We start from the raw sequence: 56,563 nt of genomic DNA, 5'->3' as shown, positions 1-56,563 counted from the left end.
GGAGGCAGGCGAGGGTGCCGCCGAGGGGGTGGCGGCCGACAGAGCCGTCGAGCGGGTCGAGTCGCTCATCGAGAGCATGGGCTGGCGGATCTCCGACGCGTCACCGCACCGCCCGGCACTCGCCGAGAGTCTCGCGGCGCTGAGCCGGCTCGGCACCGACTACACGGCCGCCGACCTCGTCCCCTACGCACAACTCGCCACCTCCACCGCGGACTTGGACTTCGCCCAACTCGAGGGAATCGAGGACCAGATCGCGCTGGCCGAACGGGCGGTGGTCCTCAGCGTGCTGTTCGAGCCGGTCGTCAGGCTGCTGCGGCGGCTGGCCCAGGAGGACGCGAACCATCGGCGCCACGATCGCCAGGCGTGCGGGCAGGGAGAGCGGCCGGTCGAGTAAGCCCGGCTTGCATCATGGAAACCGATCTGTTTTCCTCAGTGGAAACAGATCGGTTTCCGACCCATGGTCGGGGCCATGACCAGCGACCAAGGGGAAATGTGAGTACCACCTTCGACCGCGGGGCCCCCGCCCCCGGCACAACAGACTCGGGCCGCCGCGGCTCACACGCCGTGCGCTGGTGGGTGCTCGTCGTGCTGGGCGTGGCGCAGCTCATGGTCACGCTCGACGCGACCGTCGTGAACATCGCGCTGCCCGAGGCGCAGCACGACCTCGGCTTCAGTGACGGCAGCCGCCAGTGGGTCATCACGGGGTACGCCCTGGCGTTCGGCAGCCTGCTGCTGCTCGGGGGCCGGCTCGGTGACCTGTTCGGACGCCGTACGACCTTCGTGACCGGCCTGGTCGGTTTCGCGGCCGCGTCCGTGGTCGGCGGCGCGGCCGACAGCTTCGAGATCCTCGTCGCGGCGCGTGTGGCCCAGGGCCTGTTCGCCGCGCTGCTCGCGCCCGCCGCGCTCTCCCTGCTGAGTGTGAGCTTCACCGACCCGGCCGAGCGGCCGAAGGCCTTCGGCATCTTCAGCGCGCTCTCCGGTGCGGGCGCCGCGGTCGGGCTCCTGCTCGGCGGCATGCTCACCGAATGGGCGTCCTGGCGCTGGGTGATGTACGTGAACGTCGTCTTCGCGGGCGTCGCGCTGGTCGGTGCGCTGCTGTTGCTGGCCAAGCCCGCACACACCGAGCGGCCGAAGATCGACGTTCCCGGCACGGTCGTGGTGAGCGCCGCGCTGTTCGGGATCGTCTACGGGTTCGCGCACGTCGAGTCGACCAGCTGGACCGACCCGGTCGCCCTCGGCTCCATGATCAGCGGCGTGGTGCTGCTCGCGGTGTTCGCGTGGCTGGAACTCCGGGTCGCGCATCCACTGCTGCCGCTGCGGGTCGTACTGGACCGGACCCGGGGCGGTTCCTTCCTGGCCGTGTTCGTCCTGGGCATGGGGATGTTCTCGATCTTCCTGTTCCTGACCTACTACCTGGAGGCGAGCATCGGCTACTCGCCGATCGAGGCCGGGCTGTCCTTCCTGCCGATGGTCGGCGGCATCGTCGCCGCGTCGACCACGGTGCCGTCGCTGCTGCTGCCCCGGGTCGGCCCGAAGATCGTGGTGGTCGCCGGCTTCCTGGTCTCCGCGTCCGGCATGGCCCTGCTGACCCGGCTCACGCTGGACAGCACCTACGTCGCCCACATCATGCCGGGCATGATCCTGCTGGGCCTCGGCATCGGCGCGGTGATGACCACCGCGTTCCAGGGCGCGACCGCGGGTGTGCACCACGAGGACGCGGGGGTCGCCTCGGCGCTGATCAACACCAGCCAGCAGGTGGGCGGTTCGATCAGTACGGCGCTGCTGACCACCGTCGCCTCCTCGGCCGCGACCGACTACCTGTCCTCGCACAAGCCGAGCGCGCTGACGGCGGCGCAGGCCGGGGTGGAGAGCTACACGGCCACCCTGGCGTGGGGCGCCGGGATCTTCGTGGTCGGCGCGGTGCTCATGGCGTTCCTGATGCCGAACACGGCTCTGGCGCCGTCGGAGGGCGAGCCCGTGATCGCCCACTGAGGCCGGGCCCACCGGCAGACGCACGTAAACCGATCGGTTTTTAATGAGCCGGAATCGAGTTAACCTCGCCTTATGACCACCGAAGCAATGCCCAGCTCCCGAGAGCGCCTGCTGGAGGCAGCGGCCACCCTCACCTACCGCGACGGCGTCAACATCGGCGTCGACGCGCTGTGCAAGGCGGCGGGGGTGTCCAAGCGCTCCATGTACCAGCTGTTCGAGAGCAAGGGCGCCCTGCTGGCGGCGAGTCTGGAGGAACGCGCCTCCGCCTATGTGACGGCACTCCTCCCCGCGGCGGACGACGATCGCCCGCCCCGCGAGCGGATCCTGCACGTCTTCGAACAGGCGGAGGCGCAGGCGGGCGCGCCCGACTTCCAGGGCTGCCGGTACCTCGTCGTGCAGATCGAGCTCAAGGACCCGGGCCACCCCGCGAGCCAGGTGGCCCACCGGGTCAAGGCGGACCTGGCGGCCTTCTTCCGCGCCGAGGCCGAGCGGGGCGGGGCGAGCGACCCGGACCTGCTGGCCCGGCAGCTGATTCTGGTCTTCGACGGCGCGAGCGCTCGCGCGGGGATCAAGGCGGACACGCGGGGCGGGCTCGTCGTCCCCACGGTGACCACGCTGCTCGACGCGGCGGGCATGCGCTGACGCCTCGAAGGGGCCGGAGGAGGGGCTTGCGCGGGAAAACCGATCGGTTTACGGTGGTGAAACTGATCGGTTTCTCGCCTGTGACGGCGAGCCTCGTACCCGTTTCCCCAGGAGCCCGGATGACTGCCGCGCGCGACACCGACGGGCGACCCGCCCACCCCCCGCTTCCCGCGAAGCTGGCGGCCCACCCGTCGGTACGGGCCGTCCTCGCCCGGCGCGGGACGGATGCCGCGGCGAGCCCGCCGGCGGTGATCGACGCGCAGTGGCTGCGCGAACTGTGCCTCGCGGCCGGAGCGGACGACGTCGCCGCGGTCAGCCTGGACCACCCCGACCTGGCCGGTGAGCGCGCGTACGCGCGGTCCGCGCTGCCCGGCACCCGCTCCCTGATCGCGATGGCGGTCCGGATGAACCGCGACAACTGCCGCTCCCCCGCCCGTAGCGTGGCCAACCAAGAGTTCCACCAGGCCGACGAGCAGGCCAACCACGCCGCCCGCAGCGTCACCCGGGCGCTTCAGGACGCCGGATACCGCGCGCTCAACCCCTCGGTCGGCTTCCCTCAGGAGATGGACCACTTCCCCAGCGAGCGGATCTGGGTGGTGGCGCACAAGACGGTCGCGGTGGCCGCCGGGCTCGGCGTGATGGGCCTGCACCGCAACGTCATCCACCCGAAGTTCGGCAGCTTCGTCCTGCTGGTGACCGTCCTGGTGGACGCGGAGGTGAGCGCGTACGGACAGGCGCTGGACTACAACCCGTGCATCGACTGCAAGTTGTGCGTCGCCGCCTGTCCGGTCGGCGCCATCGCCAAGGACGGCGCCTTCGACGCGCTGGCCTGCACCACGCACAACTACCGCGAGTTCATGAGCGGGTTCACCGACTGGGCGCAGACCGTGGCCGACAGCGAGGACGCCGCCGACTACCGCTCGCGGGTCAGCGATTCCGAGAGCGCGTCCATGTGGCAGAGCCTGAGTTCGCCGCCCGGCTACAAGTCCGGCTACTGCCTGGCCGTCTGCCCCGCCGGCGAGGACGTCCTCGGGCCGTACCTGGACGACCGCAAGACGTTCATGGACACCGTGCTACGACCGCTGCAGGACAAGAAGGAGACGCTGTACGTCCTTCCGGGCTCCCCCGCGCAGGAGTACGCCCGGCGCCGCTTCCCCCACAAGCCGGTCAGGGAAGTCACCGGCGGCTGGCAGCCCCCGGCGCGGCGTTCCGCGTCCGGCGACCGGGAGACACGTACGTCATGACCGGGTCGACCACGGAAGGGAAACGGAGCCCCAGGGAGCGCCTGCTGGAGGCGGCCGCCACGCTCACCTACCGGGACGGCGTCACCATCGGTGTCGAGGCGCTGTGCAGGGCGGCGGGGGTCTCGAAGCGGTCCATGTACCAGCTGTTCGAGAGCAAGGACGAACTCCTGGCGGCGAGCCTGAAGGAGCGCGCGGCCGCCTACGTGGCGACTCTGCTGCCCGCGGCGGACGACGGGCGGTCGCCGCGCGAGCGGATCCTGCACGTCTTCGAGCGGGTGGAATCGCAGGCGGGGGCGCCCGAGTTCCGGGGCTGCCGGTATCTGGCCGTGCAGGTCGAGCTCAAGGACCCGGGCCACCCCGCGAGCCAGGTGGCCCGCGGGGTCAAGGCGAATCTGACGGCCTTCTTCCGCGCCGAGGCGGAACAGGGCGGGGCGGGCGACCCGGACCTGCTGGCCCGGCGGCTCAGCCTGGTCTTCGACGGCGCGAGCGCCCGCGCGGGGATCCAGGCCGACCACCTGACCGGACTCGTGGCGCCCATCGTGGCGACGCTGCTCGACGCGGCAGGCGTGCACTGAGGCTTCGCCGTTCGGGTCCGGGGTCCCGCAAGGCGATCCGAGGTCCCGGAAGGCGAAAGGGCCCACCGACTCGGTCGGCGGGCCCTCGTGAAGTTCGGGGCTAGGTCATGTCCGCAAAGTCCCGTCGTCCGCCCGGAGGGCGGGCCCGGCGGCGTCGTGGGGGTCCCCCGCTCGAGCGCAGCCGAGAGTGGGGGAGCGTGCTCTCGGCGTGCCGGGCGGAGACCCTCGTACTGGTTGTACGTGGGGCTTCGCCCGGCACGGCGAGAGGGCGTGCCAACCGTCGCCGGGCTGGGGGTACCCCCTCTGGGGGAGGGACTTTGCGGACACGGCCTAGGGCTTGAGCACCGCGAGCACGTCGTCGAGGGAGACGGCGGTGGGGTCGCTCATGTCGGAGCCGTCGAACGTCTGCCAGATGTAGGACGCTGTGCCGTCCTCCCGCAGCGGGTGCAGGTCGGCCAGTTCCGGGTCGTCCCGGAAGCTGTTGAACGCCTCCTCGGAGTCCCATTCGACGAGGAACAGGACCTGCCGCGGCGCGAGGTCACCGGTCACGTTGTCCCGGAAGCGGCCGAACGCCACCATGCGGCCGCCGTACTTCGGGGCCGCCTCGGGCAGGCGGCTGAAGTACGCGAGGTATTTCTCCAGGTCGACCACGTCGAACATGTTCAGGGCGTAGAACTTCTTCTTCTCCGCGTTCGCACTCATGGCACGCTTTCCTATTCGGCGAGCTGGGGGTACAGCGCGGCCAGGTCGCCCGCGAGGCCCGCCTTGACCTGGCGGGAGATGTCGTCGGCGAGCACCTCGTGGGCGCCGGTCTCGATGCCGTCGAGGGCGAGCGCGGCGATGTCCCGGGGGTGGGACTTGGGCGCGTCGACGCCCGCGGTCAGGTCCGTGTCGACGTAGCCGACATGCAGGCCGGTCACGGCGATGCCGCGCGGCTTGAGTTCGAGGCGCAGGGAGTTGGTCTGCGACCACAGGGCGGCCTTGGATGCGCTGTAGGAGCCGCCGAGCGCGATCCAGGAGAGCACGGAGTGCACGTTGAGGAGGTGGCCGCCGCCGTTGCGCTCGATGACCGGCGCGAAGGCGCGGGCCACGAGGAGGGGGCCGTAGAAGTTGGTCTCGAACTCCCGGCGTACGTCGTCGATCGGCGAGTCGAGGAAGGACGCGCCGACCGAGGCACCGGCGTTGTTGATCAGCACGGTGACGTCCTGGGCCTGTGCGGCGGCGGCCGCCACGGAGGCCGGGTCGGTGACCTCCAGGGCCACCGGGACGGCGTCCGGGTGCGTCACGCTGCGCGGGTCGCGGGCCGTGGCGTAGACCTTGCCGGCACCTCGCGCGTACAGCTCTTCCACCAGCGCCTTGCCTATGCCGCGGCTGCCGCCGGTGACGAAGACGCTCGCGCCCTTCACAACAGTCATGACTCTCCCTCGACAATGAAAAACCGATCGGTTTCCAGAAGCGTAAACCGATCGGTTTCCATACGCAAGCGCGGCTACCCGCGGGGGCGGTTCCAGGCCTTGTGGACGAACTCCAGGCGGTTGCCGTCGGCGTCCCCGACGTTGGCCGCGTAGTAGCCGGGCGCGAAGTGGGGGCGGTCGGCCGGCTGCCCCTCGTCGATTCCGCCGGCCTTGAGGGCTGCCGCGTATGCCGCGTCGACGGCGGCGTCGCTGTCGCAGGCGATGCCGAGGTAGAGACCCGTCTCACCGGGCGCGCGCCGGCGCAGCCAGATGCTGGAGCCGACGCCGGTCCCGGCGATGTAGACGGGGTCGCCGATGCCGAAGAGGTCGGGCACGTCGGCCGGCCCCGAGGAGGAGCTGTAGCTCCCGAACTCCCGCCAGCCCAGGGGCCGGAGGGCTTCGAGGTAGAACGCCGCCGCCGTGTCGACGTCGGTGACCGAGAGGTACACGTGGTCGATCATTCCGCGCTCCCGCTCCATGCGGCGGCGTTCGTGCGCGCGAACTCCCGGAAGGTCCGCGCCGGCCGGCCGGTGATCTTCTCCACGGTGCCGTCGGGACGCGACCCGTCGCCCGACGCGACCGTCTCGGTCAACCGGCGCAGTACATCGCCGTATTCGACGGGGACGCCCGTCGCCAGCACGCCCGCCACCCATGTCTCGCGGTCCGTGTCCTGGTGGATCAGCTCTCGGCCGGTGACCTCGCCGATCACGGCGGCGGCCTCGGCGAACGTGAGGGCATGCGGTCCTGTCAGGCCGTACTCCGCGCCGGCGTGGGCGGCGGGGTCGGCCAGGGTGGTCGCGGCGACGGCGGCGATGTCCTCGACGTCGATGAACGCCTCGGCACCTGCGCCGGTGGGGACGACGACGGCGCCGTTCACCGGCCTGAGGAAGCTCTCGCTGAAGTTCTGCATGAACCACGCCGGGCGCAGGACGGTGTGGGTCAGCCGGTCCCGCCCGATCAGGTCGAGCTCGACCGAGCGGCTCGCGACCTCCCGCGGCGCGTGCTCCATGCCGTACGCGCTGAGGAAGGTGACGTGCTCGACGCCGGCCGCCTCGGCCGTGTCGAGGAACGACGAGACGTCGGGGGCGAAGTCGGTGCGCAGGACGGGCGGCATCAGATAGACCCGGGTGACCGCGTCGAGCGCCGGGGCGTAGGTGTCACGGTCCCTCCAGTCGAACGCCACGTCGGTGCCGGACCGCGCGGCGGTGCGGACGGCGAGGCCGCGGTCTCGCAGATCGGAGACGACGCGGGAGCCGGTCTTGCCGGTCGCCCCGAGGACGAGGATCGTGGGCTGTTCTTCACTCATGCCTCTACGGTCCTTTGCCGGGATGCTCCTATCAATGCGCATTCCGCTCAGATCGCAACGCGTTACGCTCATTCCATGGACGTGTTGCAGGACCATCTCGTGCGGGCCCGGGCGTCGGGTGCCGTCTTCGCCCGCTCCGTCGCCCTCCCGCCCTGGGGGCTGACCCTGCCGGGCTCCATCCAGCTCTCGCTCCACACCGTGCTGCGCGGTCACGCCTGGCTCTGGCAGGACGACGCCGCCGACGCCGTACGGCTGCTGCCGGGTGACCTCGCGATCGTCGTCGGCGGACGGGACCACCACATCGCGGACGAACCCGACCCCGGCGCGTGCGTCTCCCACGAGGAGTTCTGGGCGGCCACGGCGGACGACGACGCCGCCGACCCGGACGCCGCCGTGTTCCTGTGCGGCGCCTACCGCCTCTCCGGCGACGTCGGCCGGAGCCTCGTCCAGGCGCTCCCGCCCGTGCTGGTCATCCGGCCGTCCGCCCACGACCAGGTGCACGACGTCGTCTCCCTGATCTCGAGGGAACTCCAGGAGTCGGCGCCCGGCAGCCAGACCGTGCTCGACCGCCTGCTCGACGTGCTCCTGGTCCTCGTACTGCGCGCGTCCTACGAGCAGAGCTCGCACGCGCCGCGCTGGTACCGGGCCGCCGAGGACCCCCGGCTCGGGCGGGCGCTGCGGGCGATGCACGAGGAACCGCACCGCGGCTGGACCGTCCCGGAACTCGCCCGTCTGACGGCCATGTCCCGCCCGTCGTTCGCCCGCCACTTCGAGCGGGCGCTCGGGCAGACGCCGATGCAGTACCTGACGGACTGGCGGCTGACCCTGGCCCGGGACCACCTCCTGGCGGGCGAGCTCACCCTGGAGCAGATCGCCCGCAGGACCGGCTACACCTCGCCCAACGCGTTCGCGGCGGCGTTCCGTCGCCACCACGGTCTGCCACCGGGGCGCTGGCGCGAGGCGAACGCGCCGGTACCGCCGTCTTCGCCGTCCTCCCGCTCCTGACACCCGAATCGTTGCCGTGCCGCGTACAACCCTCAACAGGCCTGCCTTGCCTGACGGTTGGCCGTTCAGGAAGGGCGGGATCAAGATGGCGAAGACAGTGTGGAGCGCGGTGGCGGCCGCCGGTGCGGCGATCGTGTTCACGGGGGTGGCCGCGGTGCCGGCCGGGGCGGCGGAGGGCGGGGTCTCCTTCAGCCGGGTCACGGTGAACGGCGGGAAGCCGATCGTGATCGGGGTCAAGGCGGAGGTCGAGGTGCGGGCGTCCTTCCGGATGACGACCACGCTCAGATACGACTACGGGCCGACGGTGTTCCCCTACCGGGGGACGCTCGGCAACCCGGACACCGTGCAGAGCGGCATCCTCACCAGCGACTGCGAGGTCGTGGACAGGGCGAAGGGAATCTGCGACTTCGAGGAATGGCTGTACATCGACCCGACGTACGTCGACTTCGGGAACGAGGACGCCGGCACCTGGAAGAGCGCCGGTCGGGTCTTTCTCCCCGGTGACGCCCAGGACATCGACAACCTGAACCTCCCGTTGCAGCTCAAGCGGGCCACCCGCGTCACCGCCAACGCCTCCCCGGAGCCGGTCGCGGCGGGCAAGACGATCACCGTGACCGGCCGGGTCACCCGGGCGAACTGGAACACCCACACGTACCAGGGGTACGCGGGCCGCACGGTGAGCCTCCAGTTCAAGGCGGCGGGCGCCTCCTCGTACACGACGGTCAAGAAGGTGACGTCGAGCAGCACGGGGGCGCTCAAGACCACGGTGAAGGCCACGGGGTCGGGGACGTGGCGCTGGACGTACTACGGGAACTCCACGTCCGGGGCGAAGTCGTCGACCGGGGACTATGTGGCTGTGCGATAGATGACGTGCGGGGTTTACCTGCGGGCGGGTCTACCTGCGGGCGGGTCTACCTGCGGGCCGGGCGTTTGACGCCCGCCCGCGCCGCCTTCTCGATCCGCTCCGCTCCGGCGTTGTCACGGTCCTCGTTCCTCGCCGTCCAGTCCTTCGGCTGCGCGAAGAGCATCTCCCCGCCGCCGGGCACGATGAACGCGCCGCCGAAGGGCTCGTTACCCGCGAACCAGACGCCGTCCTCGATACCGACCGGCCACCGTCCCCGCCCCAGGGCGTCCTTCGCGCGCAGGGTGAAGGGGGTGCCTTTCTGGTCACCGAGGCGGAGATAGAGCGTGTGGGTCGACTCCATGCCGATCTTCTCGACGGGGCTGCGGAATGCGAGCGGATAGGTGCGGCAGACCTTCGCGCACCTCCGGGTCGCACTCACGCGGCCGGCCAGAAGGAAGAGCGTCCACACCACGCCGAACATGCCCACGATGGCCACCGGCAGCAACCAGTCGATCCGCGTGAAGAAGATCTGGACCCACAGCAGCAGGAACACCGGGAAGAACGTGAGGAAGTTCCGCACCGCGACGCGGTAGTGGTAACGCACCGCACCCCGGAAGTCCGTTCCATCGGTCGCGTACCGCGCCGTCATCCGAACGGGCTCCTTTCGTCCGTCGCCGAGCCGGAGTCCGAGCTTAAAGGATGAGCAAAGACACCCCAGGTCGGTGACCTGGGGTGTCTGCTCGTCCGGGGTCAGCCCAGGGTTGACTTCACCAGGGCGGCCGCTGCCCTCATGCCGGCCTCGTTGGGGTGGTACGTGGTGCGGCCCGAGGCGGGCTTGTACTTTTCCACCCAGGGGTCGGTCGCGCAGGCGTCGTGGCCGTGGCTGGCTGTGGCGAAGCGGACCAGGGTCGCGCCCGTGCGGGTGGCCGTGTCGATGTAGGCCTGGGCGAGGCGGACGGCGACCGTGCGCTCGTAGATCCGCTGGTCGGCGGTGAGCGGGACGCCGTCGCAGCCGCCGGTGTCGGGCAGCAGGGTGGAGTAGCTCACCAGGAGGATGCGGGCCTGCGGGGCCCTCGCCTTGACGGCGTTCACGACGTTCTCGATCTTCTGGCCGACCTGGCCGAGCGCGGTGTTCATCGCGCCCTGGTCCACGGTGCCGCAGTTCGTGCCGCCGCTGTTCTGGCAGGAGTACGTGACCATGCTGCCGAGGTAGTTGACGTCGTTGCCGCCGATGGTGATCGTGACCAGGTCGGTCCCGCTGTTCACGGCGTTGATCTGCGGCGGCTGCGCACCCTGGTCGGTGGTGAGGATGTTGGCCGTCGTGGCGCCGCTGCAGGTGACGTCCGTCAGGTTCGCCCCGATGTCACGGGCCACGATGCTCGCGTAGTTGTCGGACGACCGCATGCACGCCGCCGCCCCGCTGCTCGACTGCAACGGCGGGATGCTCGGGCCCGCGGCGAACGAACTGCCCAGCGCGACGTAGTCGAGACCGGCCGCCGAGGCGACCGAGTCGGCGGCCAGGGACACCTGTTCCTTCGACTGCCCGGCGGCACCGTCCGCGGCGGTGCCGCCACCGCAGGCGGTGAGCGTGAGCGCACCGATGATCAGGGCCGCGCAGGCCGTCAGGGCGTTCCGTCGGCGGGTGTTCGTTGCCATGACTCTCTCCTGGTCTTCGTGATACGGATCTGCACTGCGAGGTCCAACGGGCGTTCCGGTGTCACCAGTTCAGGGCGTCGCCCATCTCCTGCTGCCAGTACGTGACCTTGATCGAGTCGTCGATGTAGGCGCCCTTGGCGGGCAGCGCCGGGTGGGCGGCGGCGCCGACGTTTCCGTTCATGGAGCGGCCGGAGAAGTAGACGGTCAGGGACTTCGCGGTACGGCCGTTCGTACCGCTGCCGTCGGTGGCGGACAGGCTGACGGCCGCGTATCCGGACTGGCCGGGCTCGAGCGTGACGACCGCCTGCGGCTGCGAGTCCTCGATGACCGGGGGCTCGGACTGGGCGTCGGTGAACTGGACGCTCGGGTAGCCGTAGAGGAAGCAGGTCCTGCTGCCGGTGTTGGTCACGGTCAGCAGCATGTGGTTCACGGGGCGGGTCAGCGGGGCCGCGACCGTCTTGGTGACGGAGCCCTCGCAGGTGACCGGCGCGGAGTTCTTCGACGCGGAGGTGCCGGTGGCGGACTTTCCGGCGGACTTTCCGGTGGCCTTGTCGGCGGAGGAGCCCGTCGAGGTCTTCGACCCCGTGGAGTCCGACGTACCCGTGGTGCCGGACTCCGCGGCCGGCGACGCCGTAGCGGACGAGGTGCTCGGGGAGGCGGTCGCCGCCGCGTTCTCGGCGTGGGGGCCCGTTCCGACGTTGCACGCGGTCAGGGAGAGCGCGCCGAGTACGGCGGTCGCGGCGGCGGCGGCGAGACGGGTGCGGGAGGTGCGGTGAGCGGACATGTCGGTGTTCCCCTTCGGTGTTCGGGTGGCGTTGCTGAGTGGATGACCGAAGCTTGCGAGGTGATCCGTCCCAGCCGCCACGCCCGACGGGGTATCGGGGACGCTGGAATGCCGAAATGCCGTCTGAGCTGGGAGAATGCCGTCGCCCTGGAACGCGTGAATGGGACGCGAGGGCTGCCGGGAACGAGCCTCGCGGTCAGCGGGAGAGGCGTTGCCGGGTGGCCGCGCTCGTCCGGGGACGGCCTTGGGACCTGTCCGGCGGATCATGCCGGCGGGGGTGGAGGCGGTGGAGGTGGCTCCGTCGCGGTGCGTACCGGCTACGCGGACGAACCGCGCCGGACCGCCGCCGGCCGGCGCGGCTCCCGGCACGTCGTCCACATGAGGTGACGCGTCGTCACTGGCCGATCGGGTTGACGTACGTGGCCGGGTGGGTCGCTGCGTCCTGCTTGAGGATCTGGCCGCCGAAGGGCCACTTGAGGGTGAAGTGCTTTGTCTCGTTCGGCGGGGTGATGAGGAACTTCACGGGGACGAACTTCTCCTTGCGCGGGGTGGACTTGGCCACCGGGAGCAGGGTGATGCTGAAGTCCACGGTGTCGCCCCGCTCCAGGGTGATCTTCTGGGGCTTCTCGGAGGAGCGGACCAGCGACCAGGTGCCGTCGGTCTTCTGGGCGCCGATCATGTCGACCCCGGCGAAGCCGGACAGCGTGCAGGTGTGCCGGCTCTTGTTGGTGAACCAGACGAACGCCTGGGTCTGCTTCCTGGTCTGCTTCATCTCCGGCTTGGCGTCGCCCCCCGTGGCGAACCCGGCCTTGAGGTCTGCGGTGTGACAGCGGCTCGGCCCGGCCGCGGCGGGCGCGGCGGAGGCCGGGACGACGGCGACGACGGTACCGGCGGCGACGGCCGCCGCGAGGACCATGACGGTCAGCTTGCTCTTCATGACGTTTCGGGTTCCCCTCGGGTACGGATCGGCGCGCCGGGTCAGTGGGCGCCTGCGCCTCTGTAGATGAGGAACGACCGGGGGAGGTTGGGTGTGAAATGAGTAAGCCCGAGTTGGAGTTCCATGTCCCGGACAGGACATGGCGCGTGCCGGCCGGCGCCGGGCCGGGGGTCGAGGAGCGGGTGTTGGCCGAGGATGCCGGGCGGGGGTCGCGGACCGTGCTCGTGCGGTGGGCGCCGGGGACCGACAGTTCGGCGGGTGGGGTGGTGCGGCACGGCTTCTGGGAGGAGGTCTACCTCGTCGAGGGCTCGCTGTACGACCTGACGCTCGACCGGACCTTCACCGCGGGCATGTACGCGTGCCGCCCGCCCGGCATGCCCCACGGACCGTGGACGTCACCGGACGGCGTCACCATGCTGGTGATCACCTACCCGGAACCCGGCTCGGCCTAGGGTCTGTCCGGCGGATCAGGTCGGCGTCGCGGGGTCTGGCACGCGCTCCCCCAGAGGGGGACCCCAGCCGCGTTGTCGTCGGTTGCCGACTTCCCCGTCGCGTCGCCGCCCTCCCCCGCCTTGCGGCTGCACGCACCAGATCCCGCTCGGCGCGGCCAGGACGCGCCGTTCCTCAAGACCGACCTGATCCGCCGGACAGACCCTGGGCCCGGGCCGGTTACGAGGTCGCGCCGAAGTCCTGGGTCCAGTAGTAGCCCGGCTGGGCCAGGCCGATGCCGATCTCCTTGAAGGCGCAGTTGAGGATGTTCGCCTTGTGGCCGGGGCTGTTCATCCAGCCGTCCATGACGCTCTCGGGGGAGGTGTAGCCGTAGGCGACGTTCTCGCCCGCCGTCCTGAACGCGTAGCCGACGCGGGTGAGGCGGTCGGCCAACGTCGAGCCGTCGGAGCCGGTGTGGGACATGTTCTGGTGGTCGGCCATGTCCTGGCTGTGGTCCTGGGCGGCCTTGGTGAGCTTGGCGTTCTCGGTCAGCGGCGAGCAACCGGCCTTCGCGCGCTCGGCGTTGACGAGCGTCAGCACCTGATCCGGGTCGCTCGGGTCCGCGCTGGCGGCGGCGGGGGTGGGTGTGCTGCTGAAGGCCGTGGCCCTCGGGCGGCTCGACGGCGTGACGGGCGCGTCGGCACTCGGTGTGGCGCTCGGGGTGCTCGACGCCTTGGGCGACGCGCTCGGCGAGGGGCTGGCGGAGGCGCTCGGGCTGCCGGTCGGCGCGGCCGTGGTGGAGGTCGCCGACGCCAGGGCCGTCGCGGATGCGAAAGGCGAAGAGGACGGCTTCGGGGTGGCCACTGGTTCCGACTTCCCGCCCCAGCCCCACCAGCCGAACGAGACGACGCTCCAGCCGCCCAGCCCGTTGCCGCTCGCCTGGGCTGCCGCGAGAATGGCCACGGCACCCACCGTCACCACGGCGGCTATGACACCGGCTGTCTTCCGGCGCTTCGGTTTCTGGCGATGCCTGGGCACGGGTGACCCCCATCAGGTAGTCCGGTGTTCGATGGCAAACGCCATCGCAAAGTGATTCCCTTCCACGGCCCGTCGACGAGCCCGGTCATTATGTGGACCGGCGGGCGCGGTGGGCAACGAACCCCCTCGCCGCGAAAGTGATCACACTCCGTGACGCCCCGCTCCACGCATCCGGATCTCTTCACATCTCCGCGAGCGCCTTCACACCCGCGTGACCAGGCGGAGCGCAACGTTTCGCGACCGCGATCACGACACCGCGCGGTCGGCCGAATTTTCCGGTCCCGGTGGCGGCATCCCGATTCGGCCCCAGAGAGACGCACTTACCACTTATCGACAACGGGGCAATACACACCATGACCGGGCAACTCCGGCGTGACGCACATCACTTCAACCTCGGGTCGCTCCGCGGCGACTAAGAGGCAGATCCACGGAACAGAGCGGCGAGGGGAGCGTGAGCGGTGAAGGCGGGGTCCGGAAGGCCGGGGGCAGGCGTGCGGTCAGAACACGCCCTTGTACCCCTGCCACCCGGTCGCGATCTTCGTACGGGCCCCGAACGACCCCTTGCCGTTACCGGTGTTGCGCCACACCGCGCCCGAGGTGTCCCGGGAGACGATGTCCGCCTTGCCGTCGCCGGTGATGTCACCGACGCCGACGATGACGTTGTACGACGATCCCCAGTTCGCGGCGAGCTTCACCCGCGCCCTGAAGCCGCCGGCGCCGTTGCCGTCGTACCGCCACAGGGTGTTGGCCTTGTCCTGGGCCAGCAGGTCCGGGCGGCCGTCGCCGTTGAAGTCGCCGACGCCCACGATCTTCTTGTACGTCTTCCAGTTGTCGTAGAGCTTCACCCGCGCCGACAGCTTCCCCGCCGACGTCCCCTTGTACAGGTACACCGTGCCGGTCGAAGCCGACCGCGCGATCAGGTCCGGACGCCCGTCTCCGCTCACATCCCCCGGCGACGTCAGCACGTCGTACTGGTTCCAGCCCTTGCCGAGCGAGGTGTGCGGGGTGTCGGTGAGGAAGGCCTGGCCCTGCCAGGTGCGGTACACCCTCAACTCACCGCTGCTGAAGCGGACGAGGACGTCGTTCTGGCGGTCGCCGTTCAGGTCGCCGAAGGGGACCAGGGTCACCGAGGAGGGCCAGCCCGAGGCCGAAATGGCCTTGCCGATGCCGCCCGTCCCGTTGCCCGGTCGGTAGCTGACGACACCGGACGGGCTGAGGGTCATCACGTCGCCGATCCCGTCGGGCGCCCAGGTGTCGTAGTTGATGAAGTCGCGGCGCACGACGGCTCCGTAGGACACGCGCACGGTCTGGGTCACCGTCAGCGCGGGCCCCGAACCGTCGGCGGGCGGCGCCGTCAGCTTGAGGGTGTACGTGCCGTTGGGGACGTATGCGCCCTTGCCGTCGCGCCCGTCCCACCGCACGGCCACATTGCCCGACACCTCGCCGCCGGAGAGCGTACGGACCACCGCGCCCGTGGCCTTGTCGGTGAACGTGGCCTTCCAGGAGGCCGCGGGCTTGGACAGCAGGCCGCGCCACTGCCACCACCAGTCCTGGCCCATCTCGGAGGTCACCTCGGACTCGATCACCCCGAGCGCCTGGGTGGCGGCCCCGCTGGGCACCAGGTGGATCCGCCGGTCCGCGTCGACGTAGGCCACGGGCCCGCCGAACTTGTCCACGGTCCACGTCACCCCGCGCAGGCTCGACCCGCCCGCCGCGAGGTCGCCGATCTTCCGGGTCGTCGCGGTGCCGTCGGCGAAGGAGGTGAGGAGCAGGGCGCCGGCCGCGGTGTCGTGCCGTACGACATAGCCGTCGCCCAGCAGGGCCTCGCCGGAGGGGACGGCGATGTTCTTCTTCGCCGTACGGTCCCACACCCCCGCCTTCGCGGTCGGGCCGCAGGACCAGTAGACCCAACGGCCCACCGCCTGAAGCTCCTTGGGGACGCACGGGGCGCCGGTGGCGACGGTGTCGGTGACCTTGCCGGTCTTCAGGTCCTTCGCGGTGACGACACCGGTGCCCGAGCCCGGCGTCCACAGCCTGGTGCCCCAGACGGAGGCGGCCGTGACCGAGCGGGTGACGATCGGCTGGAGGTCGGAGTGCACGCCGAGGTCGCCGACGTACTGCTTGGCCGGGGAGGTGCCGTTGACGATCGCGTAGCGGCCGGTGACGTCGAGGAGGGATCCGGCGGTCGAGGGCACCCGGAAGAACCCCGCCGAGTCGTTCTGCTGGACGGACTGGACGTACGAGCCGTCGGGGTCGCCGCCGGCGGTGAACGTCACCGCGCGGCCGTCCCCGGTGGCGTACGGGCCCGTGCCACGGTTGTCCCAGCTCTGCCAGGTCGGCGAGCCCGGCGTGCCGTCGGCGGCGATCGGCCGGGTGTAGTAGGCGCCCATGAAACTGGCGTCGGCCTCGTCGGTGGCCAGCGTGCCGTTCCGCAGCGACAGCCGGTCGATCCGCGCTGCCACCGGCGGTACGGCGGTCAGCTCGGTCGGCGCCGGGGCGGCGGCCCCCGTGTCGGTGAACCGGCGCACCGCCCAGTCGCCGGAGTCGGTGCCGCCCACGGCCAGCAGACCGCCGTCCGGCGCGGGGACGAGGGAGGTGTTCGCGTGCCGGAGCAGGGTGACGGGGTCGCCGCCCGTCAGGGGTACGGCCATCAGCCGCTCGCCGGACTTGTCGACCCAGTCCCGCGGACTGGCCGGCACGGAACGGGCCACGACCAGCCAGTTCCCGGCGATGCCCACGGACGGGGTGCCCTCGGTGCCGGGCAGCGTCAGCGCCGTACCGGGGGTGGAGAGGTCGGCGCGGTCCAGGACGTGGGCCGACCAGGCGCCGGACCACCACACCAGCCGGTCCGCGCTCAGCGCGACGCCGGTCGGCACGACGTTCAGGGTCACGTCGCCGGTGACCTTCGCGGTGGCCAGGTCGACCAACAGCAGGTGGTGCATGCCGTTCGGCTGCGCGTAGGCGAGGACGGCGGTGGTGCTGTCGCCGCCCAGGACGGTGAAGTTGGAGGTGATCCCGGTCGGCCAGCCGTCGACCGTGGTGCCTTCGGCGGGTGCACCGTCGCCGTAGAGCCAGAGCACGCGGTCGCCGTCGGCGTCCCGGGCCTGGGTGAGCACATGGGTGCCGAAGGTGGCCCAGTAGGTGCCGTGGGTGAGGGCGACCTCGGTGCTGGTGCCGGCGGCCATGTCCCGGAGGACGACCTTCTCGGTGGGCGAGACGACCTCGGCGACGACGTCGGACGACGAGCCCAGGTAGGCGGGCATCTCCAGGGAGGGCAGGTCGCCCAGTTCGGTCGTCTCGCCGCTGGCGTACGACGTCCACAGGTAGCCGGAACGGCCTTCCTGGGCGTGCAGATAGCCGCTCGGGCCCGCGCTGCGGATCCGGTCGGCGCGCGGGACGTACCGGTCGGACTGGAAGACCTTCTCCGCGGCAAGGGCCGTACCGGAGGCGGCGGCGGGGACGGCGAGCGGGCCGAACCCTGCGGTCACGGCGAGGACCGCCACTGCGGCGGTGACCCCACGGGCGGCGGTACGTCTGGCCAACGTCGGCTCCTGGGCCTCTGGTCGGAACGGAGGCGGGGCAGGGCAGGACGAGAGGCGCGCGCGTCTCAAGAACCGTGGAATGCAGCCGGCCCCCCGGCCGTCCCCCCATGCACAGCTGCACGAGGCTAGCACTGGCTGTCGATCACCCGGCCCGCGCGTCTTACGGAGTCATGACGTGGGGGCGCGGGCACGAGCCACGAGGGCTCCGCGAACCTAGCGTGGCCGTATGCGAGTACTGGTCACCGGCGGTGCCGGGTTCATCGGGTCCCATGTCGTCGAGGCGCTGGCAGCGCGCGGGCACGAGCCGGTCGGGTTCGACCTGCGGGAGGATCCCGGCGCGGACGTACGGGATCCGGAGGCGGTCGGTCGCGCGCTCGCCGGGGTGGACGCGGTGTGCCATCAGGCCGCCAAGGTCGGGCTCGGCAACGGGGTCGCCGACGCGGCGGAGTACGCCTCCCACAACGACGTCGGCACCGCCGTCCTGCTCGCCGCGATGGCGGAGTCGGGTGTACGGCGTCTGGTGCTGGCCGGGTCGATGGTCGTGTACGGCGAGGGGCGCTACGAGTGCCCGCGCCACGGAGTCGTACGGCCCGGCCCCCGTGCCGTCGCCGATCTCGACGCGGGCCGGTTCGAGCCGCCGTGCCCGGTGTGCGGGGCGGAGCTGGCGCCCGGGCTCGTCGGGGAGGACGCCCCGGTCGACCCGCGCAACGTGTACGCGACGACCAAGCTCGCGCAGGAGCACCTGGCCGCGTCCTGGGCCCGCTGCACCGGGGGTTCGGCGGTGTCGCTGCGCTACCACAACGTGTACGGGCCGCGGATGCCGCGCGACACGCCGTACGCCGGGGTCGCCTCGTTCTTCCGGTCCGCGCTGGCGCGCGGCGAGGCGCCTCGGGTGTTCGAGGACGGGGGGCAGCGGCGGGACTTCGTGCATGTACGGGATGTGGCGGGGGCGAATGTGGCTGCGCTGGAGGCTTCGCCGGACCCGGGTGTGCTCGCCGTGTACAACACGGGGAGCGGGGATCCGCACACGGTGGGCGAGATGGCCGTGGCGCTGGCAGCGGCCTGCGGCGGCCCCGCGCCGGTCGTCACGGGCGAGTACCGCCTGGGCGACGTACGCCACATCACGGCGGACTCGTCGCGGCTGCGGGCCGAGTTGGGCTGGAAGCCGGAGGTGGGATTCGCGGACGGGATGCGGGAGTTCGCGACGGCGGGGATGAGGGGGGCCTAGAGCCGGTGGTGCTGCCCGCTTTCATGAAGCGGCCGCGGGCAGCACCACCTCGAACCGGCAGCCGCCCGGGATGTTGCGTACGGTCGCCCGGCCCTGGTGGGCCTCGACGATGCCCCGGACGATCGCGAGGCCGAGTCCCGCTCCCGCGGGGGGAGTTCGGGCGTGGGTGCCGCGCCAGCCGGTGTCGAAGACGCGGGGGAGGTCGTCCTCGGGGATGCCGCCGCAGGCGTCCGTCACCGACAGGACCACCGCGCCGTCGGGGCCGCGCTCGGCGGCGATCGCGACCGTGCCGTCCGCCGGGGTCCGCCGGATCGCGTTGACCAGCAGGTTGCCCAGCACCCGGCTCATCTCCTTGCCGTCGACCTCGACCGGCAGCGCCTCGACCCGGTCGCCGACCAGCCGCACCCCGTACTCGCGGGCCAGCGGGTCGGCGCCCGCGAGCGCGTCGCCCACGAGGTCGTAGAGGGAGATCCGGCTCAGGCTGAGCGGCAACGTGCCCGCGTGGATGCGGGAGAGTTCGAAGAGGTCGCCGACCATGCCGTTCAGCCGATCGACCTCGGTGCGGATCTGGCGCAGATAGCGGGCGGGGTCGGCGGCGACCCCGTCCTCCAGCGCCTCCGACATGGCGCGCAGCCCGGCGAGCGGGGTCCGCAGGTCGTGCGAGATCCAGGCGACCAGCTCGCGCCGGGACGTCTCCAACGCCCGCTCCCGCTCCCGGGATTCGGCGAGCCTGGCGCTGGTGGCGGCCAACTCGCGGCTCAGGGACTCCAGTTCGGCGGTCGCCGGTTCCTCGGGCGCGGAGAAGCTTCCGCCGTCGCCGAACGAGCGGGCCGCGCGGGCGAGTTCACGGCTGCGGGCGACCACCCAGCGGCCCAGCAGCAGCGCGGTGGCCAGCGAGACCACGGCCGCCATGGCGACGACCGTGGTGACGACGGTCAGATCGTGCGGGGACAGGAACATCGCCCACGCCACGGCGAGCGTGCCCGCGAGCATCGCGACGACCCCGACCGCCGCGACCACCGCGAGGGACGCGGTCAGCGAGCGGCGGCGGATCACGCGCAGTACGGCGGCCCCGGCCAGCCCGCTGGCGGCGGCGCCGACGAAGGCGTAGACCGCGATGAGGAAGGTGTCCCCCACGGCTCACTCACCTCCCGGTTCGAAGCGGTAGCCCACGCCCCACACGGTCTGGATGAGCCGGGGCCGGGCCGGGTCGTCCTCGACCTTGCCGCGCAGCCGGCGGATGTGGACCGTGACGGTGGACAGGTCGCCGAAGTCCCAGCCCCACACCTCGCGCATGAGGTCCTCGCGCCCGAACGCCCGCCCAGGGTGCCGCAGGAAGAACGAGAGCAGGTCGAACTCCCGGAGGGTGAGGGCGAGTTCGGTGCCGTCCTTGGTGGCCCGGCGGGCCGCCGGGTCGACCGTCAGACCGGCCGCGCCCAGCCGCTCCCCGCCGGTGGCGGGCCTGCTGCGGCGCAGCACCGACTCCACGCGCAGCACCAGCTCGCGCGGGCTGAACGGCTTGGTGACGTAGTCGTCGGCGCCGACCTCCAGGCCCAGGATGCGGTCGTCCTCGTCGCCGCGGGCGGTGAGCATGATCACCGGGACCGGCCCGTGCCCGCGCATCCGGCGGCACACCTCCAGGCCGTCCATGCCGGGCAGCATCAGGTCGAGGACGACCAGGTCCGGCCAGTGGGCGGCGGCCCGGGTGAGGGCGGTCGGACCGTCGTCGGCGCGGTCGACGACGTACCCCGCGCGGTCCAGGTACCCGGCGACGACCTCGGCGACGGTCGGATCGTCGTCGACGACCAGGATCCGGGGGGAACCGCCTTCGGTGCTCGGCATCCGGGAGGGACCACTCTCGGCGTCCGGGATCCGGGAGGGGCCGCCTTCGGTGCTCGGCATCCGGGAGGGACCACCCTCGGTGTCCGGGATCCGGGAGGGGCCGCCTTCGGCGTTCGGCTGCTGCATGTCTCCAGCCTGGCACCGGAGACCCTCCGCCGCCCTGCCCGGACCCCTCCCCCGCCCCTGACGTCCGCGTTTCGTAAGGAACGGAAGTCCGCTATGCCCGATTCGCGTTCGTAGGGTGAAACCGTGACGACGACACCTTCCGACGTCGACGTGGTGCTGCCCTGTCTGGACGAGGCCGAGGCCCTGCCCTGGGTCCTGAGCCGGATCCCGCCGGGCTGGCGCGCCCTCGTCGTCGACAACGGCTCCACCGACGGCTCCGACCAGGTCGCCCGCGCGCTCGGCGCGACGGTCGTGCACGAACCGCGCCGGGGCTTCGGCGCCGCCTGCCACGCCGGGCTGACGGCGGCCACCGCCGAGGTCGTGTGCTTCTGCGACTGCGACGCCTCCCTGGACCCGGCGCTCCTGGTCCCCTTCGTCCGCGAGATCCACGACGGCGAAGCCGACCTGGTACTCGGCCGCCGGCGCCCGCAAGGCCGTGGCACCTGGCCCGCGCACGCCCGCGCCGGCAACCTCGCCCTCGCCCGGATGCTGCGCCGCCGCACCGGCCTGCGCCTGCACGACCTCGGCCCGCTGCGCGCCGCCCGCCGCGAGCGGCTGCTCGCCCTCGGCCTCACCGACCGGCGCAGCGGCTACCCGCTCCAGATGGTCGTCCGCGCGGCCGACGCCGGCTGGCGGATCGCCGAGCACGACGTGCCGTACCTGCCCCGCACCGGGGCCTCGAAGGTGACGGGCACCTGGCGCGGCACCTGGCAGGCGGTCCGCGACATGAGCCGCGTTCTGGCGGAAGGGACGGCCACCCGATGACCACGCTCCTGGTGATCGCCAAGGAACCCCGCCCGGGCCGGGTCAAGACCCGCCTCACCCCGCCGTTCACCCCCGAGGAGGCCGCGTCCCTGGCGGAGGCGTCCCTCAGGGACACCCTGGAGACGGTCGCCGCGACCCCGGCCACCCGCCGGGTCCTGGTCCTGGAAGGCGAGCCGGGCCCCTGGCTGCCGCCCGGCTTCGAGGTCGTACGCCAGTGCGGAGGCGGCCTGGACGAGCGCCTGGCGCACGCCTTCGCGGGGTGCACCGGCCCGACCCTGCTGATCGGCATGGACACCCCCCAAGTGACACCGGCGCTCCTGACAACAGACTTCACAGCCACCGACGCGTACTTCGGCCCGGCGGAGGACGGCGGCTTCTGGGCGTTGGGCCTGGCAACCCCGGACCCGACTCTGCTGAGGGGCGTACCGATGTCGACACCGGTGACGGGAGCGGTACAGCGCCAACGACTGGTCGCAGCGGGCCTACGAGTACGAGACCTACCGCACCTCCGGGACGTGGACACGGCAGCGGACGCGGAGGCAGTGGCACGCTTCGTACCGCAAGGTCACTTCGCGACGAGGTTGGCATCTTTTAGGGGCGCGGGGAACTGCGCGACCAGCCCCCACCGGGCCGCAGCCACATGACAACCGCCGACCCCTACACCACAGCCCTCCGCACCGGAAGAGGCCCCCTCTACCTCCGCCGAACAGACGGCTGGCTCCTCCCCCTGGAGGTGGAACGCTGGTGCGCCAAGCCGGACGAGGTGGACCAAGCAGTACTGGACCACTGCGAGGGCACGGTCCTGGACATCGGCTGCGGCCCGGGAAGACTCACCGCGGAACTCTCCACCCGCGGCCACCAGACCCTCGGCATCGACATCAACGAAACCGCCGTCACCCGCACCACCCAACTCGGCGCGATCGCCCTCCACCGCTCCGTCTTCGACAACCTCCCCGGCGAGGGCCGCTGGGACACGGTCCTCCTGATGGACGGCAACGTGGGCATCGGCGGCGACCCGAGCGCCCTGCTCCACAGAACGGCCGAACTCCTCCACCCCGGCGGCCTGTTGCTCGCCGAGACCGCCCCCGTGGACATCGACGAACGCGTCCACGTCCACCTCGCCGACGCCCACACGGCCACCGGCACCCCCTTCCCCTGGGCGCGCCTCGGCACGGAGGCCCTGCTCCGGTACGCCCAGGGATGGGAGACGGAAACTCAGTGGACCGCCGGAGGCCGCCGCTTCGTCGCCCTGCGCAACCGCAGCCACCGCACCCGCAGCACCAGCACCAGTGCCGAGCCCCCGAACAACAGGGCCGTGATCAGCAGCCAGCGAGCCGCGAACCCGTCCGCCGACAGCCCCGCCGCGGACCGGTAACGCCGGTCCACCGCCCCGCTGATCAGCGGGAACCACACGAGAAGCAGCAGCCCGGAGAGCGCCGTCGGCACCCGCACGTACGGCGCCCACTCCCGACGCGCCCCGAGCCCCCGTACGAGCGCCCGGTCCGCCGCCGCGTACACCGGCAGCAGCACGAGGTCGTGCAGCAGGGCCGCGCCCACGAACCACAGCGCGACACCGAACCAGTCGCGGGAGAGCAGCCGTAGACCCGCGTAGGCGGCGAGGGTGAACGAGCAGACGAGCAACAGGAGTTGAAGGGGGCTGCCGACACGCATCCGCATCACAGGTCTCCGAAGGTCAGTCGGGCCACCCACTTGGTGTTGAGCACTCCGGGCGCGGCGGGGACGATGATCCGGGCCGGGTGGCCGTGATCGGGGGACAGTTCCTCGCCGTTGACGTACAGGGCGAGCAGGGAGCGCGGGTCGGCGACCTGGTTGGCGCGCAGGGCGGCCTTGCGGAACGACCCGTGCCGTTGGAGGGACTCGACGAAGACGTCCGGCAGGTCGTCGTGCTGCCCGTACCCGACGAGCGCGGCGAGGTCCCGCAGTCGTACCCCTCGCCACCACTGGTCGGAGGTCGACCACCCCTCTACGCAGGCGATGGGCAACGCCGAGCTGTGGAGCGGGAGTTGGAGCAGGTCGGCGCGGCTCAGCCGGACCGTCCCCGTCCGTCCCGTCACCACGAGCCGCCACGCCTCCTCGCCCGTCTCGGCCGGATCGATCCCGGCGTACGCGGCGGTCTTGTTGATCTGGAAACCGTTCGGGCCGGTGCCGGGCTCGGCGCCGCCGTGCGGGGCGAGCAGGGCCGTACGCCTCAGCGGTCCGTCGAAGCTCCGCCCGGCCGTCGTAGCGAAGAGCAGCAGCGAGCCGCCGCCGACGAACCACAGGGCGCCGCGCCGGGAGACCGTGGGCGGGTCGGGGCGCGGGGCGGTCAACTCGCCTTCCCCGTCTTTGAGTTGCCGCAGGTTGCGCAGGGCCGCGGGCGTCTTCAGCAGCGCGTGCACGACGAACGCGGCGAAGAACACCCACGCGCCGTAGAAGTGCAGCCGGTAGAAGGAGCCCGGGAAGACGTAGTCCAGCTGGACGTTGAGCACCCCGGTCACGAACTCGAAGAGCGCGCCGCCCACCAGGAGCAGCAGCGAGACGCGTTCCAGGGCGTGGGCGAGGGAGCGGGCCGGGGGCAGCGCGAACAGCCTCGGGATCACGGACCACAGCTTGGCGAGCAGGACCGGGATCAGGGTGATGCCGAGGGTGACATGGACGCCCTGGGTGAGCCGGTACAGCCAGTGCGGGTCGGTCGGCCAGGCGAAGAGGTAGAAGCCGAGGATCCCCTTGTCGGGGGTCTTGTCGTTCACCGGCGACAGATCCGGGTTGTAGGCGGCGTAGGAGACCAGGCCCGTCACGAAGAGGACCGTGATGCCGACGAGCAGGACGAGCCCGAGGACGGAGGTGAACCAGGGGCCGCGCAGCGGGCTGCGCCAGAAGGCGGGTGAGGAAGGAGACCGGCTCATGGCCCGAACGTAGGCCGCGAAAGCCCCAAGAAAGGGTGCGCGACCCATGACGAAACGCTGACGTCCGGCCCTGATCAGGGTCCGCGCCCGCCGTGTCGGCCTAGCGTTCCCGGCGTGAACCGCTCCCTCCGCCGTGATCTGTACGCCGTCGGCGCCGCCGTACTCCTGGTGACCGCCGCCGTACTGGTCGGCCGCCCGATCCAGGACAAGGTGCTCGCCGGCTGGCCCCCGCTGCTCGCCTCCTGGGACCCGCACGTGGGTCCCGGCACCCCGGCCGCCGTCCTGGTGGCGGCCGCGACCGTGGCGTACGGCCCCGCCCTCGCCGCCCGCCTCCCCTGGCGGGCGCTGCTGCCCCTGGCCTGGGGCACGGCCACGGCGTGGATCTTCTCCCTCGCCCTCGTCGACGGCTGGCACCGGGGCGTCGCCCGCCGGCTCACCACCCGCTATGAGTACCTCCAGGTCATCGACCGCTTCCACGACATCCCGGCCACGCTGCGGACGTTCACCGGGCACATCCTGATCGGCTCCCCCGACAACTGGCCTCCCCATGTCGCCGGGCATCCGCCCGCGGCCACGCTCACCTTCGTCCTGCTCGACCGGATCGGGCTGCGGGGCGGGGGCTGGGCCGGGGTGTGGTGCATCTGCGTCGGGGCGACGGCCTGTGTGGCGGTGCTGGTCACGCTCCGCGCGCTGGCCGACGAGCGGCTCGCGCGCCGGGCGGCCCCCTTCCTCGTCCTGGCCCCGGCCGCGGTGTGGATGGGCACGTCGGCGGACGCGTACTTCGCGGCGGTGGCGGCGTGGGCGGTGGCGCTGCTGGCACTGGCGGTCACGGGACGGTCCCTGTGGTGGGCGGGGGCGTCCGGCCTGCTCTCCGGCCTCACCTGCTATCTCTCCTACGGCCTGACGCTCATCGCCCTCGTCGCGGCGGCGGTGCTGCTGCTCGGGCGTCGCGGGGTACGGGAGCGGCCGGTCCTCTTGGTGCCGCTGCTCGCCGGCCTGGCCGTGGTCCCGGCGGTGTTCACGCTCGCCGGGTTCGACTGGTGGGAGGCGTACCGGCTCCTGGTCACCCGCTACCACCAGGGCGCGGGCGGCACCCGCCCCTACGGCTACTGGGTCTGGGCCAACCTGGCGTGCACGGTGTGCATCACGGGGTTGGCGACGGTGGCGGGGGTGCGGCGGGTGGGAGGGGGGTTGTGGGGGGCCGGGGTGGGGGCGCGTGGGGCTGGTGCGGGGCCGCGTGGAGTCGGCGCGGGGGCGCGTGAGGTTGGTGGGCGGCTGCGGCGGGGCGGGGCCGGGGTGTTCCGGGGCCTGAGTTCGGGCCCCGAGGTGCGGCTCTGCGTGCTTGTGGCCGCCGCACTTCTCGCGTTGCTGGTCGCCGACCTGTCCGGTATGAGCAAGGCGGAGACGGAACGCATCTGGCTGCCCTTCGCGGTGTGGCTGCTGCCCGCGTGCGCGCTCCTGGGCGGCGCCCGGGCCTGGCTCGCCGCCCAGGCGGTGCTCGCGCTGCTCCTCAACCACCTGCTGCTGACCGTGTGGTGACGGAGGCTCACCCCCAGGGGTGCTTGCTGTCGACCGGGGTCAGGGACGAGCGGGTCTGGATCTTCGACGTGGCGAAGGCGTAGGTGTTCAGCGCTGCCCTGCTCGGGATCCGGCGGTAGCCGTACCAGGCGTCCCAGATGTACGTCGGTGAGTCGCCGCTCGTTCTGGCCAGGTGCGCGTCGGCCAGTTCACGGGCCTCGGTCCAGCCGCACTTGCCGAAGATGTCGCCGTCGATCGCGGCGACGCCGTTCCAGTCAGCCCAGAGGTTGAAGTAGACGGTCTGGTCGGGGACGTAGTACAGCCGGCTGCCGGGGCCGACCAGGTACACCCGGTCCTCGCCGGGCATGCTGAACCGCTGTCCCGGCGCGGGGCAGTTGGCGGCGGCCGGGGACGGGGTGGGGGTGGGGCTCGGGTCGGGGGCGGCCGGGCGGGTGCCGTCCGTCGGCGCGGGCAGGAGGGACGGTCCCGTGGTCCGCGGTGCGGCCGCGCGCTCGCAGTTCGGCCAGTCGTCGAAGTTCTGCGCGCGGCTCCACAGGCGGTGCGCGGCCTGGATGTTCCACTCCGGGTCCAGGGCGTCCAGCGGGGTGCCGTCGAGGCTGCGCAGCGTGGCGTCGGAGATCTGGAAGACGCCCCAGTTCCGGGTGCCGTCGGTGTTGGGCAGGATGTGCAGCGGGTCGAGGAAGGACTGGCAGTCGGCGATCGCGACGGCGAGGTCGGGGGTCTCGGTGAAGACCTCGCGGATGCGCCGGCGGACCTGGTCCTGCGACCAGGTGTCCATACGGATCTTCGGTGCGTAGAGGGCCTTCTTCGTCTGCTCGCCGACGGTGCCGGTGACGGGGATGCGGGACAGCACCTGGAAGGCGGTCACCCGACGCAGGGTCTCCGGCCCGAACTCGCCGTCCACGCCGAGCTTGGCCCCCGCCTTCGCCAACAGCCGCTGCACCTCCCGTACGCAGGAACCGCGCTGCCCGATGGAGACGGTCCCCTTGCACGCCCCACCCAACAACGGCCGCGCGGCGCCTCCGGCGGACCCGCCACCAGCCGTGATCCCCCACGCGGAGGCCCCCAAGGTCAACACAAGCAGAACAACAACAAGAACGGAGGACCGCCTGCGGTGCCAGGGGGGACGGAGGGGCGGGGCGGCCGGGGCGGGGGCGGGGGTGGAGGGGGCGGCCGCGGTCGGACCGGGGGCCGGGCCCGGGACGGAGGGGGATACGGCCGCGGCCGGGCCGAAGGCCGAGCCGGGGACGGCGGGAGAGACGGCCGCGGCCGGATCCGAGACTTGGCCGGAGGCGGACGAGGGTACGGCCGCGGTCGGATCCGAGACTTGGCCGAGGACGGACAGGGGTACGGCCGCGCTCGGGGCTGGGCCGGGGACGGACGGGGATACGGCCGCAGTCGGATCCGAGGCCGAGCCAGGGGCGGACGAGGGTACGGCCGCGATCGGATCCGAGACTTGGCCGAGGACGGACGGGGATACGGCCGCAATCGGGTCCGAGGCCGAGCCAGGGGCGGACGGGAATACGGCCGCAATCGGGTCCGGGGCTGGGCCGAGGACGGACGGGGATACAGCCGCGCTCGGGGCTAGGCCGAGGACGGGCGGGGATGCGGGCGCGGTCGGATCCGAGGCCGAACCGGGGACGGGCGGGAATGCGGGCGCGCTCGGATCCGAGGCCGAACCGGGGACGGGCGGGAATGCGGGCGCGCTCGGATCCGAGGCTGGGCCGGGGGCGGATATGGCACCGGCAGCCAGACCGGGGGCCGGTTCGGATATCGGGGCCAGACCGGAGTCCGGAACGGGCGACGCCGTCGGCCCCGCGACCGAGGGCGAGTGCGAGGCGGGCGAAGCCGTCGGGCCTAGGACCGGTCCCGTGGCGGAGGCGGAAGCGGAGGCAGCGGCGGCAGCAGCAGCAGCAGTCGGAGCCGAACCCGAAGCCGGATCAGCCTCCGAAGCCACACCCGCTCCTCGGCCCCCGCCCTGCCCGACGCCGTAGCCGAAGCCGGGGCCGACGCCTCCACCGACGCCATAGCCGACGTCCGGACCAACACCGAGCCCGACACCCGAGTCGCCGCCTCCACCAACACGTTGGCCGACACCTCCGGCCGCACCCGAGTCGCCGCCTCCACCAACGCCTTGGCCGACACCTCCGCCCACGCCCGAATTGGCACCTCCACCAGCGCCCGGGCCGACACCCCCGCCCACGCCCGAATTGGCACCTCCACCAGCGCCCGGGCCGACACCCCCGCCCACGCCCGGATTGACGCTTCCGCCAACACCTTGGCCGACACCCCCGCCCCCGCCCGGGCCCACACCCCCGCCCACGCCGGACTCGGCGCCCCCGCCGACCCCCCGCTCGTCGCCCCGGCCTCCCCTCACCGGTTCTCGGGCCGCGTCCGCCAGGGCCCACAGGCGGTGTAATCGGCGGAGTTCTTCCGGGGAGGCTCCGCAGGATTTCGCGAAGCGGTGGGCCGGGCCGTAGTCCTGGGGGACGTACGAGCCGGAGCAGTACCGGTGCAGGCTGGAGCTGCTGATCGCGGTCTGCCGGGCCAGCGCCCCGTAGCTGAGACCGGCCCTCTCCTTGAGCGCCCGCAGACAGGCCGCGAACGCCTCGAACTCCACGGGCTGCGCTCCCATGGCCGCCTTCCGCCGTCGCCGTGTCCCACCGGTGTCCCAGCGGTGTCCCAGCGGGCCTACAGAAATACAAGGTCATCACCCGTTACGGCGTCCCAGCATCCCACCGGACGCCGATCCGTTGCCAGGCGCCGGCGCACCCTGCCAGCGTCGGCGCCGCAACGAACCACCGACCACACGATCCACAAGGGGAAACATGTTCATCCGCTCCCGTGCCGCCGGCATGCTGGCCACCGTCGTCCTGACCGCGGGCGGTCTCACCGCCGTCACCACCGCCACCGCCAACGCCGCGGCCGAGTCCTGTTACGGCAGCGCCAAGAGCTACAGCACGGACTCCTACAACAGCTGGCCCAAGGCCCCGTCCTACGCCACCACCACCTCCAACTGCGCCGACATCAACGTGAAGCCGAGCAGCGGCACCTACGTGCAGACCTGCTTCGCGCCCACGAGCGGCGACAACTACTGCAACTCGATGCGCTGGATCGCCGCCGGGACGTGGGGCCTCGCGGCCACCGACGTCAAGGACGGCACCAAGTTCTACCTGCAGTTCGACCGGGCGGGCAGCGGCACCACCGCCTACTGAGCGGAACGCCGACGCGGGCGGCCGGGGTCGTTCTCGGGGGTATTCCGGCCGCCCGCCTCTGGCTTGACTCGCCCCTCACAGCCGCGCCCCACTCAACTAACCTGGCCTCACAAGGAGTTGAGCGTCTCACCGGGGAGCCAGAATGTCGGCGGTGTCCGAGAGGCCGGATGTCCGTCACCGTGGCGCGGCCCTGGCCAGGTCCGTCCGCGCCCGGCTGCGGCCGACCGGCAACCGCGTCACGGGGTATCTCGCGGTCTGCGCGGTCGGCGCACTCGTCGCCACCTCGCTCACCGTCGGCGCCGGCGCGTCCGGCACCCGGCCCCGGCTCGCCGACATCGGCGCCTGGCTGGCGAGCGGCGCGAAGGGCGAGGTCGTCCACGCCCACGGCCTGACCGGCGACGTGGACGGCAGGATCACGCTGCCGTCCGGGACGACCGGCCACCCGGTCGAGATCGCCCGGGACGGCGCCGCCCCGCTGCTCCTGGACGAACGGACCGGCCGGGTCGTACGGCTCGACGCGGCGCAGCTGACCGCCGACCGGTCGACGAAGTACGGTGCGGCCGGGCTCCAGTTGGTCTCCGGCGGGGCGTACGCGTATGTCGTCGACCCGGCGAAGGGCACCGTCCAGCGGATCGACCCGGCACGGACGACTCCCGAGGGCCCGCCCGAGAAGCTGGGCGGCCGGCCCGGGACCGCCGTCGCGGACGGCGAGGGAACGCTGTGGGTGCCGCTGCCCGACCGGGGCACGGTGGTGCCGTTCGTCGCCGGACACCGGAGTACGGCGATCGAGGTGGCCGATCCGGGCCACGATCTCGCCCTCACCCTGGCCGGCGACCGGCCGGTGGTGACGGACCGAACCGCCGCCGTGGCCAAGGCACTTGCGGCCGCCGGCGTCCAGGGCACCTTCGACCTCGGCGACGCGATCGCCGCGGCGACCCCGGCCGACGTCCTGGTCCCGGCCCGCACCGACGGCTCCCTCGTCCCGGTCCTGGCCGCCGGCAGCGGCGACCTGGTCCTGGTGGACGTCCGCAGCCGGCAGACCCTGCGCACCCGGATCCCCGTCACGGGCCTGAAACCGGGCGCGCCCCAGGTGCTCGGCAAGCGGGTCTACGTACCGGACGAGTCGAGCGGCAGACTGCTGGTGTACGACACCTCCCTGTCCGCGTCCGCCGCACCGGTACGGGTCACCGGCGGGGCCGGCGCGCTCGAACTCTTCGTCCGCGACGGCCTGTTGTGGGCGAACGACCCGGACGGCGCGGACGCGGCGGTGATCGACGCCAAGGGCGCGGTCAAGCACATCGCCAAGTACCGGACGGGCGCGCCCGCCGCGCGCGAGCCCGGCGCGAAGCCGGTCGAGGACAGCGTGCCGACGGGCTTCCCGGCCGCCCCGGTCCAGCCCGGGGCGACCGTCACGGCCACGGCCACGACCGCCCCCGCCAACGGCACTCCCACCGACGGCACTTCGGCGGGCCCGCCCGGCCCGACACCCGGACCGACCCCTCCGGAACGCGAACCCGGCGCCCCCGGCGCCCCGCAGGCCGAGTCCCTCGCGGGCGGCATCCGCCTCACCTTCGCGGAGGCACTCGGCGCGACCCCGCAGCGCTATGTCCTCAAGGGAGCCGCGCCGGACCAGAAGGTCACGCCCGAGGAGATCGACCCCGACGGCCCCTTCGTCTTCGAGGTGACGGGCGGCTCCTGCGAACAGCAGTACAGCTTCACGGTGGTGGCGGAGTACGGCGAGAACAAGCCGCCCAAGGAGTCGGCGCCGTCGGCACTCGCCCGCCCGTGCATCGCGCCGGGAGCACCGGAACAGCTCACCTTCACCCCGGCCCAGGGAGGCCACGGCGGCACGGTGTCCTGGGAACCGCCGGAGGGGGCGGGCGGGACGGTGACGTACACGATCAACGGGCCTGGGGGGACGGCGAAGACCGCCGAAACCAGCCACACGTACGAGGGTCTGCGCAACGGCACCGTCCAGGGGATGGCGGTGATGGCGAGCAACGCGGCCGGAGCGGGTTCCGCGACCTCCGGATGGATCGATCTGACGCCGCCCACGCAGAAGATGCACATCGTCCACAACAACAATGACGCCGGCACCATAGGGATCCGGACGAAGCCCACCACCCATGAAGGCATGCGGACAGGCTCCATCCCCGGCCTGTCGAGTCCCGAGGTCACCGTCTACTGCTGGACGAAGGGGAGCCAGGAATCGGACTCGCACACCGGCGCGGTCACCGACGTCTGGGCCTACCTCACCTACCAGGAACGCGCCGGAACCTACACCGGCTACACCACCGACCTCTATGTGGACTCCCGCTTCAACCCCGACGTCTGGGAATGTGAATGACCACCCCCCTGGCCCCCCGCTTCCACGCCCTCGCCGACACCATAGAAAAGGTCGTCAAAGGCAAACGCGACATCATCGAACTCGCCCTCACCTGCCTGTTCTCCGAAGGGCATCTGCTCATCGAGGACGTGCCCGGCACCGGAAAGACCACCCTCGCCCGCTGCCTCGCCGCCTCCGTCGACGCGGACTACGCGCGCGTGCAGTTCACTCCCGACCTGCTGCCCTCGGACATCACCGGCGCCACCGTCTACCGCCAGAACACGGGCGTGTTCGAGTTCCTGCCGGGCCCGGTCTTCGCCAACATCGTGCTGGGCGACGAGATCAACCGCGCCTCCCCCAAGACCCAGTCCGCCCTCCTTGAGGTGATGGAGGAGCGCCGGGTCACCGCGGACGGCACCACGCACCCGGTCCCCCGTCCCTTCATGGTGCTCGCCACCCAGAACCCGGTGGACATGGGCGGCACGTATCCGCTCCCCGAGGCGCAGTTGGACCGCTTCCTGATGCGGATCACCGTCGGCTACCCCGACCACGCCTCCGAGATCGCGGTCCTCAAGGAGACGGGCGTCGGCCCCGAGTCGCTGACCCCCGTCGTCACCGCGCGGGAGATCGCCGAACTCATCGCGACCGCCGGCGAGATACAGGTGGCCGACGCGCTCCACGACTACCTCGTGCGGGTGGTGGCCGCGACCCGCACCCACCCCGACGTCCGCCTCGGCGCCTCACCGCGCGGCTCCGTCGCCCTGCTGCGGGCGGCCCGGGTGCGCGCGGCCTCGCAGGACCGGCCGTACGTCTTCCCCGAGGACGTGAAGGCGCTCGCCGAGCCCGTGCTCGCGCACCGGCTGATCCTCACCCCGGAGGCCGAGTTGAGCGGCCGGACGGGGACGGACGTGATCGACGAGGTACTGACCACCGTGCCGCTGGAGAGCGGGGCGCGCGTCTGATGCTGTCCGCCACCGGGTGGGGCACGCTGGCCGGCGGCACGGCGCTGACCGCCCTCGGCTACGGATTCGGCTACGGCGAGGCCGCCGCGCTCGGTACGACCGGCGTGCTCGCCGTCGCCGTAGCGCTGCTGTGGTCGCTGCCCGCGCCCACGCTGAAGACAGAGCGGCGGACCGCGCCGCACCGGGTGAGCCGGGGCGATCCCGCCGAGAGCGTCGTCACCCTCACCAACACCGGGGGCCGCACCCGGCGGGGCCTGCGCGCCGTCGACCGGTGCGGGGACCGGGACATCGCCGCCGACGTGCCGCCGCTGGCGCCGGGCGCCGCGCACGAGCTGCGGTACGCGCTGCCCACCGCCCGCCGCGGCCGCGTCCCGGTGGGCCCGCTGCGCCTGGAACGCACCGACCCGCTCGGACTCGCCCGCCGGATGCGGCCGTACGGCGGTCAGGACACGTTGCTCGTCCGGCCCCGGGTCCACGCGCTGCCCGTGCTGCCGTCCGGGCGGGCGCACCACATGGAGGGGCCGGTCTCCGACACCGCGGACGACGGCTCGCTGGCCTTCCACGCGCTGCGCGGATACGTGCTCGGCGACGACCTGCGCCGGGTGCACTGGCGGTCGACGGCCCGCACCGGCTCGCTGATGGTCCGCCAGATGGTCGACGTCTCGCTGCCGCACACCACGCTCGTCCTCGACACCCGGGCGCTCGCCTACGGCTCGGAGGACGACTTCGAACTGGCCGTGGACTGCGCGGCCTCCGTCGCGCACGCGGCGGCACGGTCCCACTTCCCGGTGCACCTGGTCGACGCGACGGGCCCGCGCACGGACCTGGACGACGAGGCGCTCCTCGACGAACTCGCGCTCGTGCGCCGCTCGGACACCACGTCCCTGGCCGCCGCGTTCGACGTACTGGAGAGCCATCGCGTGAGCGGGACGCTGGTCGTGGTCACCGGTACCGAGGACACCGGGGGGCTGGGCGCGGTCGACCGGGTGCGACGGCGGTACGACCGGGTGACGGTGCTGTGCGCGGGCGCCGGGGCCTCCGGTCCGGGTCCCGACGTACCGCATCTGCGGGTCGCGTCGCTGGACGAACTGGCCGTCGGATGGCGCCGGGAGGCGGTGCGGTGAACGTCGGCGGACCGGACCGGGCCCGGCGGCTGTGGTCGCTGGTGCCGGTCGCCGCCCTGTGCGCGGCCGCGGGATACGGCTTCGCCCGGGTGTTCCCCCCGGCGGACCTGCTCCCGGTGCTGGCGGTGGCCGTGTGCGTCCCCGTCGCCCTGTCGGCGGTCCTGTCGGGCCTGCTCGGCCGCCGCGCCGACCGCGCGGGCGGTGCGGGCGGTGCGGGCGGCGGGTCAGCCAAGCCTCAGGGCACCCTGCCGCTCTGGCCCTCCGTCCTGCTGAGCCTCGTCGCCTGGGCCGTCGTCGTCAGTGCCACGCTCTTCCACGAGGTGAGCGACGGGCTGCCCGGCGGGCCCGCGCTGCGTGCCGCCTGGTCCGCGCTGCTGGACGCCCCGTACGCGCTGCTCTCCACGATCCTGCCCGCGCCCGGCGAGCCCGAGCTGCTGGTGCTGCCGCACGCCGTGGTGTGGACGGCCGCCGCCGTCGCCGCCGAACTCGCCCTGCGCACCCGCGCCGCGCTGCTCCCCGCCCTCCCGCCGGTCCTCGCCTTCGGCTTCTCGCTGGTGCTCGGCGCGGACGGCCCCGGCTCCTCGTACCCGGCGGCGGGCGCGCTGGCCGGCTCCGCCGCCGTACTGGTCCTGCTGCGCTCCCGGACCCGGCTCCCGCTGCGCGCCCTCGCCCCGCGGCTGCCGGCCGTGGCCGCGCTCGGCCTGGTCGCGGCGCTCCTCGGCCCCCGGCTCCCCGGCCTCGGCACCCCTCCCGACCTGCGCGCCACGGTCACCACACCGACCGTACGACCGCAGTCCGCCAGCCCCTTGGACCAGGTCGCGGCCTGGACCCGCAACGGCGACGAGGAGGTCTTCACCGTACGGACCTCGGGCGCGGCCCCCGCGGGCTACCGGCTCGCGGTCCTCGACCGGTACGACGGCACGACCTGGACCAGCCGCGCCGGGCTGACGCCCACCGGGGGCCGGGTGCCGGCGGAGAAGGGCGCCGATCCGGGCCGTACCAAAAAGCTCGAACAGCGGGTCACCGTGCAGTCGTTGCCCGGTGTCTGGCTCCCCGCCGCCGACCGGCCCGCGTCGGTGAGCGTGCCCGAGGGCACCTCCCTGGCCGTCGACCCGGCCAGCGGGACGCTCTCCACGGGCCGGGCGGTCCCGCCCGGGTTCACCTACACCGCGGTCTCCCGGCTGCCGGTGTACGACGCCGAGCGGCTGCGGTACGCGGCCGTCGCCGACGACCGGGCGGACACGGCCCTGCCGGACGTGGACGCGGCGGGGCGGCCGATCGCCTCCGTGCGGTCCTTCCGGGAGATCGCCGAGCGGGTCACCGCGGGCGCCACCCACCCGTACCAGCGGGCCGCACGGCTGGCCGACTGGCTGCGCGGCACATACCGCTTCGACCCGGGGGCGCTGCCCGGCCACACGTACCGCGGCCTGGAGTTCTTCCTGACGGACGGCGGGCGCGGTACGTCGGAGCAGTTCGCCGCCGCGTACGCGGTGCTGGCGCGTTCGCTGGGTCTGCCGACCCGGGTGGCCGTGGGCTTCCGCCCCGGCACCCGCACCGGCTCCGGCGCCTGGCAGGTGCGGGGGCGGGACGTGCTGGCCTGGCCGGAGGTGCGGTTCGCCGGGGTCGGCTGGGTGCCGTTCCGTCCGACGCCGGGCGAGAGCACGCAGGGCGGTCCCGCCGCGGCGGCGGCCCAGGAGCCCGAGGACCGGCGGAAGCCGGACGGGGCGACCGCGTCACCGCGTCCGTCGGCGTCCCCGCGCGCTCCGCAGGCGGCGGCCCCCTCCTCCGGGCGGGCGTCCGGCTCCGGACTGCCCCTGTGGCTGGCGGCGCCGCTCGCGCTGCTCCTGCTCGTCACGGCCTATGTGCTGTACGCGCTGTGGCTGCCGTACCGCAGACGCGGGCGGCGGCGGGGCGACCCGGACGCGGGGCGCAGGGTGCTCGGCGCCTGGCAGCAGATCGTGGAACGCCTCACGCAGCTCGGCCTGCCCGACACGGGCGCGCACACCGCCCAGGAGATCGCGGCCTTCGGCACGTCCCGTCTGGACGGCACGGTGGGCCTGCGCCTGCCGGCCCTCGCCACCCTGGTCAACGAGATCCGCTACGGCGGCCACGGCCCGGACCCCGCGGCCGCCGACGCGGCCTGGGCGGACACCGACGCGATCGAACGCACGGTCCGCACCCAACTCCCGCGCCGCACCCGCCTGTTGCACGTACTGCGCGACGCGGTGAGACGCCCCCGGGCCGCGGGGAGCACCTGGCCTCAGCGCACCGGGAAGCCGAAGGAGTAACCCTGCTCCTTGAGCCGGGGCAGGACGAGGCGCAGGGCCTCGACGGTCTCGGAGCGGTCGCCGCCCGCGTCGTGGAAGAGGATCGTCGGGCCGTTGGGCAGCTCCCCCTCCACGGTGGCGACGATGGCGTCCGTGCCCGGCCGCTCGAAGTCCTTGGAGTCCACGTTCCAGCCCAGCGGACGCATGCCCCGGGAGGCGGCGAGCCGGCGGCTGTACGGGGTGAACGCGCCGCCGGGGGCCCGGTAGTACATCGGCCGTACGCCCCCGGACGCCTCGGTGATCATGCGCTCGGCGTCGAGTATCTCCTTGGACTGGTAGGCCTCGGACTTCTTGTTCATCGTGGTGTCGTGGGACACCGAGTGGTCGCACAGCCGGTGCCCGGCCGCGACCACCTTCTTCACCAGGTCCGGGTGGGCCTGCGCCTGCGGGCCCACCATGCAGAACGTTGCCTTCACCCCGAACTCCCGCAGCACGTCGAGGACTTCGGGGGTCCAGGTCGGGTCCGGGCCGTCGTCGATGGTGATGTTGACGCCGCGCGCGCCCTTGTCGGAGGCGTGCGCGATGGACACCGCGACCGGCTTGAGGGGGCTGCCCTGCGTGGCCGACGCGGTCGGCTTCGGCGACGCGCCCTTGTTCACGGCACCGGCCTGCGCGCTCCACACCGAGACCCCGGCCGCCAGCAGCGTCACCGCGAGCGCCGACCCCAGCACCTTGCCGTACCAGACCCGTTCGTCGCCCTGCCGCGCCATGCCCGCTCCACTCTCCCGCAGTTGCTCTCGACCACCTGGCAGGACGGGAGAACGGGCCCGCGGGATCCATCCGTTACCGATCAAGGACAATTCCGGGGAACTCCGGGGACAACCCGCGCCCTGCGGCGGCGGGTGAGGGGGACGGCGTGCCGGCCGGTCGACCACTGACCCCGCCGAACTCCCCTTAGGGGTCTCGCAACTTTCGGTTCCCTGTGACTCCTTGACCGCCGTGATTCGCACAGGATAGACATCACGCAACCAGATGTTTACGTAAACATTACCGTCGGATGCGCGGCACAACGCAGAGCTGGAGTAGTCGACATGGCAGATCGCACCCGTAGAAGAAGGCTGTTGGGCCTCGGCGTCACGGCCCTCGCGACCGGCACCGTGCTGGCCGCCACCTCGCTGCCGGCCGCCCACGCGGAGGTGACCGCCACGGCCGCGGTCACCGTCACCCCCGACCCCTCCTACCAGCAGGAGAAGTTCGAGGGCTGGGGCACCAGCCTGGTCTGGTTCGCCAACGCGACGGGCGACTACCCGCCCGCGATCCGCGAGCGCCTGGCCAAGCTGCTCTTCGGCGACGACGGTCTCAACCTGAACATCGCCCGCTACAACATCGGCGGCGGCAACGCCCCGGACGTCAAGGACTACCTGCGCGCGGGCGGCGCGGTCGAGGGCTGGTGGAAGGCGCCGGCCGGCACCACCCGCGAGGACGTCGACTGGTGGGACGCCGACGACCCGGCGGACTGGAACAACAAGGCCGACAAGACGCAGCGTTGGTGGGTCGACCGCATCAAGAAGGACATCACGCACTGGGAGACGTTCAGCAACTCCCCGCCGTGGTTCATGACCGAGAGCGGCTACGTCTCCGGCAACTTCGACGCGGGCAAGGACCAGTTGAAGGCGGACTCCGTCGACGACTTCGCCAAGTACCTGGTGGGGGCGACCGAACGGCTGGAGAAGGCGCACCACATCAAGGTCGACACCCTCGACCCGTTCAACGAGCCGAACACCAACTACTGGGGCACCAAGCTGGGTTCGGACGGACAGCCGGTCGGCGGCCGCCAGGAGGGCGCCCACATCGGCCCCGAGCTCCAGCAGAAGGTGATCAGCGCCCTCGCGCCGACCCTGGACGCGTCGAGGACGGACGCGGAGATCTCCGCGATGGACGAGACCAACCCCTCCACCTTCGCCACCAACTGGAACTCCTACCCGCAGGAAGTGCGGGACCTGGTGGGCCAGATGAACGTCCACACCTACGGCACCAGCCAGCGCACCACCGTCCGCGACCTGGCCAAGGCCGCCGACAAGCCGCTGTGGATGAGCGAGGTCGAGGGCGACTGGGGCGACGGGCAGAGCTTCACCGACATGCGGCCCGGCCTCGGTCTCGCCCAGCGGATCGTCGACGACCTGCGGGAACTGGAGCCCCGCGCCTGGGTGTTCTGGCAGCCCGTCGAGGACTACGACAACATGAAGCCGGGCGGCGAGTCCGCGAAGGGCGGCAACTGGGGCGAGATCCAGCTCTCGTTCAGCTGCACCTCCAAGGACACCCTGGAGACCTGCCCGGTCTACACGAACACGAAGTTCGACACGGCCCGCAACTTCACGCACTACATCAAGCCCGGCGACCGGCTGATCAAGACGGACAACACCTCCAGCACGGCGGCCGTCTCCAAGAAGGGCGACGCGGCGACCGTCGTCCACGTCAACAGCACCACCGAGGCGCGGGACGTCACGCTCGACCTCTCCAAGTTCGGCCGGATCTCCTCCCACGCCACCGTCACGCCGGTGGTGACCAGCGCGGACGGCAAGCTGGCGAAGGGGAAGCCGGTCCGGGTCACCGGCAAGGCGGCCACGCTGACGGTGCCCGCGCAGTCGGTGACGTCCTTCCTCGTCAAGGGCGTCTTTGGGGTCGCGAAGGACGCGGCCGAACTCCGCAAGGGCCACAGCTACCTGCTGACCGGCGTCCAGAGCGGCAAGGACCTCACCATCGCCGACAACGGCACGGGCCTGGTCATCAGGACCCCGGGCGCGACGGACCCGACCGGCCGGCAGTGGCGCGTGGAGCAGATCACCGGCAAGGACAACCGCAAGCGGTACGTCCTCGGTGAGGCGACCTCGGGCAAGCGGCTGGCCGTCCGGGACGGCGCCCTGGTCGCCGAGCCTGCGGAGGGAACCCCCGACAGCGCCGCCCAGTGGATCATGTCCTCGACCGGCGACGGCACCTGGACCCTCGTCAACGCCTCAACCGGCCGCCTCGCGGAAGTCGGCGGCCAGGCCACGAACGACGGCGCGAGCGTGGGCACTTGGCTGGCCAACTCGGGATCGAACCAGCGCTGGAGGGTCACGGACGTGACGTCTGCGGCAGCCGCACCGGTCGAGTAAGAGGCGGGTTCGGAGAAGGGCCCGGGTCTGACGACCCGGGCCCTTCGTGTGTGCTGGGGGGGGTGTCACCAGGCGAGGGCGTCGTCCATGGAGTACTGCCAGTAGGTCACCTGGAGCGAGGAGTCGACGTAGACGCCGTCCGCGGGCAGGGACGGGGTGGCGTGGCCGGCGTTGTCGTTGAACCAGACGTCGAGCGTCTTCGCCGTACGGCCGTCCGAGCCGCTGCCGTCGGCGGCGGACAGGATGATGCCCGCGTAGCCGGACTCGCCGGGGGCCAGGGTGACCACGGCCTGCGGCTGGGAGTCCTCGATGACCGGCGGGACGGACTGGGCGTCGCCGAAGTCGACCGCCGGGTAGTAGACGAGGTCGCAGTTCTTCGAGCCGCGGTTGGTGACGGTGAGGAGCATGTGGTTCAGGGGGCGGGCGACCTGGGTGGCGGTCACCTTGGTGGTCGCGGTGGTGCAGGGGTTGAGGATCGACTCCGAGTCGTCCGAGTCCACGGCGCCCGAGGCGCCCTTGGCGGAGGAGTTCCTGGCCGACGAACCCTGCGAACCGGTCGTACCGCTCGACCCCGTGGAACCGGTCGTACCGCCGCCGCTCGTACCGCCCGTGCCGCCCGTGCCCTTCTTCGAGCCCGTGGACGTCAGGCCCGCCGTGCCGTCCTGTCCACCAACGGTGGAGGTGCCCTCGTCCGCCTTCGCCTTCGTCTTCGCCGGGGGCGTCGCCGCCGTGGGCGCGGCGGTGGCCGCGACCACCTGGGAGGCCCCCTCGTCGTGGACGCCCTCTCCGCTGTTGCACGCCGTCAGCGAGAGCGCGGCGGCCGCGATCACGGCGGCGGCGAGGACGCGGGTACGACGGGTGCGGCGGGTGCGAACGGACATGGGATCCCCCTTGAGAATCACGGGTGTTGGACGGGCCGCCTCCGTTTGCCGGGGGCGGCGTGCTTGGATGACCCAAGGTTGTGGGTTGATCCGTCCCGCCCGCCACGACCGTTGTGTCATCCGGGACGCTGGAATGCTTGCAAGGCCCTGACCTGGGGGAACGCCCATCCCCTGGAACGGCGGTCCGGGACGTGGGAGAGGGAGGAACGGCGGTGGCGGACGAGTTCTCCGACCTGCTCGGCCAGTTGAAGGAGCGGTCCGGACTCAGTTACGGCGTGCTCGGCAAGCGGCTGCACATGAGTGCGTCGACGCTGCACCGGTACGTCAACGGGGACGCCGTACCGACGGACTACGCGCCCGTGGAGCGGCTCGCGCGCCTGTGCAAGGCGACGCCCGCGGAGCTGGTGGAGCTGCACCGCCAGTGGGTCCTCGCGGACGCCCGACGCGGCCAGAAGACGAGCCCGACGCCGACGGAGGCGCCATCTGAGGCGCGGCCGGTGACGGAGACCGGGCCCACCGGAACCGCCGGAACCGCCGGCCCCGCGCCCCCCGCCGAGCCCGAGACCGTCTCCTGGGAGAAGGTCACCGTCCCCGGTCCCGGTGACGAGCCGTGGTCCCCCGCGGACGTGGAGTCGGGGACGCGGCCGGAGACCCCCGCGAACCGTCGCCGTACCGTCGTCCTCGCCGGGATAGCCGTCGCCGCCGCGCTCGTGTCGGCCGCGCTCGTGGTGAACCTCGTCCCCGGCAAGGGGAACGACGACAAGAAGGAGTCCCTCGGCGCGACCGTCTCCTCCTCCGCGTCGGCCGACCCGACCACCGGCCCCTCCCCGTCGTCCGACGCGAAGAAGGGTTCGCCCTCGCCGTCCGCCACGCCCGACACGAGCCCGAGCCCCACGGCCACCGGAGCCGCCGCGGAGTCCGGCGACGGCGCCACCGCGCCGACCGTCGCCGTCAACCCGTACAAGTGGGACGGCCCGTGCAGCCAGCACTACCTGGTCGACGACAAGCCCGAGCAGGTGCCCCCGCCGCCGAGCGAGCAGGACGCGCGCGGCTGGGTGACCGCGCTCGGCGGGGTCGCCGCCGGGGAGCAGATGCTGGCGCTGACCGTGCAGGGCACCGGGAAGGCGACCGTCGTCCTGGAGGCGATGCACGTCCAGGTGGTGAGCAAGGACGCGCCGCTCGCCTGGAACGACTTCGCGATGGGCGTGGGCTGCGGTGGCGGCGTGGAGACGGCGTCGTTCAGGACGAACCTGGACGACGGCCGGCCCTCGCTCTCCCCCAAGGGCGGCCGGCGCGACTTCCCGTACAAGGTCAGCGAGTCCGACCCCGAGGTCTTCTACGTCTTCGCGGACACCTCGGCGCACGACGTGAGCTGGTACCTGGAGCTCGACTGGTCCAGCGGCGACCAGCACGGCACAGTCCGCATCGACAACAAGGGCACCCCTTTCCGCACCAGCGGAAACGTAGGCCGCCCGGCCTACAACTACCCGATCGGCTCCTCGGAATGGGGCCGAGACGAGTACGAACCGAACATCCCGGGCTGAGGTCGGTTGGTCGGGTGGGGATGGCCACTTTCTCCCGGTAACCGCCGCCATGTGCGGCGTGTTGCCGGGAGAAAGTGGCCAATCCCTCAGATCAATTCGGGTTGGGGCTCCGGGTGGCGGGCGGGGGCGGGGGATGGTTCCCAGGTCGTGGTCGTGCGGACGTAGGCGAGGATCACCGATGCCGTCGCCAGGAGGAGGAGCGGGGCCGTCAGCCAGCGGTGCTCGGCCAGTTCCACTGGCAGGAAGCGGTACGACAGGAGGAGCGCCGTGAAGACGGTCGTGCCGTAGGCGACCAGGCGGAGGCCCTGACGGTCCCAGGCGCGGTCGTAGGTGCGCAGGGCCGCCTCTACGGTGAGGGCGAAGACCACGCCGGCCAGCAGGTCGGCGCCGTAGTGGTAGCCGAAGCCGAGGGTCGCGGTGAGCGTGGCGACCAGCCAGAACGTGCCCGCGTACCGCATGGCCCGGGGGCCCTTGCGGGAGTGGACGAAGATCGTGGTGGCCCATGCCGTGTGCAGGCTCGGCATGCAGTTGCGCGGGGTGATGCCGTCGAAGGGCACGGCGTGCGGCGCGGTGAGCGGCACCGTGGTGTGCGGCCATAGGTCGGCCACCGCCCAGGGCGCGCTGGGCGGCATGTGCGGGGACCACAGGGCGATGCCGGCCCAGTGCTCGGTGCCGGTGCCGTAGGCGAAGAGCGGTCCGACCACCGGGAAGACCATGTAGACGGCGGGGCCGACGGCGCCTATCGCGAGGAAGGTGCGCACCAGGTGGTGGCGGGGGAAGCGGCGCTCGGTGACGACGTTGCGCATCTGGTAGAGCGCGACGCAGACCGCGGCGACGGCGAGCTGGCCGTAGACGATGTCGAGGGTGTTGTAGCCGACCGCGCCGGTGGCCTCCACGAGGCGGCCCACCACCCAGGAGGGGTTGCCGAGCGCGTGGTCGGCGACGGCGACGTACTCGTCGAGCACCATGGGGCGGCTCTTCGCGGTGATCAGCAGCCAGGTGTCGCCGATCTTGCGGGCGACCACCATCAGCAGGCCGAGGCCGGCGCCCTTGAGCAGCAGGACGCGGTCCGGGCCGGTGCGGCGGGTGAGGGCGAGGACGGCGATGCCGAGCATCACCCACAGCGCGCCGTTGCCGAAGGCGGAGTGGCCGTGGTGGGGGTGGATGCCGGCCGCCCAGCGCAGGGCGGCGTAGGCGAGGTCGAGGCCGACCGCGGCACCGAGCGCGGTGAAGCGCTGCCGCCAGGTGAGCACCACCATCGTGAGCGCCAGTCCGCCGTACGTCTGGGTGCCCGACCGGGGCGGGAACACCAGGTCGTGCAGCTGGCCGGTGAGGGGGCCCTGGATGCCGTAGTGGCGCGCGGTGAACTCCAGCGCGACGAGCAGTCCGAGGAGCGCGAGCAGCGCCACGGCCCAGAGTCTCGCCCGCGGATGCGGCACGAACCGCGCTGGTATGTGTATCAAGTCCCCGGCCGCCTTCTCCCTGACACGGAGCACCCCCCGCGAGGGCTCCCGACTCAGGAAAGATGGCAAGAAACGGCTCCGGGTTCCAGTGCGTTTCCGCTGCGTTCCTTGTGCGTTTCCGCATACGGGCCCCCGGAGGGGCCTCGCTGAGCCGATTGGGCAAGGCTTCGGCGTAGCCGACTGCTTCGTGCCGGACGCCTCAGGAGCCGTACGACACCCTTCACCGACGACGGCGAGGTCACCAGCGACACGATCAAGATCCAGGTCAAGGACGGCAGCAGCCGGCGGCGGGGCAACGGCTACGCGGTGCCCCGTCGACCATCACGGCGAGACGTGGGCGGACGGGAACATCCCCGTCTACTGCGTGGTGCACGACCCGGACATCGCGACACTTCACTGGGCGAACGCCACCCAGCAGTTGCGCCGGTCCGGACTGTTCCGTCCGCCCGGCCACATCGGCGTCAGCCCGAACGCGGTGCTGAACGACACCACCATGGCGTCCTTCGTCACCCAGGCCCGCCGCTATGTCGGACGCTACCGGGGCCGGCAGGCCGTCCTCACCCACCTCGGCGAGATGTCCGGCGTCGACTTCGCCCCCGACGACCACGTCTTCCACTTCGTCAACGGCCACGACGAGGACCTCATCTTCTGGAAGCGCCCGGGGGACGGCCTGGCGACGCTGTTGCTCAGTGCCCACGACTGGGATCCGTACCTCGTCACCCTGGAATCCCTGATGCGCTTCCGAGATCCCGCCGCCGCAGGACCCGGACGGCGGCTCCCCGGCCGCATGGGGAGACACCGATCTGCCGACCGCGGAGGACCTCGACCTGAGCCGTACCGAGATCATCTGGCTGAGCTCGTGCTTCCTCGCCACCCGGCAGGCGGACGAGGGGTACGAGGAGGACCTCGTCGCACCGGTCGCCTGCGAAGGGTGCCCGAGCTGCACGGGCGAGAGCTCCGAGAGCCCCGAGGAACACGCGGACATCGAGGCGGACGTGCTCCACGACCACGTCCTCGCGCGGATCGTCGACAGGATCGAGACCGAGCCTGACCTGCTGGAACGCTCGATCCGGGCCCTGCGCGAGGACGACGGCCCGCCACCGGAGATCCTCGCCGAACTCGGCCCCCTCGAAAGCGAGCCGCGCATCGTCCGCCAGGTGAGCGCCCTCGGCCGGGGCACGGTGGCGACGATGGACGACCTCGACCCCGACGCCTTCCGGCTCGCCGTCCACTACCTCGTGCGGCGGATCGTCGTCTACGGCCCCTCGCTCCCCCTCGACGAACAGGTCCGCATCGTGTGGCGCGTCCCCGAGCAGGACCCGCGGGTGCTGGACCACGCACCGGCCGACCCACGAGTGACGTGACATCCACGCCCCTCAGGACACCGTCCGGTCCCCCAGCACCTCGAACTCGATGTGCGGAGCCAGCGCCCGCAGGAACTCCGGGGCGTCGAAGAGGGCTCCGGCCGAGGTCACCCCGGTCGTCCGCGTGCGGCCCGTCAGGATGTGGTGGACCGCCTCGACGGCGAGCGGGGCGGTGACCGCGTAGATGTCGCGGCCTCGGGCCACCGCCCGGTGCTCGACCCCGTCGGCGCGGACGACCGCCTCGACGAGGAACGTCTGGTCGGAGCGGCCCTGGTCGTCGGTCGCGGTCGGAGCCGGGGTGTCCGGGGCGGAGAGGTCCGTGGCCGCCTCGACCGCCATGTGGGTGCGGACCTCGGGGACGTCGAGGTGACTGGGGATCGTGACCACGTCGGCCATCGTGAACTCGGCGACGACCTCCCTGGCGCCCAGCGGCTCGGGGAAACGCCACTTCAAGCGCGTCGGCTCCGAGTCGTCGTAGGCCAGGCGCCCGCCGGTGTAGCGGACCCGGCGCCCGCCCCGCCGCTGCCGCGAGACCGCGCCCGCGATCCGGGTCCCCTCGGTGGGGTGCCAGCCGCTCAGCCCGTACGCGATGTCCACCGCGTCCGCCGCCGTCCCCTCGCCCAGCGCGGCGGTCGCCAGCAGGTCGCCGAGGCCGCCGTAGAACGCCATCGCGGGGAGGATCACCGCGTCCGCCTCCCGCGCCCGGTCGGCGAAGCGCGTGAACGTGTCGGCGTTGGCCTCGATCTCCGCCGCCACGTCGACGTACGGGATCCCGGCCCGCAGCGCCGCCTCGATCACGGGAGCCGCCGTCACCGCGAACGGGCCCGCGCAGTTGATCACCGCGTCCGCGCCGGCCAGCGCGCGGTCGAGCGACCCGGGGTCGTCGACGGAGGCCGGCCGCACCTCGGCGCCGGGGAAGTCCTGCGCCAGGGATCGCAGCTTCACCGCGTCCCGGCCGGACAGCACCGGCACGAACCCCCTGGCCCGCAGCTCCGCCACCACGAACCGCCCGGTGTGCCCGTAGGCCCCGAACACCGCCACCGTGCGTCCCTCTTCGCGTCTCATGGGAAACATCCTGGCTCGGGCGGGCACGCCGTCGTGAGTGTCCGGAACGACACGCCCCGTACAGTTACGGACATGCACACCGTCGCGCTGGCCGTCACCGAGGGCATGCTCCACTTCGAACTCTCCCTGGCGTACGAGGTGTTCGGCTCCGTCCCGGACGGGGTGACCGTGCCCTGGTACGAGGTCGGGATCTGCGGCGCGGACGCCGTGCGGGTGGGGCGGTTCCGGCTGGAGCCCGACCGGGGGCTCGACGGTCTCGCGCGGGCCGACACCGTGATCGTCCCCGGCTGGGTGGACGTCGACGTGGACCCGCCCGCCGCACTCGTGGACGCGGTACGGGCCGCCCACGCGGCCGGGGCCCGGGTGGCCTCGCTGTGCACGGGCGCGTTCGTGCTGGCCGCCGCCGGTCTGCTGGACGGCCGCCGGGCCACCACGCACTGGGCGCACACCGCCGAACTGGCCGCCCGCCACCCGCTGGTGGAGGTCGACCCGGACGTGCTCTACGTCGACAACGGCAGCGTGCTCACCTCCGCCGGCAAGGCCGCCGCGATGGACCTCTGCCTGCACCTGGTCCGGCTCGACCACGGCTCGGCGATCGCCAACACCGTCGCCCGCCGGCTGGTCGTACCGCCCCACCGGGCGGGCGGCCAGGCGCAGTTCGTCGCCGCGCCCGTGCCCGAGCGGGACGACCACCCGCTGGCCGCGCTGCTGCCCTGGGCGGTCGAGCGCCTCGACCGGCCCCTGACCGTGACGGACCTGGCCCGCCGGGCCGGGATGAGCCCACGCCATCTGACCCGCCACTTCCGCGCGGCGACCGGCACCACCCCGTTGCAGTGGCTGCTGACCCAACGCATCCGCCGCGCCCAGGAGTTGCTGGAGCGGACCGACGACGGCGTGGACTCCATCGCGACGGCCACCGGCATGGGAACGGCCACGACCCTGCGCCGCCACTTCCACCGCACGGTCGGCGTGCCCCCGGACACCTACCGCCGCACCTTCCGCACCACCGGCTGAACGTCGATTGAAACCGTTCAACCGCCCACGCCTCACAGGAAATCTCCTGCACGACGATTGACCCTCACCGCAAGCGGCCCATACGTTACCCACGCCTCTCGGCTTTGAATCGATTCATCTCCCTTCCGCGCAAGTGAGGAGTCGTCATGATCAGCAGGAGGAACATCCTTGTGGGCGCCGCGGCCACGGTCGCCGCGGCGACGGCGTTCGACGGAACGGCGGCGGCCGCCCCCGTGTCGGCGGCCGGACGGGTCCGGGCCACGACACCCACCGTCGAGTACGTCCGCAACCCCCTGGGCCTGGACACCCGACACCCCCGGCTCAGCTGGCCGTTGACCTCCGACAAGCCCGGCGCCTGGCAGACCGCCTACCAGGTCCGGGTCGCCACCAGCACCTCCCGTCTGAGCCGCCCGGACGTCTGGGACAGCGGGAAGGTCAGATCCGCCGAGTCCTCGCTCGTGGCGTACGCGGGGCCCCGACTCGCCCCCCGTACCCGGTACTTCTGGTCCGTGCGGGTCTGGGACGGCGACGGACAGGTCTCCGGGTGGAGCGCGCCCTCCTGGTGGGAGACCGGGCTCATGGACACCGGTCAGTGGAGCGCCGACTGGATCTCCGCACCGGCGAGCCTCACCGACGTCCCGTCCTTCGAGGGCGCCTCGTGGATCTGGTTCAACGAGGGCGACCCCACCAACAGCGTTCCGGCGGCGACCCGCTGGTTCCGCCACACCGCGCAACTGCCGGCCGGGATCACGGCGGCGACGCTCGCCATCACCGCGGACAACGTCTACGCGGTCTCCGTCAACGGCGTCGAGGTGGCGCACACCGACCTCGACACGGACAACGAGGACTGGCGGCGCCCGGCCGTCGTGGATGTACTGGACCGCGTGCGCGCCGGTGACAACGTTATCGCCGTCTCCGCGACCAACGCGACGGTGGGCCCGGCCGGGCTCGTCGCCGTCCTGGTGGTCCGTACCGCCGACGGCGAGCAGAAGGTGTTCACCGACGGCTCCTGGAAGAGCACCGACCAGCAACCCGCGTCCGACTGGCGGGAGTTGGCGTTCGACGACACGGGCTGGCCGGCGGCCAAGGTGGCGGCCGCGTGGGGCGCGGGTCCGTGGGGCCGGGTCACCGCGGTGTCGTACGGCGTGACCCAGCTGCGGCACGAGTTCCGGCTGCCGCGCCGCAAGGTGGCCCGGGCGCGCCTGTACGCCACCGCGCTCGGCCTGTACGAGGCCCACCTCAACGGCAGGCGGGTCGGCCGCGACGAACTCGCGCCCGGCTGGACGGACTACCGCACCCGGGTCCAGTACCAGACGTACGACGTCACCGAGTTGCTGCGGCCCGGCGCCAACGCGCTCGGCGCGTATCTCGCGCCCGGCTGGTACTCCGGCAACGTGGGCATGTTCGGCCCCGGCCAGTACGGCGAAGTCCCGGCTCTGCGCGCCCAGTTGGAGGTCGAGTACGCCGACGGGAGCACCGAGCGCATCACCTCCGGCACGGACTGGCGGGCCGCCGCCGGACCGATCGTCGCCGCCGACCTGCTGGGCGGCGAGACGTACGACGCCCGCAAGGAGGCCCCCGGATGGACCTCGCCGGGCTTCGACGACGGAAGCTGGCTCGGTGTACGGGGTGCCGGAGACGTCGGCCCCGGGCTGATCGTCGCGCAGGTGGACGGCCCGGTGCGGGTGGAGCGCGAGCTGAAGCCCGTGAGGATCACCCAACCCGCCCCTGGCTCCTACGTGTTCGACCTCGGGCAGAACATGGTCGGCTCGGTGCGGCTGCGGGTGAAGGGCGAGGCGGGGACCACGGTCCGGCTCCGGCACGCCGAGGTGCTCAACCCCGACGGCACCTTCTACACCGCGAACCTGCGCGGCGCGAAGGCGACCGACACGTACACCCTCAAGGGCGGCGGGAAGGAGGAGGTCTACCAGCCCCGCTTCACCTTCCACGGGTTCCGCTACGTCGAGGTGACCGGCTTCCCCGGCACGCCCACCGCCGAGGCGGTCACGGGCCGGGTCATGCACACCTCGGCCCCCTTCACGCTCGACTTCGAGACCGACGTCCCGATGCTCAACCAGCTGCACAGCAACATCACTTGGGGCCAGCGCGGCAACTTCCTGTCCATCCCCACCGACACGCCCGCGCGCGACGAACGCCTCGGCTGGACCGGCGACATCAACGTCTTCGCACCCACCGCCGCCTACACCATGGAGTCGGCGCGCTTCCTGTCCAAGTGGCTGGTGGACCTGCGCGATTCGCGGACCTCGGAGGGCGCCTTCACCGACGTGGCGCCGGTGGTCGGCACGCTCGGCAGCGGCACCGCGGGCTGGGGCGACGCGGGCGTCACCGTCCCCTGGGCGCTCTACCAGGCCTACGGCGACCGCCGGGTGATCGCCGACGCCTGGGAGTCGGTGCTGTCCTGGCTGTCGTACCTGGAGCAGCACAGCAGCGGACTGCTGCGCCCCGCCGAGGGGTACGGCGACTGGCTGAACGTGAACGACGAGACGCCCAAGGACGTCATCGCCACCGCCTACTTCGCGCACAGCGCCGACCTCGCGGCCCGGATGGCCGAGGTGCTCGGCGAGGACACCGCCCCCTGGCGCGACCTCTTCGCCCGGATCCGCACGGCGTTCCAGAACGCCTACGTCGGCGCCGACGGCCGGGTGAAGGGCGACACCCAGACCGCCTACGTCCTCGCGCTCTCGATGGACCTGCTGCCGGACACGGCCCGCAAGCCCGCCGCCGACCGGCTCGTCGAGCTGATCGAGGCGCGGGACGACCACCTGTCGACGGGCTTCCTCGGCACGCCCCGCCTGCTGCCCGTCCTCACCGAGACCGGCCACACCGACCTCGCCTACCGGCTCATCCAGCAGCGCTCCTACCCCAGTTGGGGCTATCAGATCGACCGGGGTGCCACCACGATGTGGGAGCGCTGGGACTCCATCAAGCCCGACGGCACCTTCCAGGACACGATCATGAACTCCTTCAACCACTACGCCTACGGCTCGGTGGGCGAGTGGATGTACACCAACATCGCCGGTATCGCGGCGGGCCGCCCCGGCTACCGTGAGATCGTCGTCCGGCCCCGCCCGGGCGGCGCGGTCACCCAGGCCCGCGCCACCTTCACCTCGCCCTACGGCCCGGTCGCCACCCGCTGGCGGCTGCGCGGCGACCGCTTCACCCTGACCTGCGCGATCCCGCCCAACACGACCGCGGAGGTATGGATACCCACCGCCTCCCGCAAGGCGGTCACCTCACCGCGCGGCGCGAAGTTCCTGCGCGAGGAGGAGGGCAGCGCGGTCTACCAAGTCGGCTCCGGCGCCTACGAGTTCAGCGCCTGACCGGACAAAAGAGGGCGCGAGGGACCGTACGAAGTCCCTCGCGCCCTTTGTCAGCGGGTCAGTTGGTGAACAGGAAGTACTTCCAGCCGCCGCGCGTCGTCGAGTTGACCGTGTCGCCGGAGTCGCCGTTGATGTACGACGAGCGCACCCGGGCGCGGATGCCGGACTCGCCCGGCGCCTCCAGGGTCACGGCCGACCGGCCGTTGGTGGCCAGCGCGAAGTACTCGGCGCCGGAGTCGTACCAGTGGCCCTGGTAATAGACCTGGAGCTCGAAGTACTGCTGGCGGCCGGTGTAGTAGTTCATGGTCGTGGTGAACACCGGGTCGGTGTTCTTGCGGAAGTAGTAGTACTTCGTCGACCCGATCTTGCCGGTCTTGTAGTACTTGGCGACGGACATGGAGATCCGCGCCTTGGCGAAGCCCGTCGACTTCACGGTCTTCGGCGCGTTGCGGGCGTCGCCGTCGAAGACCGCGGTGACCTGGGTGTCCCGGGTCATGTCGACGACCGCCGACAGGTTGCCCTTGGAGTTGACCTTGGCCTTCTTCACCAGCTTCTTCGGCTTGTCGGGGCCGAAGGGGTCCACGTAGATCGCGACCGTGCGGTTCTTGTACGTCGACCCGAGGTGCGCGGTGAATGTGACGTCCTTGCCGTACGGGTACAGCTTGCCGTTGTTGTTCAGGGTGAGCGAGGTCGCCTTGCGGGAGACCTCCACCGCGTCCGAGCCGGAACCGGCGGCGTGCGTGGCGTCACCCGCGAAGGAGACCTTGTAGGTGACCTTGCCGCCGGCGGGCGGGGTGTCGGTGAAGGAGAAGGTGCCGTCCGCCTTGGTCCTGACCGCGGCCAGCGCCTTGCCCTTCGGCGACTCGAGGTCCGTCCGGGTCACCGTCAGCGCGGTGCCCGCGGGCAGCGCCGTCTTCGAGGTCAGCTTCCCGGTGACGGTGAGCTTCTTGGCGCGGTCCGACTTGGCGGGCGCCGACACCTTGAGGGTCGGCAGCTCCTTGGTCGGGTCGGTCAGAGCGCGCAGGGTGTACGTGTCGTACGTGTTCACCGACACCGCGAAGACCCGGCTGGCGTCCGGCGCCCAGGCGAGGGCCCCGTCCACGAGGGTGTCGGCGCCGCTGCTGTTGCCGGTGTTGGGGAAGTCGTACTCCCGCGTCGGCACCGGATCGCCGGGCCGGTGGATGTGCACGTCGGGCTCGTACCAGGAGAAGCTGCCGCCCGCGACGGACCCGTCCGGCGCGACGCGTACCGCGTTCGGGTAGGCGTCGATCGGGTAGCTCGTCTGCTGGGCGAGGTCGGTGGCCGCGTAGGCGCCGATGCCGTAACCGCCGCCGTCGGCCCACGAGGTGAGGACCTGCTTGCCGTCGGGCGTCAGGTCGATCTGCTTCACGCCGGTGTCCATACGGCCCTTGGCGCGCACGGTGGCGCCGTCCGCGGTCACGTCGAACACGGCGAGGTCGCCCGCGTTGCCGGCCACCAGGACGCCCGGGACGGCCGGGTCGGCGGCGAGCAGCGAGGAGCCGTAGAGACTGGCGTCGCCGCCCTCGGCGTGGTGGACGACCGGCTCGGCGCCGGTGACGTCGAGCGAGCCGAGGCCGTTCCCGGACGAGAACCAGATCCGCCCGTCCACGACCTCCAGGTCGATCGGGGCGTCCTCGCCCAGCGGGTAGCTCTGGACCGGTGCGGCCGTCTGCGTGTCCACGGCGACGATCCGGTCGTCGCCCTTGACGGCCGCGTACAACTGCCCGGAGTCGGCGGACAGGACCAGGCCGGTCACGCCGGGCATGCCTGTCAGGGTCGCCTTGACGGCGCCCGTGTAGTCCGTGACAACGATCTGGCCGCTCGTCGGGTCGGAGACGTAGACCCGCTGGTGGACGCCGTCGACGACCATGTCGCCGACCGACTTGACCGGCAGGACCTTGGCGGAGTCGGCCACGGCCTGACCCGCGACGCCGCCCACCAGGGCGACCGAACTGAGAGCGACGGCGAGTGCGGTCGCCGAAGAGATGCTGCGCCTGCGCACAGTGATGTGACCCCCCACATATGAAGCGCCCGGTGGTCGTCGGGCGGCGATCGCAGCGTATGGCATGCCAGTGACAATTGAGGACTCAATAAGCCCCTGGGGACTCGACCCGGCGGATCACCTCGCGGCAGAACGGCCCCACCCCGCGCGGGTCGTCGATGAACTGGTTCGGCTTGATGCAGAAGGTCGTGAAGCCCTGCTCCAGCTGTTCCGGGACCGAGGCGAGGGCCGCGCCGAGGTCGGCCGGGGAGCGGTCGTCGGGGAAGACGGGGTCGGTACCGCCGATCATCTCCAGCTCGGCGGCGTCCCGGTCGGCGGCCGTCATCGCCTCCTTGAGGGCGTGCAGGTCCTCCGCGGTGGGGCGGCCGAGGGGGTGGAAGCCGTGGCCGTGCGCGACCAGGCGGCGCAGGACGGGACCGTGCAGTTGCTGGCCGCCGAACCACAGGCGGGGGCCCTCGGGCCGGTACGCCTTCGGCTCGAAGTACACGTCCCGGAAAGGGTAGTTGTCGCTCTCGTGGGAGATCGGTGACGGCCCCCACGCCTTCGCCCAGACCTCCAGGTGCTCGTCGAGCAGCCGTCCGCGGCGGCCGAACGGCACGCCCAGCGCCTCGTACTCGTCCCGGCTCCAGCTGACCGTGGGCTGCACGATCAGCCGGCCCTCCGCGAGGAGGTCGAGGGTGCCGAGTTCACGGGCCAGCAGCAGCGGATGGCGCAGCGGGGCGAGGACGGCCGCGGCGGCCAGCCGCAGATGGGTGGTGACCGAGGCGATCGCGGCGAGCAGGAGGAGGGAGTGCGGCCAGGGGGTGTACGGGTCCTGGTTGCCGGGGAGCGCGTAGGCGCGCGGGTTGCCCATGATCCCGGCGGCGGCCGCGTCGGGGCCGAGGACGACGTGCTCGCTGACCATGACCGCGTCGAAGCCGGCGTCCTCGGCCTCGCGGGCCCAGCGCACGGCCATGGGGAGATCGGCGCGGCCGCCGGTCAGGGTCCAGTTCTCGCTGAGGACGAGGAGCATGCGGGGGTGGGTGCCGAGGCTTGTGATGGCCAACTCGGTTTCCTTTCCGGGGAGTTCAGCGCTCGTGGACCACGGCGCCGTCGAAGACCGTGAGGTCCACCCGTACGTCCGGGATCTCGTGCGGGTCGATGCCCAGCAGCGGGCGGTCCAGGACGCACAGGTCGGCCGTCCTGCCCGGCTCGACGGTGCCCTTCCAGTCGTCGGCGAAGTCCTGCCAGGCGGGGGTCGCGGTGTAGGCGCGCAGGGCCTGGGAGAGCGTCACCCGCTGCTCGGGCCCGCTGGTGCGGCCGCTGGCCTTGGACTCGCGCAGCAGCATCGCGGCGACCCCCTGCCGCCAGTCCGGCTCGGTGATCGGCGCGTCCGAACTCGCGCACACCCGCACGCCCGCCTCGACCGCGGACCGCACGGGCCACTGGTAGGCGGAGCGTTCACGGCCGACGACCTCGTCCATCAGGTCGGAGATCGTCCACTTGATGGCGGGGTTCATGTTGACGCCGTAGCCGTGCGCGGCGAGCTTGGCGAGGCTGTCGGCGCCGATGAAGTCGCCGTGGATGACGTAGTGGCGGGCGTCGGGACGCGGCGCGGCGGTGTCCGCGGCGAGGAAGGCGTCGACGACGGTGTCGATGGCCCGGTCGCCGGTGACGTGCACGCCGAGCTGGAAGCCCGCCTCGTGCGCGATCCGGATCATCTCGCGCAACTCCTCGACCTGGAGCGCCGGGGAGTCGCCGTGCACGCACAACGCGCCGTGACCGCCCCCGGGATATGGCTCGTTCATCCAGGCCGTACGGTTCGGCGGCACCCCGTCGGCAAAGATCTTGACGCCGATCGCGTTCAGCCGGCGCGGGTCGGCGGAGACCGGGCGGCGCAGCTCCTCCAGGCCCTTGCGCACGTCCTCGGCGGAGCCGCCCATGGGAGCGGGCAGCAGCAACACACTGACGCGGGCGTGGAGTTGGCCTACGGCCACGAGGTCGGCGTACGCGGTCCAGTTGTCGGTGCTCAGGCCGCCGAGGAGGGTGCCGGTGCCGCCGGGGCCGAGGCCGGGCTCGGTGTAGCTGGTGATGCCGCGGGCGTGCAGTTCCCGGACCACGCCCTCAATGGCCGCCCGGCGCTGGGCGATTGACGGCGTGGGCAGTGCGGACTGCACGAGCCGCTGGGCCGCCTCGCGCAGGATGCCCGTCAACTCCCCGTCGCCGTCGCGGTCGACGACCCCGCCCGCCGGGGACGCGGTGGCCGCGTCGATGCCGCAGCGGCGCAGGGCCTCGCTGTTGGCCCACACCATGTGCGAGGAGAAGTCGGTCAGACAGACGGGGTGGTCGGGGGCGACCGCGTCCAGGTCGCGGCGGTGCGGGAAGCGGCGCGGGTCGGCCAGGCACTCGGCGAGGTAACCGGGGTCCCAGCCGAGGCCGACGACCCACTCGCCGGGACGCGCGGCCCGTACCGCCTCCCGGACCACGGCGACGACGTCGGCGATCGAGGCGACGGCCGGGTGAGCGACGTCGAGGGCGAAGGGCGGTTTCGTCATCCCGTAGGCGGCGCCGTGCAGATGGGAGTCGTTGATGCCGGGCAGCACGGTCCGCCCCGCGAGTTCGACGACCCGGGTGCCGGGGCCGGCCAGGGCGCGCATCTCGGCGTCGGTGCCGGTGGCGACGATGTCCCGGCCGCGCACGGCGACACCTTCGGTGACGGTGAACTCGCGGTCGACGGTGAGGACTTGGCCGCCGGTGAGGACGAGGGAGGGGGCCGGAGCGGGGGTGGTCATGGGGGCCTTTCCGGAAGGTGGGTGGGTCAACGAGCAGCGCGGGGCGCGAAGTACGCCAGTGCCGCGCCCGCGACCAGCGCCGTGCCCTGGGCCATCTGCTGCCAGAACGTGGGCACGTCGAGGAGGGTCAGGCCGTTCTGGAGACAGCCGAGGAAGAGCACGCCGAGCAGGACGCCGAGGATCGAGCCGGAGCCGCCGGTGAGGGCGACCCCGCCCACCAACACGGCTGTCAGCACGGCCAGTTCGAACCCGGAGCCCGAGGTCCCGGCGACCACGCTGTCCAGCACGGACGCCTTGATCGCCCCGGCGAGCGCGGCGGCCACACCGGTCACCACGAACAGCAGGAACGGCGTACGGCGCACGTCGATCCCGGAGAGGTGCGCGGCCTCCCGGTTGACGCCGATCGCGAAGACGTGCCGCCCGGCCGGGGTGAGCGCGAGGAACAGCGCGCCCGCCACGAGCACGAGCGCGGCGACGACGACCGGCGCGGCGAGCCCGGCGATCCGGGCGCCGCCGAGCCAGGCGAACCCGGTGCCGAAGCCGCTCAGCGGGAGCGGGAACAGCTGCTGGGCCAGTCCGCGTACGGCGGTCAGCATGCCGAGGGTGACGATGAACGCGGAGAGGCCGAAGTAGCAGCACAGGACGCCGTTCACCGCGCCCACGACCGCACCGGCGGCGAGCGCGCCGGCCACCGCGACGACCGGTGACTGCCCCTGCCCGGCCAGCCAGCCGCCGACCAGCCCGCCGAGCGCGAGCGTGGAGCCGACGGACAGGTCGAGATACCCGCTGATGACGAGCAGCGCGGACGGTACGGCGACGATGGCGAGGGTGGCCGCGTCGGTGGCGATGCCCCGCAGATTCGCCGGCTGGAGAAAACTGCCGGTGGCCACCTGGAACACGAGCACCATGACGGCGAGCACGGGGATCAACGGCTGCCGCCGCACCGCGGTGAGCCCACCGGAGGCGAGGAGACGGGGGCGGGCGAGAACGGGATCGACGGTGGTCATGCGGCTCCTTCGGGGGACGGGGCGGAGTCGGGGAACGGGGCGGAGTCGGGGAACGGTGTCGTGGCGATGGACGAGGACGTGTCGGTGGGCGGGGCGGGACTGGTGCACCCGGACGGGGTGGCGGCGGGGGCGATACGGCCGTCCGAAGCGGCGCCCTCGCCGGACGCGCCGCCGTCGGCCCCGTCGGCGTGGTCAGCCCCGTCGGACTCGCGGCCGTCGCCGGCCTGGTCAGCTCTGTCAGCCCGGTCGGCCAGGTCAGCCCCGTCAGCCCCGTCAGCCCCGTCGGACTCGCCGCCGTCGCCGTCCTCGTCGGGCCCTCGGCCCGGACCCGCCCCATGCACCGCCGACAGCAAGGCCTCTTCCGTCAGCCGCTCCCCCGACAGCTCCCCCACGATCCGGCCCCCGGCGACGACCAGGCAGCGGTCGGCCAGGGCGACGATCTCCTCGGGGTCGCTGGAGGCGAACAGCACGGCGGTGCCGCGGTCGGCGGCGAGCGCGGAGACCACCTCGTAGATCTCCGCCCGCGCCCCGACGTCGACGCCCTGCGTGGGCTCGTCCAGGAGCAGGACGTCCACCCGCCGGGAGTCGTTGATCCACCGGCCGAGGACGAGTTTCTGCTGGTTGCCGCCGGAGAACGCGGCGGCGGGCAGCCGCGGCAGGGCCGGTCGCAGCCCTACGGCGTCGGCGAGCGCCCCGAACACCCGCCGCTCGGCGCCGAGCCCGCGCACCCCCGCCCGCGCGAGCCGCCGCACCGACGGCAGCAGCACGTTGTCCTGCGCCCCGAGCACCGGGAACAGCCCCTGCCGGCGCCGGTCGGCCGGCACGAGCGCGATCCCGGCGGCGAGCGCGTCGGCGGGCCGTACGGGCGCGACGGTCCGCTCCCCGACCCGCACGGTCCCGGCTTCGGCGCGCCGCACCCCGTACAGACTCTCCAGAATCCGCGTACGCCCCGACCCGATGAGCCCGAACATCCCGACCCGCTCCCCCGCCCGGACGGTGAGACCGACGGGCCCGAAGCCAGGGCCGGTCAAGCCGTCCACGGAGAGCCGGGGTGCCCGGGCCGGGTCCACGCCCGGGCAAGACCGCTCGGCCACCTGTCGCGAGGCCCGGGACTTCTCGACCGGCCCTCCCGAGGCCCCGGACTCCTC

Annotated in this window: 48 protein-coding genes and 2 pseudogenes (2 of these 50 cut by a window edge); 25 read left to right on the top strand and 25 right to left on the bottom strand. The window is 72.4% G+C overall.

Annotated elements, in window-relative coordinates:
* The 5 genes from ABZ896_RS07115 to ABZ896_RS07095 all read left to right on the top strand — a co-directional run.
* On the top strand, positions 1–394 hold the 3' portion of the coding sequence (locus tag ABZ896_RS07115; RefSeq protein ID WP_360923155.1) for a MerR family transcriptional regulator. 287 nt of this gene lie to the left of the window's left edge; 394 of the gene's 681 nt are visible here — the last part of the coding sequence; the start codon falls outside the window, past its left edge; its stop codon occupies positions 392–394.
* A 98-nt stretch (positions 395–492) separates the two neighbouring features.
* Positions 493–1,992 (top strand): MFS transporter, encoded by a 1,500-nt coding sequence (locus tag ABZ896_RS07110; protein WP_360923152.1) that lies wholly within the window; start codon positions 493–495, stop codon positions 1,990–1,992.
* Positions 1,993–2,064: 72 nt separating this feature from the next.
* The gene (locus tag ABZ896_RS07105; protein WP_360923149.1) at positions 2,065–2,634 is read left to right on the top strand and encodes a TetR/AcrR family transcriptional regulator; all 570 of its coding nucleotides are present in this window, start codon (positions 2,065–2,067) and stop codon (positions 2,632–2,634) included.
* A 119-nt stretch (positions 2,635–2,753) separates the two neighbouring features.
* Positions 2,754–3,878 carry a 4Fe-4S binding protein gene (locus tag ABZ896_RS07100; protein WP_360923146.1) on the top strand — a complete coding sequence of 375 codons (1,125 nt, stop codon included), beginning with the start codon at positions 2,754–2,756 and terminating at the stop codon, positions 3,876–3,878.
* Positions 3,875–4,453, top strand: a complete 579-nt coding sequence (locus tag ABZ896_RS07095) for a TetR/AcrR family transcriptional regulator (RefSeq protein ID WP_360923143.1) — start codon at positions 3,875–3,877, stop codon at positions 4,451–4,453. The genes ABZ896_RS07100 and ABZ896_RS07095 overlap by 4 nt, the downstream gene beginning before the upstream one ends.
* Before the next feature lie 330 nt (positions 4,454–4,783).
* Here the strand turns inward: ABZ896_RS07095 and ABZ896_RS07090 are convergent, their stop codons facing one another.
* The 4 genes from ABZ896_RS07090 to ABZ896_RS07075 form a co-directional block, all read right to left on the bottom strand.
* Entirely contained in the window at positions 4,784–5,155 is a 372-nt protein-coding gene (locus ABZ896_RS07090) for a DUF1330 domain-containing protein (protein ID WP_360923141.1), read from the bottom strand.
* 11 nt (positions 5,156–5,166) lie between these two features.
* A complete protein-coding gene (locus ABZ896_RS07085) occupies positions 5,167–5,868 on the bottom strand; it encodes an SDR family oxidoreductase (RefSeq protein ID WP_360923138.1) in 702 nt (233 codons plus the stop codon).
* A gap of 74 nt (positions 5,869–5,942) precedes the next feature.
* Entirely contained in the window at positions 5,943–6,368 is a 426-nt protein-coding gene (locus ABZ896_RS07080) for a VOC family protein (protein WP_360923135.1), read from the bottom strand.
* Entirely contained in the window at positions 6,365–7,213 is an 849-nt protein-coding gene (locus ABZ896_RS07075; RefSeq protein WP_360923132.1) for an NAD(P)H-binding protein, read from the bottom strand. Before ABZ896_RS07075 ends, ABZ896_RS07080 begins: the two co-directional genes overlap by 4 nt.
* Positions 7,214–7,288: 75 nt before the next feature.
* On the opposite strand from ABZ896_RS07075, the gene ABZ896_RS07070 reads away from it, so the two are divergent.
* Together ABZ896_RS07070 and ABZ896_RS07065 are read left to right on the top strand one after the other, a co-directional pair.
* Positions 7,289–8,218 carry an AraC family transcriptional regulator gene (locus ABZ896_RS07070; protein WP_360923128.1) on the top strand — a complete coding sequence of 310 codons (930 nt, stop codon included), beginning with the start codon at positions 7,289–7,291 and terminating at the stop codon, positions 8,216–8,218.
* An 85-nt stretch (positions 8,219–8,303) separates the two neighbouring features.
* Positions 8,304–9,083: a hypothetical protein gene (locus ABZ896_RS07065; protein WP_360923125.1), complete on the top strand. Its 780-nt coding sequence runs from the start codon at positions 8,304–8,306 to the stop codon at positions 9,081–9,083.
* A gap of 46 nt (positions 9,084–9,129) precedes the next feature.
* Here the strand turns inward: ABZ896_RS07065 and ABZ896_RS07060 are convergent, their stop codons facing one another.
* The 4 genes from ABZ896_RS07060 to ABZ896_RS07045 all read right to left on the bottom strand — a co-directional run bounded on the left by ABZ896_RS07060 (position 9,130) and on the right by ABZ896_RS07045 (position 12,439).
* Complete coding sequence (locus ABZ896_RS07060; protein ID WP_360923123.1) at positions 9,130–9,711, bottom strand: hypothetical protein; 582 nt, start codon at positions 9,709–9,711, stop codon at positions 9,130–9,132.
* Between the two features lie 101 nt (positions 9,712–9,812).
* Positions 9,813–10,718 carry an SGNH/GDSL hydrolase family protein gene (locus tag ABZ896_RS07055; RefSeq protein ID WP_360923120.1) on the bottom strand — a complete coding sequence of 302 codons (906 nt, stop codon included), beginning with the start codon at positions 10,716–10,718 and terminating at the stop codon, positions 9,813–9,815.
* A 61-nt stretch (positions 10,719–10,779) separates the two neighbouring features.
* On the bottom strand, positions 10,780–11,502 hold the full coding sequence (locus tag ABZ896_RS07050) for a DUF4232 domain-containing protein (RefSeq protein ID WP_360923117.1): 723 nt from the start codon (positions 11,500–11,502) through the stop codon (positions 10,780–10,782).
* Positions 11,503–11,896: 394 nt separating this feature from the next.
* Positions 11,897–12,439 (bottom strand): DUF4232 domain-containing protein, encoded by a 543-nt coding sequence (locus ABZ896_RS07045; RefSeq protein WP_360923114.1) that lies wholly within the window; start codon positions 12,437–12,439, stop codon positions 11,897–11,899.
* A 98-nt stretch (positions 12,440–12,537) separates the two neighbouring features.
* Between ABZ896_RS07045 and ABZ896_RS07040 the strand changes: the two genes are divergently transcribed.
* Positions 12,538–12,891, top strand: coding sequence for a cupin domain-containing protein (locus tag ABZ896_RS07040; RefSeq protein WP_360923111.1), 354 nt, complete (start codon positions 12,538–12,540; stop codon positions 12,889–12,891).
* A gap of 217 nt (positions 12,892–13,108) precedes the next feature.
* On the opposite strand, the gene ABZ896_RS07035 is transcribed toward ABZ896_RS07040, so the two are convergent.
* A complete protein-coding gene (locus ABZ896_RS07035) occupies positions 13,109–13,468 on the bottom strand; it encodes a CAP domain-containing protein (RefSeq protein ID WP_360923108.1) in 360 nt (119 codons plus the stop codon).
* Positions 13,469–13,514: 46 nt separating this feature from the next.
* On the opposite strand from ABZ896_RS07035, the gene ABZ896_RS07030 reads away from it, so the two are divergent.
* Positions 13,515–13,961 (top strand): hypothetical protein, encoded by a 447-nt coding sequence (locus ABZ896_RS07030; RefSeq protein WP_360923105.1) that lies wholly within the window; start codon positions 13,515–13,517, stop codon positions 13,959–13,961.
* Positions 13,962–14,403: 442 nt separating this feature from the next.
* Here the strand turns inward: ABZ896_RS07030 and ABZ896_RS07025 are convergent, their stop codons facing one another.
* Positions 14,404–17,448 (bottom strand): FG-GAP-like repeat-containing protein, encoded by a 3,045-nt coding sequence (locus ABZ896_RS07025; RefSeq protein WP_360923102.1) that lies wholly within the window; start codon positions 17,446–17,448, stop codon positions 14,404–14,406.
* Positions 17,449–17,674: 226 nt separating this feature from the next.
* Between ABZ896_RS07025 and ABZ896_RS07020 the strand changes: the two genes are divergently transcribed.
* A complete protein-coding gene (locus ABZ896_RS07020) occupies positions 17,675–18,676 on the top strand; it encodes an NAD-dependent epimerase/dehydratase family protein (RefSeq protein ID WP_360923099.1) in 1,002 nt (333 codons plus the stop codon).
* A gap of 21 nt (positions 18,677–18,697) precedes the next feature.
* Here the strand turns inward: ABZ896_RS07020 and ABZ896_RS07015 are convergent, their stop codons facing one another.
* Together ABZ896_RS07015 and ABZ896_RS07010 are read right to left on the bottom strand one after the other, a co-directional pair.
* On the bottom strand, positions 18,698–19,813 hold the full coding sequence (locus tag ABZ896_RS07015; RefSeq protein ID WP_360923098.1) for a HAMP domain-containing sensor histidine kinase: 1,116 nt from the start codon (positions 19,811–19,813) through the stop codon (positions 18,698–18,700).
* Positions 19,814–19,816: 3 nt separating this feature from the next.
* Entirely contained in the window at positions 19,817–20,518 is a 702-nt protein-coding gene (locus tag ABZ896_RS07010; protein WP_360923190.1) for a response regulator transcription factor, read from the bottom strand.
* A gap of 249 nt (positions 20,519–20,767) precedes the next feature.
* Here ABZ896_RS07010 and ABZ896_RS07005 point away from each other — a divergent pair, with 249 nt between their 5' ends.
* The 3 genes and pseudogenes from ABZ896_RS07005 to ABZ896_RS06995 form a co-directional block, all read left to right on the top strand.
* Positions 20,768–21,448 carry a glycosyltransferase family 2 protein gene (locus ABZ896_RS07005; RefSeq protein WP_360923095.1) on the top strand — a complete coding sequence of 227 codons (681 nt, stop codon included), beginning with the start codon at positions 20,768–20,770 and terminating at the stop codon, positions 21,446–21,448.
* Entirely contained in the window at positions 21,445–22,092 is a 648-nt protein-coding gene (locus ABZ896_RS07000; RefSeq protein ID WP_360923092.1) for a TIGR04282 family arsenosugar biosynthesis glycosyltransferase, read from the top strand. Before ABZ896_RS07005 ends, ABZ896_RS07000 begins: the two co-directional genes overlap by 4 nt.
* Positions 22,089–22,532: pseudogene (locus ABZ896_RS06995) on the top strand (methyltransferase domain-containing protein); the annotation flags it as partial. The gene ABZ896_RS07000 and the pseudogene ABZ896_RS06995, both read left to right, overlap by 4 nt.
* A gap of 131 nt (positions 22,533–22,663) precedes the next feature.
* On the opposite strand, the gene ABZ896_RS06990 reads toward ABZ896_RS06995, so the two are convergent.
* Both ABZ896_RS06990 and ABZ896_RS06985 read right to left on the bottom strand, forming a co-directional pair.
* Entirely contained in the window at positions 22,664–23,125 is a 462-nt protein-coding gene (locus ABZ896_RS06990) for a hypothetical protein (protein ID WP_360923090.1), read from the bottom strand.
* The gene (locus ABZ896_RS06985; protein WP_360923087.1) at positions 23,125–24,354 is read right to left on the bottom strand and encodes a molybdopterin-dependent oxidoreductase; all 1,230 of its coding nucleotides are present in this window, start codon (positions 24,352–24,354) and stop codon (positions 23,125–23,127) included. The genes ABZ896_RS06990 and ABZ896_RS06985 overlap by 1 nt, the downstream gene beginning before the upstream one ends.
* A 114-nt stretch (positions 24,355–24,468) precedes the next feature.
* Between ABZ896_RS06985 and ABZ896_RS06980 the strand changes: the two genes are divergently transcribed.
* The gene (locus tag ABZ896_RS06980) at positions 24,469–25,893 is read left to right on the top strand and encodes a hypothetical protein (protein ID WP_360923085.1); all 1,425 of its coding nucleotides are present in this window, start codon (positions 24,469–24,471) and stop codon (positions 25,891–25,893) included.
* A 7-nt stretch (positions 25,894–25,900) separates the two neighbouring features.
* On the opposite strand, the gene ABZ896_RS06975 is transcribed toward ABZ896_RS06980, so the two are convergent.
* Positions 25,901–26,971 (bottom strand): peptidoglycan-binding protein, encoded by a 1,071-nt coding sequence (locus ABZ896_RS06975; RefSeq protein WP_360923187.1) that lies wholly within the window; start codon positions 26,969–26,971, stop codon positions 25,901–25,903.
* A gap of 1,008 nt (positions 26,972–27,979) precedes the next feature.
* Between ABZ896_RS06975 and ABZ896_RS06970 the strand changes: the two genes are divergently transcribed.
* Positions 27,980–28,312 carry a hypothetical protein gene (locus ABZ896_RS06970; protein ID WP_360923193.1) on the top strand — a complete coding sequence of 111 codons (333 nt, stop codon included), beginning with the start codon at positions 27,980–27,982 and terminating at the stop codon, positions 28,310–28,312.
* A 9-nt stretch (positions 28,313–28,321) separates the two neighbouring features.
* Here ABZ896_RS06970 and ABZ896_RS06965 read toward each other — a convergent pair.
* Positions 28,322–28,528: pseudogene (locus ABZ896_RS06965) on the bottom strand (helix-turn-helix transcriptional regulator); the annotation flags it as partial.
* Between the two features lie 193 nt (positions 28,529–28,721).
* On the opposite strand from ABZ896_RS06965, the gene ABZ896_RS06960 reads away from it, so the two are divergent.
* The 5 genes from ABZ896_RS06960 (at position 28,722) to ABZ896_RS06940 (ending at position 35,808) form a co-directional block, all read left to right on the top strand.
* Positions 28,722–29,108 carry a hypothetical protein gene (locus ABZ896_RS06960; RefSeq protein ID WP_360923083.1) on the top strand — a complete coding sequence of 129 codons (387 nt, stop codon included), beginning with the start codon at positions 28,722–28,724 and terminating at the stop codon, positions 29,106–29,108.
* 151 nt (positions 29,109–29,259) lie between these two features.
* Positions 29,260–31,455 (top strand): hypothetical protein, encoded by a 2,196-nt coding sequence (locus tag ABZ896_RS06955; RefSeq protein ID WP_360923081.1) that lies wholly within the window; start codon positions 29,260–29,262, stop codon positions 31,453–31,455.
* Complete coding sequence (locus ABZ896_RS06950) at positions 31,452–32,396, top strand: MoxR family ATPase (RefSeq protein WP_360923079.1); 945 nt, start codon at positions 31,452–31,454, stop codon at positions 32,394–32,396. Before ABZ896_RS06955 ends, ABZ896_RS06950 begins: the two co-directional genes overlap by 4 nt.
* On the top strand, positions 32,396–33,520 hold the full coding sequence (locus tag ABZ896_RS06945; protein ID WP_360923076.1) for a DUF58 domain-containing protein: 1,125 nt from the start codon (positions 32,396–32,398) through the stop codon (positions 33,518–33,520). The genes ABZ896_RS06950 and ABZ896_RS06945 overlap by 1 nt, the downstream gene beginning before the upstream one ends.
* Positions 33,517–35,808, top strand: a complete 2,292-nt coding sequence (locus tag ABZ896_RS06940; RefSeq protein ID WP_360923073.1) for a DUF3488 and transglutaminase-like domain-containing protein — start codon at positions 33,517–33,519, stop codon at positions 35,806–35,808. The genes ABZ896_RS06945 and ABZ896_RS06940 overlap by 4 nt, the downstream gene beginning before the upstream one ends.
* Here ABZ896_RS06940 and ABZ896_RS06935 read toward each other — a convergent pair.
* Positions 35,781–36,557, bottom strand: coding sequence for a polysaccharide deacetylase family protein (locus tag ABZ896_RS06935; protein ID WP_360923070.1), 777 nt, complete (start codon positions 36,555–36,557; stop codon positions 35,781–35,783). The two genes, ABZ896_RS06940 and ABZ896_RS06935, sit on opposite strands and share 28 nt — an antisense overlap.
* 321 nt (positions 36,558–36,878) lie before the next feature.
* On the opposite strand from ABZ896_RS06935, the gene ABZ896_RS06930 reads away from it, so the two are divergent.
* Complete coding sequence (locus ABZ896_RS06930) at positions 36,879–38,942, top strand: glycoside hydrolase (RefSeq protein ID WP_360923067.1); 2,064 nt, start codon at positions 36,879–36,881, stop codon at positions 38,940–38,942.
* Positions 38,943–39,007: 65 nt separating this feature from the next.
* On the opposite strand, the gene ABZ896_RS06925 is transcribed toward ABZ896_RS06930, so the two are convergent.
* Positions 39,008–39,823, bottom strand: coding sequence for a DUF4232 domain-containing protein (locus tag ABZ896_RS06925; protein WP_360923065.1), 816 nt, complete (start codon positions 39,821–39,823; stop codon positions 39,008–39,010).
* Between the two features lie 212 nt (positions 39,824–40,035).
* Here ABZ896_RS06925 and ABZ896_RS06920 point away from each other — a divergent pair, with 212 nt between their 5' ends.
* Positions 40,036–41,367, top strand: a complete 1,332-nt coding sequence (locus ABZ896_RS06920; RefSeq protein ID WP_360923062.1) for a helix-turn-helix domain-containing protein — start codon at positions 40,036–40,038, stop codon at positions 41,365–41,367.
* Between the two features lie 86 nt (positions 41,368–41,453).
* On the opposite strand, the gene ABZ896_RS06915 is transcribed toward ABZ896_RS06920, so the two are convergent.
* A complete protein-coding gene (locus ABZ896_RS06915; RefSeq protein ID WP_360923060.1) occupies positions 41,454–42,776 on the bottom strand; it encodes a DUF5933 domain-containing protein in 1,323 nt (440 codons plus the stop codon).
* A gap of 1,049 nt (positions 42,777–43,825) precedes the next feature.
* Between ABZ896_RS06915 and ABZ896_RS06910 the strand changes: the two genes are divergently transcribed.
* Entirely contained in the window at positions 43,826–44,194 is a 369-nt protein-coding gene (locus ABZ896_RS06910; protein WP_360923057.1) for a hypothetical protein, read from the top strand.
* Positions 44,195–44,206: 12 nt separating this feature from the next.
* Here ABZ896_RS06910 and ABZ896_RS06905 read toward each other — a convergent pair whose 3' ends face one another.
* On the bottom strand, positions 44,207–45,259 hold the full coding sequence (locus tag ABZ896_RS06905; RefSeq protein WP_360923054.1) for a saccharopine dehydrogenase NADP-binding domain-containing protein: 1,053 nt from the start codon (positions 45,257–45,259) through the stop codon (positions 44,207–44,209).
* Between the two features lie 72 nt (positions 45,260–45,331).
* On the opposite strand from ABZ896_RS06905, the gene ABZ896_RS06900 reads away from it, so the two are divergent.
* Both ABZ896_RS06900 and ABZ896_RS06895 read left to right on the top strand, forming a co-directional pair.
* A complete protein-coding gene (locus ABZ896_RS06900) occupies positions 45,332–46,273 on the top strand; it encodes a helix-turn-helix domain-containing protein (RefSeq protein ID WP_360923051.1) in 942 nt (313 codons plus the stop codon).
* A 146-nt stretch (positions 46,274–46,419) separates the two neighbouring features.
* Positions 46,420–49,614, top strand: coding sequence for an alpha-L-rhamnosidase (locus tag ABZ896_RS06895; RefSeq protein WP_360923048.1), 3,195 nt, complete (start codon positions 46,420–46,422; stop codon positions 49,612–49,614).
* Between the two features lie 58 nt (positions 49,615–49,672).
* Here the strand turns inward: ABZ896_RS06895 and ABZ896_RS06890 are convergent, their stop codons facing one another.
* The 5 genes from ABZ896_RS06890 to ABZ896_RS06870 form a co-directional block, all read right to left on the bottom strand.
* Positions 49,673–51,637: an Ig-like domain repeat protein gene (locus ABZ896_RS06890; RefSeq protein ID WP_360923045.1), complete on the bottom strand. Its 1,965-nt coding sequence runs from the start codon at positions 51,635–51,637 to the stop codon at positions 49,673–49,675.
* Between the two features lie 85 nt (positions 51,638–51,722).
* Positions 51,723–52,649, bottom strand: a complete 927-nt coding sequence (locus tag ABZ896_RS06885) for an LLM class flavin-dependent oxidoreductase (RefSeq protein WP_360923185.1) — start codon at positions 52,647–52,649, stop codon at positions 51,723–51,725.
* Between the two features lie 55 nt (positions 52,650–52,704).
* The gene (locus tag ABZ896_RS06880) at positions 52,705–54,408 is read right to left on the bottom strand and encodes an amidohydrolase (protein ID WP_360923042.1); all 1,704 of its coding nucleotides are present in this window, start codon (positions 54,406–54,408) and stop codon (positions 52,705–52,707) included.
* Positions 54,409–54,434: 26 nt separating this feature from the next.
* Positions 54,435–55,415, bottom strand: coding sequence for an ABC transporter permease (locus ABZ896_RS06875; protein WP_360923039.1), 981 nt, complete (start codon positions 55,413–55,415; stop codon positions 54,435–54,437).
* Positions 55,412–56,563 carry the 3' portion of a sugar ABC transporter ATP-binding protein gene (locus ABZ896_RS06870; RefSeq protein WP_360923036.1) on the bottom strand. The gene runs 894 nt beyond the window's last position, so only the last 1,152 of its 2,046 coding nucleotides appear in the window; its start codon lies off the right edge, out of view; the stop codon is at positions 55,412–55,414. Before ABZ896_RS06870 ends, ABZ896_RS06875 begins: the two co-directional genes overlap by 4 nt.

Source organism: Streptomyces sp. NPDC047072 (assembly GCF_040643855.1).
GTDB lineage: Bacteria > Actinomycetota > Actinomycetes > Streptomycetales > Streptomycetaceae > Streptomyces.
This window is presented reverse-complemented; position numbering and strand designations above follow the sequence as displayed.

What these genes read in the sequence shown, in the direction of transcription:
- ABZ896_RS07105 (WP_360923149.1), top strand. Translation starts at nt 2,065, where the DNA reads ATGACCACCGAAGCAATGCCCAGCTCCCGAGAGCGCCTGCTGGAGGCA.
- ABZ896_RS07100 (WP_360923146.1), top strand. Translation starts at nt 2,754, where the DNA reads ATGACTGCCGCGCGCGACACCGACGGGCGACCCGCCCACCCCCCGCTT.
- ABZ896_RS07095 (WP_360923143.1), top strand. Translation starts at nt 3,875, where the DNA reads ATGACCGGGTCGACCACGGAAGGGAAACGGAGCCCCAGGGAGCGCCTG.
- ABZ896_RS07090 (WP_360923141.1), bottom strand. Translation starts at nt 5,155, where the DNA reads ATGAGTGCGAACGCGGAGAAGAAGAAGTTCTACGCCCTGAACATGTTC.
- ABZ896_RS07085 (WP_360923138.1), bottom strand. Translation starts at nt 5,868, where the DNA reads ATGACTGTTGTGAAGGGCGCGAGCGTCTTCGTCACCGGCGGCAGCCGC.
- ABZ896_RS07080 (WP_360923135.1), bottom strand. Translation starts at nt 6,368, where the DNA reads ATGATCGACCACGTGTACCTCTCGGTCACCGACGTCGACACGGCGGCG.
- ABZ896_RS07075 (WP_360923132.1), bottom strand. Translation starts at nt 7,213, where the DNA reads ATGAGTGAAGAACAGCCCACGATCCTCGTCCTCGGGGCGACCGGCAAG.
- ABZ896_RS07070 (WP_360923128.1), top strand. Translation starts at nt 7,289, where the DNA reads ATGGACGTGTTGCAGGACCATCTCGTGCGGGCCCGGGCGTCGGGTGCC.
- ABZ896_RS07065 (WP_360923125.1), top strand. Translation starts at nt 8,304, where the DNA reads ATGGCGAAGACAGTGTGGAGCGCGGTGGCGGCCGCCGGTGCGGCGATC.
- ABZ896_RS07060 (WP_360923123.1), bottom strand. Translation starts at nt 9,711, where the DNA reads ATGACGGCGCGGTACGCGACCGATGGAACGGACTTCCGGGGTGCGGTG.
- ABZ896_RS07055 (WP_360923120.1), bottom strand. Translation starts at nt 10,718, where the DNA reads ATGGCAACGAACACCCGCCGACGGAACGCCCTGACGGCCTGCGCGGCC.
- ABZ896_RS07050 (WP_360923117.1), bottom strand. Translation starts at nt 11,502, where the DNA reads ATGTCCGCTCACCGCACCTCCCGCACCCGTCTCGCCGCCGCCGCCGCG.
- ABZ896_RS07045 (WP_360923114.1), bottom strand. Translation starts at nt 12,439, where the DNA reads ATGAAGAGCAAGCTGACCGTCATGGTCCTCGCGGCGGCCGTCGCCGCC.
- ABZ896_RS07040 (WP_360923111.1), top strand. Translation starts at nt 12,538, where the DNA reads ATGAGTAAGCCCGAGTTGGAGTTCCATGTCCCGGACAGGACATGGCGC.
- ABZ896_RS07020 (WP_360923099.1), top strand. Translation starts at nt 17,675, where the DNA reads ATGCGAGTACTGGTCACCGGCGGTGCCGGGTTCATCGGGTCCCATGTC.
- ABZ896_RS07010 (WP_360923190.1), bottom strand. Translation starts at nt 20,518, where the DNA reads ATGCCGAGCACCGAAGGCGGTTCCCCCCGGATCCTGGTCGTCGACGAC.
- ABZ896_RS07000 (WP_360923092.1), top strand. Translation starts at nt 21,445, where the DNA reads ATGACCACGCTCCTGGTGATCGCCAAGGAACCCCGCCCGGGCCGGGTC.
- ABZ896_RS06990 (WP_360923090.1), bottom strand. Translation starts at nt 23,125, where the DNA reads ATGCGGATGCGTGTCGGCAGCCCCCTTCAACTCCTGTTGCTCGTCTGC.
- ABZ896_RS06985 (WP_360923087.1), bottom strand. Translation starts at nt 24,354, where the DNA reads ATGAGCCGGTCTCCTTCCTCACCCGCCTTCTGGCGCAGCCCGCTGCGC.
- ABZ896_RS06960 (WP_360923083.1), top strand. Translation starts at nt 28,722, where the DNA reads ATGTTCATCCGCTCCCGTGCCGCCGGCATGCTGGCCACCGTCGTCCTG.
- ABZ896_RS06950 (WP_360923079.1), top strand. Translation starts at nt 31,452, where the DNA reads ATGACCACCCCCCTGGCCCCCCGCTTCCACGCCCTCGCCGACACCATA.
- ABZ896_RS06945 (WP_360923076.1), top strand. Translation starts at nt 32,396, where the DNA reads ATGCTGTCCGCCACCGGGTGGGGCACGCTGGCCGGCGGCACGGCGCTG.
- ABZ896_RS06935 (WP_360923070.1), bottom strand. Translation starts at nt 36,557, where the DNA reads ATGGCGCGGCAGGGCGACGAACGGGTCTGGTACGGCAAGGTGCTGGGG.
- ABZ896_RS06930 (WP_360923067.1), top strand. Translation starts at nt 36,879, where the DNA reads ATGGCAGATCGCACCCGTAGAAGAAGGCTGTTGGGCCTCGGCGTCACG.
- ABZ896_RS06925 (WP_360923065.1), bottom strand. Translation starts at nt 39,823, where the DNA reads ATGTCCGTTCGCACCCGCCGCACCCGTCGTACCCGCGTCCTCGCCGCC.
- ABZ896_RS06905 (WP_360923054.1), bottom strand. Translation starts at nt 45,259, where the DNA reads ATGAGACGCGAAGAGGGACGCACGGTGGCGGTGTTCGGGGCCTACGGG.
- ABZ896_RS06900 (WP_360923051.1), top strand. Translation starts at nt 45,332, where the DNA reads ATGCACACCGTCGCGCTGGCCGTCACCGAGGGCATGCTCCACTTCGAA.
- ABZ896_RS06895 (WP_360923048.1), top strand. Translation starts at nt 46,420, where the DNA reads ATGATCAGCAGGAGGAACATCCTTGTGGGCGCCGCGGCCACGGTCGCC.
- ABZ896_RS06885 (WP_360923185.1), bottom strand. Translation starts at nt 52,649, where the DNA reads ATGCTCCTCGTCCTCAGCGAGAACTGGACCCTGACCGGCGGCCGCGCC.
- ABZ896_RS06880 (WP_360923042.1), bottom strand. Translation starts at nt 54,408, where the DNA reads ATGACCACCCCCGCTCCGGCCCCCTCCCTCGTCCTCACCGGCGGCCAA.
- ABZ896_RS06875 (WP_360923039.1), bottom strand. Translation starts at nt 55,415, where the DNA reads ATGACCACCGTCGATCCCGTTCTCGCCCGCCCCCGTCTCCTCGCCTCC.